This window comes from Streptomyces sp. NPDC020875, from assembly GCF_040641415.1.
Lineage (GTDB): Bacteria > Actinomycetota > Actinomycetes > Streptomycetales > Streptomycetaceae > Streptomyces.
Genome location: NZ_JBFADP010000030.1, coordinates 1 through 57,671, shown reverse-complemented (window position 1 = coordinate 57,671; position 57,671 = coordinate 1). Strand labels below are relative to the sequence as shown.

General features: G+C 74.9%; 40 protein-coding genes and 2 riboswitches (1 of these 42 running past the window's edge). Of the genes, 24 read left to right on the top strand and 16 right to left on the bottom strand.

Going from position 1 to position 57,671, the window contains the following annotated elements:
• The 6 genes from AB0G74_RS18950 to AB0G74_RS18925 form a co-directional block, all read left to right on the top strand.
• On the top strand, positions 1–894 hold the 3' portion of the coding sequence (locus AB0G74_RS18950) for a universal stress protein (protein ID WP_361147569.1). It extends 21 nt beyond the left edge of the window; the window shows 894 of its 915 coding nt (coding positions 22–915); its start codon lies beyond the left edge, outside the window; its stop codon occupies positions 892–894.
• Positions 895–1,078: 184 nt separating this feature from the next.
• Entirely contained in the window at positions 1,079–1,714 is a 636-nt protein-coding gene (locus tag AB0G74_RS18945; protein WP_361147567.1) for a class E sortase, read from the top strand.
• 109 nt (positions 1,715–1,823) lie between these two features.
• Entirely contained in the window at positions 1,824–2,297 is a 474-nt protein-coding gene (locus AB0G74_RS18940) for a carboxymuconolactone decarboxylase family protein (protein WP_361147564.1), read from the top strand.
• A 75-nt stretch (positions 2,298–2,372) separates the two neighbouring features.
• Positions 2,373–3,317 carry an RNA polymerase sigma-70 factor gene (locus AB0G74_RS18935; protein ID WP_361147561.1) on the top strand — a complete coding sequence of 315 codons (945 nt, stop codon included), beginning with the start codon at positions 2,373–2,375 and terminating at the stop codon, positions 3,315–3,317.
• 354 nt (positions 3,318–3,671) lie between these two features.
• A complete protein-coding gene (locus AB0G74_RS18930; RefSeq protein ID WP_361147558.1) occupies positions 3,672–5,300 on the top strand; it encodes a helix-turn-helix domain-containing protein in 1,629 nt (542 codons plus the stop codon).
• Between the two features lie 523 nt (positions 5,301–5,823).
• Positions 5,824–7,461, top strand: a complete 1,638-nt coding sequence (locus tag AB0G74_RS18925; protein WP_361147556.1) for an IPT/TIG domain-containing protein — start codon at positions 5,824–5,826, stop codon at positions 7,459–7,461.
• A 12-nt stretch (positions 7,462–7,473) separates the two neighbouring features.
• Here the strand turns inward: AB0G74_RS18925 and AB0G74_RS18920 are convergent, their stop codons facing one another.
• Together AB0G74_RS18920 and AB0G74_RS18915 are read right to left on the bottom strand one after the other, a co-directional pair.
• Positions 7,474–8,025 carry a cupin domain-containing protein gene (locus AB0G74_RS18920; protein WP_361147553.1) on the bottom strand — a complete coding sequence of 184 codons (552 nt, stop codon included), beginning with the start codon at positions 8,023–8,025 and terminating at the stop codon, positions 7,474–7,476.
• A 152-nt stretch (positions 8,026–8,177) separates the two neighbouring features.
• Complete coding sequence (locus AB0G74_RS18915; protein ID WP_361147551.1) at positions 8,178–9,227, bottom strand: PHP domain-containing protein; 1,050 nt, start codon at positions 9,225–9,227, stop codon at positions 8,178–8,180.
• 269 nt (positions 9,228–9,496) lie between these two features.
• Between AB0G74_RS18915 and AB0G74_RS18910 the strand changes: the two genes are divergently transcribed.
• A complete protein-coding gene (locus tag AB0G74_RS18910) occupies positions 9,497–10,723 on the top strand; it encodes an aromatic acid exporter family protein (RefSeq protein WP_361147652.1) in 1,227 nt (408 codons plus the stop codon).
• A 117-nt stretch (positions 10,724–10,840) separates the two neighbouring features.
• Here the strand turns inward: AB0G74_RS18910 and AB0G74_RS18905 are convergent, their stop codons facing one another.
• Entirely contained in the window at positions 10,841–11,596 is a 756-nt protein-coding gene (locus tag AB0G74_RS18905; protein ID WP_361147650.1) for a VOC family protein, read from the bottom strand.
• Between the two features lie 753 nt (positions 11,597–12,349).
• On the opposite strand from AB0G74_RS18905, the gene AB0G74_RS18900 reads away from it, so the two are divergent.
• The gene (locus AB0G74_RS18900) at positions 12,350–12,601 is read left to right on the top strand and encodes a DUF6158 family protein (protein WP_361147549.1); all 252 of its coding nucleotides are present in this window, start codon (positions 12,350–12,352) and stop codon (positions 12,599–12,601) included.
• Between the two features lie 77 nt (positions 12,602–12,678).
• Here the strand turns inward: AB0G74_RS18900 and AB0G74_RS18895 are convergent, their stop codons facing one another.
• The gene (locus AB0G74_RS18895; protein ID WP_361147546.1) at positions 12,679–13,722 is read right to left on the bottom strand and encodes an alpha/beta hydrolase-fold protein; all 1,044 of its coding nucleotides are present in this window, start codon (positions 13,720–13,722) and stop codon (positions 12,679–12,681) included.
• A gap of 518 nt (positions 13,723–14,240) precedes the next feature.
• Between AB0G74_RS18895 and AB0G74_RS18890 the strand changes: the two genes are divergently transcribed.
• The 4 genes from AB0G74_RS18890 to AB0G74_RS18875 all read left to right on the top strand — a co-directional run bounded on the left by AB0G74_RS18890 (position 14,241) and on the right by AB0G74_RS18875 (position 21,681).
• Entirely contained in the window at positions 14,241–17,666 is a 3,426-nt protein-coding gene (locus AB0G74_RS18890; RefSeq protein WP_361147648.1) for a phosphodiester glycosidase family protein, read from the top strand.
• A gap of 291 nt (positions 17,667–17,957) precedes the next feature.
• Positions 17,958–20,048: a SpoIIE family protein phosphatase gene (locus tag AB0G74_RS18885; RefSeq protein ID WP_361147646.1), complete on the top strand. Its 2,091-nt coding sequence runs from the start codon at positions 17,958–17,960 to the stop codon at positions 20,046–20,048.
• Positions 20,049–20,132: 84 nt separating this feature from the next.
• Entirely contained in the window at positions 20,133–21,044 is a 912-nt protein-coding gene (gene htpX, locus AB0G74_RS18880) for a zinc metalloprotease HtpX (RefSeq protein WP_361147543.1), read from the top strand.
• Between the two features lie 37 nt (positions 21,045–21,081).
• Positions 21,082–21,681 carry a hypothetical protein gene (locus AB0G74_RS18875; RefSeq protein ID WP_361147541.1) on the top strand — a complete coding sequence of 200 codons (600 nt, stop codon included), beginning with the start codon at positions 21,082–21,084 and terminating at the stop codon, positions 21,679–21,681.
• Positions 21,682–21,727: 46 nt separating this feature from the next.
• On the opposite strand, the gene AB0G74_RS18870 is transcribed toward AB0G74_RS18875, so the two are convergent.
• Positions 21,728–22,777, bottom strand: a complete 1,050-nt coding sequence (locus tag AB0G74_RS18870) for an enoyl-CoA hydratase/isomerase family protein (RefSeq protein ID WP_361147538.1) — start codon at positions 22,775–22,777, stop codon at positions 21,728–21,730.
• 103 nt (positions 22,778–22,880) lie between these two features.
• Here AB0G74_RS18870 and AB0G74_RS18865 point away from each other — a divergent pair, with 103 nt between their 5' ends.
• Positions 22,881–23,354, top strand: a complete 474-nt coding sequence (locus AB0G74_RS18865) for a hypothetical protein (RefSeq protein WP_361147535.1) — start codon at positions 22,881–22,883, stop codon at positions 23,352–23,354.
• A gap of 147 nt (positions 23,355–23,501) precedes the next feature.
• Here the strand turns inward: AB0G74_RS18865 and AB0G74_RS18860 are convergent, their stop codons facing one another.
• The 6 genes from AB0G74_RS18860 to AB0G74_RS18835 form a co-directional block, all read right to left on the bottom strand.
• On the bottom strand, positions 23,502–24,470 hold the full coding sequence (locus tag AB0G74_RS18860; protein ID WP_361147533.1) for a helix-turn-helix domain-containing protein: 969 nt from the start codon (positions 24,468–24,470) through the stop codon (positions 23,502–23,504).
• Positions 24,471–24,838: 368 nt separating this feature from the next.
• Positions 24,839–25,621, bottom strand: coding sequence for an ECF transporter S component (locus AB0G74_RS18855; RefSeq protein WP_361147530.1), 783 nt, complete (start codon positions 25,619–25,621; stop codon positions 24,839–24,841).
• 119 nt (positions 25,622–25,740) lie between these two features.
• The gene (locus tag AB0G74_RS18850; protein ID WP_361147528.1) at positions 25,741–27,399 is read right to left on the bottom strand and encodes an ATP-binding cassette domain-containing protein; all 1,659 of its coding nucleotides are present in this window, start codon (positions 27,397–27,399) and stop codon (positions 25,741–25,743) included.
• Positions 27,396–28,613 carry a CbiQ family ECF transporter T component gene (locus AB0G74_RS18845; RefSeq protein WP_361147525.1) on the bottom strand — a complete coding sequence of 406 codons (1,218 nt, stop codon included), beginning with the start codon at positions 28,611–28,613 and terminating at the stop codon, positions 27,396–27,398. The genes AB0G74_RS18850 and AB0G74_RS18845 overlap by 4 nt, the downstream gene beginning before the upstream one ends.
• Positions 28,614–28,617: 4 nt before the next feature.
• A complete protein-coding gene (locus AB0G74_RS18840; protein WP_361147522.1) occupies positions 28,618–29,574 on the bottom strand; it encodes a hypothetical protein in 957 nt (318 codons plus the stop codon).
• A complete protein-coding gene (locus tag AB0G74_RS18835; RefSeq protein ID WP_361147644.1) occupies positions 29,571–32,237 on the bottom strand; it encodes a prenyltransferase/squalene oxidase repeat-containing protein in 2,667 nt (888 codons plus the stop codon). The genes AB0G74_RS18840 and AB0G74_RS18835 overlap by 4 nt, the downstream gene beginning before the upstream one ends.
• A gap of 263 nt (positions 32,238–32,500) precedes the next feature.
• Positions 32,501–32,574: riboswitch (cobalamin riboswitch) on the bottom strand.
• Positions 32,575–32,713: 139 nt separating this feature from the next.
• Positions 32,714–32,788, top strand: a riboswitch (cobalamin riboswitch).
• A 125-nt stretch (positions 32,789–32,913) separates the two neighbouring features.
• Between AB0G74_RS18835 and AB0G74_RS18830 the strand changes: the two genes are divergently transcribed.
• The 4 genes from AB0G74_RS18830 (at position 32,914) to AB0G74_RS18815 (ending at position 40,072) form a co-directional block, all read left to right on the top strand.
• Positions 32,914–34,356: a hypothetical protein gene (locus tag AB0G74_RS18830; protein ID WP_361147519.1), complete on the top strand. Its 1,443-nt coding sequence runs from the start codon at positions 32,914–32,916 to the stop codon at positions 34,354–34,356.
• A 230-nt stretch (positions 34,357–34,586) separates the two neighbouring features.
• A complete protein-coding gene (locus AB0G74_RS18825) occupies positions 34,587–36,797 on the top strand; it encodes a serine/threonine-protein kinase (protein ID WP_361147516.1) in 2,211 nt (736 codons plus the stop codon).
• 721 nt (positions 36,798–37,518) lie between these two features.
• Entirely contained in the window at positions 37,519–38,469 is a 951-nt protein-coding gene (locus AB0G74_RS18820; protein ID WP_361147642.1) for a LysR family transcriptional regulator, read from the top strand.
• Positions 38,470–38,479: 10 nt separating this feature from the next.
• The gene (locus AB0G74_RS18815) at positions 38,480–40,072 is read left to right on the top strand and encodes an NAD(P)/FAD-dependent oxidoreductase (RefSeq protein WP_361147513.1); all 1,593 of its coding nucleotides are present in this window, start codon (positions 38,480–38,482) and stop codon (positions 40,070–40,072) included.
• A gap of 123 nt (positions 40,073–40,195) precedes the next feature.
• Here the strand turns inward: AB0G74_RS18815 and AB0G74_RS18810 are convergent, their stop codons facing one another.
• A complete protein-coding gene (locus AB0G74_RS18810) occupies positions 40,196–42,025 on the bottom strand; it encodes a serine hydrolase (protein WP_361147510.1) in 1,830 nt (609 codons plus the stop codon).
• A 679-nt stretch (positions 42,026–42,704) separates the two neighbouring features.
• Between AB0G74_RS18810 and AB0G74_RS18805 the strand changes: the two genes are divergently transcribed.
• From AB0G74_RS18805 to AB0G74_RS18785, 5 genes are all read left to right on the top strand, one after another.
• A complete protein-coding gene (locus tag AB0G74_RS18805; protein ID WP_361147508.1) occupies positions 42,705–43,811 on the top strand; it encodes an ionic transporter y4hA in 1,107 nt (368 codons plus the stop codon).
• Positions 43,812–44,153: 342 nt separating this feature from the next.
• Positions 44,154–46,760, top strand: a complete 2,607-nt coding sequence (gene lanKC / locus AB0G74_RS18800; RefSeq protein ID WP_361147505.1) for a class III lanthionine synthetase LanKC — start codon at positions 44,154–44,156, stop codon at positions 46,758–46,760.
• A 31-nt stretch (positions 46,761–46,791) separates the two neighbouring features.
• Positions 46,792–46,920: a SapB/AmfS family lanthipeptide gene (locus tag AB0G74_RS18795; RefSeq protein ID WP_358826587.1), complete on the top strand. Its 129-nt coding sequence runs from the start codon at positions 46,792–46,794 to the stop codon at positions 46,918–46,920.
• Between the two features lie 372 nt (positions 46,921–47,292).
• Positions 47,293–49,041 carry an ABC transporter ATP-binding protein gene (locus AB0G74_RS18790; protein WP_361147501.1) on the top strand — a complete coding sequence of 583 codons (1,749 nt, stop codon included), beginning with the start codon at positions 47,293–47,295 and terminating at the stop codon, positions 49,039–49,041.
• Positions 49,038–50,954, top strand: coding sequence for an ABC transporter ATP-binding protein (locus AB0G74_RS18785; protein WP_361147498.1), 1,917 nt, complete (start codon positions 49,038–49,040; stop codon positions 50,952–50,954). Before AB0G74_RS18790 ends, AB0G74_RS18785 begins: the two co-directional genes overlap by 4 nt.
• A 78-nt stretch (positions 50,955–51,032) precedes the next feature.
• Here the strand turns inward: AB0G74_RS18785 and AB0G74_RS18780 are convergent, their stop codons facing one another.
• Positions 51,033–51,638 (bottom strand): response regulator transcription factor, encoded by a 606-nt coding sequence (locus AB0G74_RS18780; protein WP_361147495.1) that lies wholly within the window; start codon positions 51,636–51,638, stop codon positions 51,033–51,035.
• A 613-nt stretch (positions 51,639–52,251) separates the two neighbouring features.
• On the opposite strand from AB0G74_RS18780, the gene AB0G74_RS18775 reads away from it, so the two are divergent.
• Positions 52,252–53,190: a DMT family transporter gene (locus AB0G74_RS18775; RefSeq protein WP_361147640.1), complete on the top strand. Its 939-nt coding sequence runs from the start codon at positions 52,252–52,254 to the stop codon at positions 53,188–53,190.
• 101 nt (positions 53,191–53,291) lie between these two features.
• Here AB0G74_RS18775 and AB0G74_RS18770 read toward each other — a convergent pair whose 3' ends face one another.
• From AB0G74_RS18770 to AB0G74_RS18760, 3 genes are read right to left on the bottom strand one after another with little or no spacing between them, the layout of a single operon-like run.
• Positions 53,292–54,149: a hypothetical protein gene (locus tag AB0G74_RS18770; protein WP_361147492.1), complete on the bottom strand. Its 858-nt coding sequence runs from the start codon at positions 54,147–54,149 to the stop codon at positions 53,292–53,294.
• Positions 54,146–55,138, bottom strand: coding sequence for a fatty acid desaturase (locus AB0G74_RS18765; protein ID WP_361147489.1), 993 nt, complete (start codon positions 55,136–55,138; stop codon positions 54,146–54,148). The genes AB0G74_RS18770 and AB0G74_RS18765 overlap by 4 nt, the downstream gene beginning before the upstream one ends.
• A gap of 8 nt (positions 55,139–55,146) precedes the next feature.
• Complete coding sequence (locus tag AB0G74_RS18760) at positions 55,147–56,268, bottom strand: amidinotransferase (RefSeq protein WP_361147486.1); 1,122 nt, start codon at positions 56,266–56,268, stop codon at positions 55,147–55,149.
• A gap of 761 nt (positions 56,269–57,029) precedes the next feature.
• On the opposite strand from AB0G74_RS18760, the gene AB0G74_RS18755 reads away from it, so the two are divergent.
• Positions 57,030–57,530: a hypothetical protein gene (locus AB0G74_RS18755; protein ID WP_358826582.1), complete on the top strand. Its 501-nt coding sequence runs from the start codon at positions 57,030–57,032 to the stop codon at positions 57,528–57,530.
• Positions 57,531–57,671: the final 141 nt, after the last annotated feature.

Sequence of the window (57,671 nt, the reverse complement as noted above, 5' to 3'; positions counted from 1 at the left end):
GCCGTCACCGTCGGTCTCGACGGATCCCCGGAGAGCCTGGCCGCCGCCGAGTGGGCGGCGCGTGAGGCGGCGCTGCGCGAACTGCCGCTGAAACTGGTCAGCGTCTGGGAACCCGTCCCCCTGGCCGCGCGGGCCGCCTTCCTCGGCGAGGAGAGCCGTCAGCACTGGTCGGGCCGGGTCCCCGTGGAGGCGGCGGCCGGTATCCGCGAGCGCCACCCCGAACTCGACGTCACCGCCGACCAGCTCACCGGCGAACCCGGTGAGGTGCTGGCCCGGCTCGCCGAGGAGTCGGCGCTGCTCGTCCTCGGCTCCCGGGGGCTGAGCGGCTTCGGCGGCTTCCTCGTCGGCTCCGTCGGACAGGCCGTCCTCGCCGACACCAAGAGCCCGGTCGTCTTCGTCCGCGCCCCGGAGGACACCGACGCGGAGGCGGCGGGCGAGAAGGCCGCGGGGACCGGCGACGGCGGCCCGGCCGGACCGGTCGTGCTCGGTATCGACGCCCACGAACCCGACGACGTGCTGATCCGGTACGGCTTCGAGGCCGCCGCCCGCCGGGGCGCGACCCTGCGGGTCGTCCATGTCTGGTCCCTGCCGCCCTACTTCGCCTACGGGCTGCCGCCGGACCCGGAACTCGACGCCGAGCTGGGCAAGCAGGAGGCGGCGGCGCTCACCGAGGCGCTGGCGGACCGGCGGGCCGAGTTCCCGGCCGTCACCGTCGAGGAGGCCCCCACCGTCGGCAAGACCTCCGACGTCCTGGTCGAGGCGGCCCGGGGCGCCCAGCTCCTGGTGGTGGGCCGCAGGCTGCGGCGGGCCCCGTTCGGCGGCCGGATCGGCTCCGTCGCGCATGCCGTACTGCACCACGCGGCGGTGCCCGTCGCGATCGTTCCGCACGCCTGAGCCCCCGCCGTACCGGCGCCGTACGCGCCCTTCCCGCCCGGCCGTCCGGGTGAGGAAAGGCGCGTACCGCCGTATTCTCGAACGGACGAACGAACGAACGGACGGCCCGGCGCCGGACCCCGGCGCGGACCGCCCCCGTGCCCGCCGGGAGCCCCCGCGCCCCGGCCGACGATCGGGAACCGCCATGCACCTCGGACCAGTCGCGGCAGCCCGTACGGTGTCCCGCGCGGCCGTCACCGCGGCGGCGGCCGTCTGTCTGCTCACCGCCGTACCCGCGACGGGCGCCCGGGCCGCCACCGCCCCCGACCCGGCGCGTACCGAGGCCGCCGTACTGACCGCCCCGGCGATCGGCGTGGCCGGTCTGCGGGTCGTCCCGTACGAAGGCACCACCGACGACGCGGCGGGTACCCGGATCCAGGACCGGGGCGACGCCGCCAGCCCCTACGGCGAGCGCGGCGGAGCCGGTCCCGGGGAGGTGGGCAACTATCTGGTGACCGCCCACCGGCTGTCGGCGGGCGGCCCCCTCCACGACCTGCCGGCGCTGAAGAAGGGCGACGAGGTCCGGGTGGCCCACGCGGGCCGGGAGTACCGCTACGAGATCACCGCCACCCGGTCGACGTCCTTCCGCTCCGCCGACTCACTGGCCGCCCAGCGGGCCGCCGTACCCGGGCGGCCCGGTGAACGGCCCACCCGGGCGATGATCACCCTCTCCACCTGCGCCACCCCGGAGGACGACGCCGCGGGCAACCACTGGCGCGACGCGCTCGGCAATCCGGAGCACCGGATCGACAAGGTCGGCGTCCTGGTCTCCACGCGCTGAGCCGCCGTCGGGCGGCAGGCGAGAGACGAGCGTCACACCCACGCGTGTCACAGAGGCTCCGGCCGTCTCGTCCCAGGGGTAACCCGACCGACGAGCACGGAGGAGCGCGATGACCGCCCGGCTGAACTACTTCACCGGCCCCACCGCCGAGATGGCCCTGCCCCATCTCATGGCACTCGGCCGCGGACTCAAGGACACCCCGGTACCCCCGGCCACCCAGGAGCTGGTGGCACTGCGGGTGAGTCAGATCAACGGCTGCGCCGCCTGTATCGACATGCACACCAAGGAGGCCGCGGCGGCCGGTGAGACCCCGGTACGGCTCCATCTGGTCGCCGCCTGGCGCGAGGCCACGGTGTTCACCGACGCCGAGCGCGCCGCCCTGGAACTGGCGGAGCAGGGCACCCGGGTCGGGGACGCGGCCACCGGAGTCGACGACGCGGCCTGGACGCGGGCCGCCGAACACTACGACGAGGAGCAGCTCGTCGCCCTCGTACTGCTGATCTCCTTCATGAACGCGGCCAACCGGCTGAACATCATCGCCCGGCAGCCCGCCGGGGACTACCAGCCCGGCCGGTTCCACTGACCGGGCACCGCGCCCCGGCGGGCGAGCGGGCGAACAAGGGAACAGGGCAAGAGGACGAGGGAAAGAGGTGGGGGGATGGGCGTCGTGGAGGAGTTCGAGGAGCTGCGACCGCTGCTGTTCTCGATCGCGTACCGGATCCTGGGCAGTGCGGGCGAGGCCGAGGACGCCGTCCAGGAGACCTGGCTGCGCTACGACGCCTCGGCGACCCGCCCCGACTCCGTCAAGGCGTTCCTCTCCACGACCGTGACCCGGATCGCGATCGACGTGCTGCGCTCCGCCCGGGTGCGCCGCGAGGCGTATCCCGGCCCCTGGCTCCCCGAGCCGCTGCTCGGCGACCCCTACCAGGACCCGGCCCGCGCCGCCGAACTCGCCGATTCCGTCTCCACGGCGGCGCTGCTGCTGCTGGAGCGGCTCGGCCCCCGGGAGCGGTCGGTCCTCGTCCTGCGGGAGGTCTTCGGCTTCGGCTTCGACGAGATCGCCCCGGCGGTCGGCCGCTCCGAAGCGGCCTGCCGCCAGCTGCTGGTGCGGGCCCGGCGCCGGATACGCGACGGGGAACCCCGCTACGAGGCCGGGCGGCACGAGCGGCGCGAGCTGGCCGACCGGTTCTTCGAGGCGCTGGCCCACGGAGATGTGGACGGCCTCCGGCGGGTACTGGCCGCCGATATCCGGATGGTGGGCGACCACGGCGGCAACACGCCCCGGCTGGCCCGGCCCGTCACCGGTCCCGACCGGCTGGCCCGGCTGCTCGCCGCGGTCTATCCGCTGCTCGCCGGGCTCGCCGTCACCCGGGAACGGCACGAGATCAACGGGCTGCCCGGCGCGATCCTCCGCGACCGCGACGGCGGTGTGCTCCAGACCCTCGCGCTCGACGGGTTCGGCGGGCGGATCCGGGAGCTGTACGTCGTCGCCAACCCGGACAAGCTCCGCCATCTGGGTCCGGTCGCCGACGCCTGGGCCCTCGACCGGGAGGCCCGGCACCTCCGGGGGCTGCGCCGGTCGGCCGCCGGGACCTCCTCCTGAATGCTCCTGAACGCTCCTGAAAGCGGAGCCTCCGGGAGGCCGGGGTACTACCGCTCGTCCCGTCAACCGCCCCGGCACGGCGTCCGGTTCACGGCTCCGGGCCCCGCTCCGGGGCCCGGAGCCGGGTGGGTGGCCCGGGTAACCGGTGGAATCAATTCCGGTTATATGCAATGGTGGCGCCCGCCGACCGAACGTGATTCGCTGGTCTGTTCGGGACTTTTCCGTACCCGGTTCCTACGGCCCCGTGCGCGGACACGGGTCCCCGGCGCCCCGGGTGCGACCGGACACCGCCGAGGGCCGGAACGCGGCGGCGGGAACACGGTCCGCACACAGACAGGGCAAGGGGGCATCCGCATGGCTGCGCGGGACGCCGGGGAAACCGGCGGAACGGGACGGCTCCACGAACTTCTGCGCCGGGTCCGGCACCACGGATCCGGCGAACCGGACCCCGGTCCGGACGAACTCGTGGCTTGGCTGGGCGCCCGACTCGGCGCCGACGCGGCCCTGGTGGACCGGACCGGTACGGCCGAGATCGCGACGGACGCGTTCCCCCGGCAACTGATTCCTCCGCTGAAGCCCCTGCTCGGACGGCTCTCCGACGGAGCCCTGGACACCGCGGCCACCGAAGCGGCCGTCGGCCCGGACACCGTACGGCTCCGCCTGGAGGCCATCGGCGACCGGGCTCCGCGCCCCGTACTGGTGGTGGCCGCCCCGGACGCCCTGGACCGGGAGGCGGCCCTCCTCGTCTCCCACACCGGCGGCCTGCTGATGCTGCTCCGCCGGGCCGGGCGGGCCGACGCGATCACCCATGCGTACCACCGCAAAGCGGGGCAGGTACGGCTGGCGGTCTTCATGGCGCTGATGGCCGGGGACCCGCCCCTCGCCCGCCGGATGACCGCGGGAGCCGTCCCCCGGCTGCTGGCCGCCGACCGGCTGCGGGTCCAACTCCTGCGCTGCCCTCCGGAGGACCGGGACCGGATCGCCCGCGACCTCCAGGACGCCTCGGGCTACCACGGCCCGGCCCTGATGGTGCGCTGCCCGGTCTACGAGAACCACTTGATCTGCGTCATCGCCGAGGGCACCCACGAACACCCCGAAGGCCCCGGGGCCGCTCTGCGCCGCCTGGTCGGGGAGAACGGCCACTACGCGCTGGGCGTCAGCGACCCCCGGCCCCTCGACGAGACCGCCGACGCCTACGAACAGGCCCGGCACACCCTCGCGCTCGCCCGGAGCGTCCCCGGCCGGATCGCGGTCTCCAGCGGCGGACTGCCGCTGGGGCGCGTACTGCCCGAGGCTCCGGCCGCGGCCTGGGCCCGGAACGTTCTGCGACCCCTGGACACGGTCCCGAACCTGACCCGGGAGATCACCCGGCTCTCCCTGGCCTTCCCCCGGTCCGGCGTCGCACGGCTGCTGGGCGTCAGCCGCAACAGTGTCGCCGCGCATCTCGAACGCGCCGGACAGGCACTCGGCGCCGACCTGGGCGACGTCCGCACCCGGGCGGCTCTCGCCCTCGCCCTCTCCGTGCCCGGACCGGGCCCGGGCACGGAAGCCACCGGCCCGGACCCCACACCGGGGGGCGGGGCGCGCACCCCCGTGCCGCGCCCCGCCCCTGTCCTGGACGAGCTGTTGCGTACCCCGCCCGCCGTGACCTGGGCCCGGAGCTTCCTCGCCCCGCTCCCGGACGGGCCCCGGGACCTCCGGGGCACCCTCGCCGCCTGGATCGACGCCAACACGGACGCCCGGCGGGCCGCCCGCGGCCTCGGCGTCGGCCGCAACACGGTCGGCGACCGGCTGCGTACCGCCGGAAGACTGCTCCACCGCGATCTGCTGGGCACCCACTCCGGCGTCTACGACCTCGTCCACGCCCTCGCGGCCGAAGCGCTCACGACCGGGGAGGGTACGGCCGAGGACCGCACGGCCGCCCCGGGGAGCGGCGCCGGACCCCGGCCCGTCGGTCCGGACCGTCGGAGCGCCCGGGTCTAGTCACCCGCACCGTCGGCGTCCAGGTCGTACCCCACCTCGCCGTCGGCGGTGGGACCCTTCTCGCTCGACGTCGAGGGCGGTCACGGTCTTCTGCACGGTGATTCCCGGTTCGTTCATGATTCCGGCCGCCCGACTGCGGCGGACCGAACTGATGGTCCGGCCGGGATTCCCCTGACGGCCCGGCTGTTCAGCGATGCTAGGAGGCCCGGTCCGTCCCGGACCACCGGGCACGGTGCTCAACTCCCCGGGCGGGGTCGTGCACGGTGCTCAACCGGCGCCGTGACCGGCCCGAAGGCGCCCGTCCGGTTCGCGCGGCGGTGCGGCGAGTGGGCCATGCGCCTGAAATCCCCACCGGCCCCGGCGCCGCCGGGCCGCCACCACCCGGGGCCGTACGAGCCGTTCGCCTAGCATCGGCGCGACAGCCGACCCGCCCCGATCACGAGCGCCCGGCCGAACCGGCGCACCCCGGGGCGGTGTACCCGGGCCGGGGCGCCGGGCCGTCCGGCGAACATACGGAGCAGCCATGGTCAGGACACCACCGCCCGAGCCGGCCCGGGATCCGGACGATCCGATCGCCCGGGTCATGATGACCCTCTCCGCGATCGCCGCCACCGCGGCCGTCCCGCGCCCGTCCGGGGAGAGCCTGGAGGCACAGTCCGAGCGGATGGCCGACGGCATCTGGACCCGACTGCACGATCCCGGGCTCGCCACCAGCGACGGGGTGTGGCGGATGGCGTGGCTGGGAGTCAGCCCCGGGAACACGAATATGGCGTACATCGCCCGCAGCTACGACGGGTCGAACCAGTTCGCCGTCGTCGTCCGGGGCACGGTCGACGACCCGGTCGACACGATGGAGGACCTCGACGTCGGCACCCTGGTGCCGTTCACCCCCGCCGGGGCCGAGCCGCCCGTGGCCGTCTCCGCCGGAGCGATGGCCGCGTTCACCCGGATCGTCAACGCGCCCGGCTTCACCGGCACACCGGCCGTCCCGGACGATCCGGGCGCGCCCGGACTCCCCGTCCCCTCGGGCGCGACCCTCATCGAGGCGCTGGCCGCACTGCTCCTGGCCGCGCCCGCCTCGCCCCCGCCGACGGTCACGGTGACCGGTCACAGCCTCGGCGGCTGTGTCGCCACGACCCTGGCGAGCTGTCTCCAGGCCCGGGACTGGTCACCGGCGGCGCCCCGGTTCGCCCTGGTCACCTTCGCCGCCCCGACCGCGGGCCCGCAGGACTTCGCCGACCATGTCGACGGCCTGAACTGGAGCACCTACGGCCGCTACTTCAACGCCTGGGACCTCGTACCGCAGGCGTGGAGCGATCTGACCGCCGCCGGGGCCTGGTACCCCGATCCGCCGGGTCCGGCCGCCACCGCCGAGGTCCGCCTCCTCCTCAAGGAGATCGACTCCCTCCGCAAGGGCGGGGTCTACGTCCAGCCCGCCGCCTCCCCGGTCCTCAACCAGTACTACCCGGTCCACGACCCGAACCTCCTCCGCCACACCACCGCGGACTTCCTCGGCCAGGCCGGATACCAGCACGCGAACAACACCTATCTGGCCCTGCTGAACGCGCCCCTCATCACCGACGGGCCCGTGGTGACCTCCGTTCGGCCGTCCTCCGGCGGCACCGGCACACCGGTCACCGTCACCGGCACCGGATTCGGCCCGGACAGCGTGCTCGACTTCGGCACGATCCCCTGTACGGACCTCACCGTCGACGCCTCCGGTACGACGATCGACGCCTGCGCGCCCGCCGGGCTCGGCCTCGTCGACGTCCGGGTCACCACGTCCGTGGGCACCTCACCCGCCGTCCCCCTCGGCCAGTTCGCCTACGGCGGGCCCGCGCCGGTCGTCGTCACCTCGGTCGACCCCGACCAGGGCCGGGCGGGCGACCCGGTCGTCATCAAGGGCTCGGGCTTCGCCGACGGCGCGACCGTACGCTTCAAGAAGGTCACCGTCGAACGGCGCCACGTCCACGTCGAGAGTCCGAACCGGATCAACGTGATCGTCCCCCACCGCATCCCCGCCGCACCCTCCGGCCCGAACGGCGACAGGCCGGCGGCGGAGGAACAGCCCAGGACGGTGGACGTCACCGTGACGGTCGGCGTGGCCACCTCGCCCACCGGCCCCGCCGACGAGTTCACCTACGAGGACGACGCGACCTGACGGACCGGCCCGTCAGCCCCCCGCCCCGGGGCCGGGTTCGGGCCCGGGGTCGGAGCCGGGATCGAAGTCCGATACGAAGTAGCTGTCGTGCCGGATCCGGAACCGCCGCAGCTCCTCACCACCGCGCCGCGACACCTCGGCGACCCGCTCGAAGTACTCCTCGCGCGGCGCGCCCGGGGAGAAGAGCATCAGCATCGACATGGGCTCGTCGGTGACGTTCCGGAACGCGTGCAGACCTCCGACCGGTACATACAGGAAGTCGCCCGTACGGCCCGTGATCCAGGTGTCGCCGTCGTACAGCTCCAGTTGCCCGGAGAGGATGTAGAACGACTCCGAGATCGTCGCGTGGAAGTGGGGCGCCGCCCCGGCCGAACGGGGACCCAGCACGGCCTTGTACAGACCGTACTCGCCGCCGGTCGACTCGGAGGTGGCGAGATAGTGGGTGGCGCCGCCCGGCGACGACACCTCCGGCGGGGTGTCGGCCGGCCGGAACACCGCGTTCACCTCGCCCCGGTCGCCGTGATAGCGGGGCTCCGGGTACTCCAGGTGGTGCGGATACGACATCACACGCTCCTTCCGGTAGGTCCTTCCCGGAATGGTGGCCCCCGCCCCCGGCCGCCGGTAACGGGCTTACGGACCACCCGGGTCGCCTCCCGGAACCAGGACCGGGGACGTAGCCGCGCCCGAGTCACGGCCGGATCCGGCCCGACCCGGTCCTAGGACCGGGTCCACTCCAGCAGCCGGTCCGCGTCCCAGGTGTTGATCACCCGGTCCGCCGGGACGTCCGCGCGTTCCGCGCGGTCGCAGCCGATGATCTGCCAGTCGAGCTGACCGGGGGCATGGGCGTCCGTGTCGATCGCGAAGTACGTCCCCGCCGCCACCGCTTGGGCCAGCAGCCGCATCGGGGGGTCGAGCCGTTCGGGGCGGCTGTTGATCTCCACGGCCGTACCGGACGCCGCGCACGCCGCGAAGACCTCGGCCGCGTCGAACACCGACTCGGGCCGGGTACCGCTGGTGGCCCGGCGGCCGCCCCGCATGTGCTCACGGCCGATCAGCAGCCGGCCCGTGCAGTGGCCCAACACATCGACCAGCGGGTTCTCCACCGCCCGCACCATCCGCCGGGTCATCGGAACCCGGTCCATCCGCAGCTCCGAATGGACCGAGGCGACCACCAGGTCCAGTTCGGCCAGCAGACCGGGCTTCTGGTCGAGCGAGCCGTCGGGGAGGATGTCGCACTCGATCCCCGTCAGCAGCCGGAACGGCGCCCACCGCTCGTTCAGCGCGGCCACCACCGCCAGCTGCTCCCGCAGCCGCTCGGCCGTCAGCCCCCGGGCCACCGTCAGCCGGGGGGAGTGGTCGGTCAGTACGGCCCACTCGTGGCCGAGCGCGATCGCGGTCCGGCCCATCTCCTCGATCGGGCTGCCGCCGTCGGACCAGTCCGAATGCAGATGGCAGTCGCCGCGCAGCGCCGCCCGCAGGTCCTCGCCGCCCGCAGCGAGCGGCTCGGCCGCCGCCTCCCGCTCCAGCCGCGCCAGATAATCGGGCACCTCACCGGCCAGCGCCTCCAGCACCACCGCCGCGCTCTTGGGGCCGATGCCCTTGACCCCCTCCAGCGCCCGCCGGGACCGGGTCCGTACCGCCAGATCGTCCGGGGACATCCCGGCGACCACGGCCGCGGCGGTACGGAACGCCCGGACCCGATAGGTCTCCGCGCGGGCGCGCTCCAGCAGGAACGCCACCCGCTCCAGCGCTTCTACGGGGTCCATCCGCGGCTCCTCGTCGCCGTACCGCCCGCCCGGGGCGGCCGGTCCGCCGGTGGTCCGGCGAGTCCCACTCTGCCCCGGCGCGCCCGGAGCGGCGCGCCGAGTCTTTCGTAGCTTCCTATGAAATATGAGAGAAAGTTCTGAAAAGTACTGGAAGAACCGTGCGATCGGGCGAGTCGGCGGGAAATCCAGATGCATGCGTCGCCTCCGCCCCGCCCGCCCCGGCAGTGACTGAGCCGCGCCGACCGGCCCGCCGATCGGCCCGGCGGACGGTGGCGGCCCTCACGGCCGGGGTCCGCGCGCTCTCCCGCGATCCCGTCGTCGTCCAGGCGGTACGCTCCACCGCCGCCGCCACCATCGCGTATGCCGTCGCGCTCTGGCTCAGCGGTGAATCCGCGCCCCTCACCGCGCCCCTGACCGCCCTGCTGGTCGTCCAGGTCACCCTCTTCTCCACCCTCACCACCGGAATCCGGCGGGTGAACGCCGTCATCGCCGGAGTGCTGATCGCCAGCGGATTCAGCCTCCTCGTCGGACTGAGCTGGTGGAGCCTGGCCCTGATCATCCTGGCGTCCCTGATCGTCGGACACCTGGTCCGGGTGAGCGAGTTCGTCCCCGAGGTCGCCATCAGCGCCATGCTGGTCCTCGGTGTCACCCGGGTGGCCGACACCGCCTGGGACCGGGTCCTGGAGACCCTGATCGGCGCGACCGTGGGACTCCTCTTCAACGTCGTCTTCGTCCCGCCGGTCTGGGTGAGCACGGCGGGGGAGTCCATCGGCGACCTGGCGCGCCGGATGCGGCGGCTGCTGCTCGCCATCGGCGCCGAACTGACCACCCCCACCGCCGTGGCGACCGCGGCGGCCCGGCTGGACGAGGCCCGTCGGCTCGACAACGACATCGCCGAGGTCGACACGGCGCTCCGGCAGGCCGAGGACAGCCTCAAATTCAATCCGCGGGTCCGGGAGGGGATGCTCAACCGGGTCGTACTCAGAACCGGCCTCGACACCCTGGAGATCTGCGCCGTCGTACTGCGGGTACTGGCCAGGACCATGACCGACCTGGCCAAGGAACGCGGCGACGAGCCGCTCTTCCCGCCCAGGACCGGCCGGGCCCTGGAGGAACTGCTCACCGAGGTCGCCGACGCGCTCGTCGGCTTCGCCGACCTGGTGACCGCGCAGGTGAGCGCCAACGCCGAGGCGGCCGAGGCCCGGCTCACCACCGGACTCGAAGCCGCGGCCGAGGCCCGGGAACGGGCCGCGGCCCTGATGTTCGACGGGGTGGTGAACCGCCCCCGGCACTGGCAGCTCCACGGGGCGCTGCTCACGGAGATCGACCGCATCCTGGCCGAACTCGACCCCGATCACCGGTCCGGGCGGCTGATGGAGGAGCTGGACCGCACCGCCCGCGAGGAGTACGGGAAGCTGCCCGCGCCCGAGGCCGCCCGACGCTGGCTGGCGGCCCGCCGCCGGGCCCGGCACCGGGCGCGCCACCGGACCGGCTGACCGCCGACGGCGGCGCGCGGCCCCGGCGGCTCCCCGGAACCCGGGCGGCGGACGAGGCGTCCCGTCCCGGCCTGAGCCGTGCCGCCGGAGGCCGCGCCGGAGCCGTACCGCCAGAGGTCAGACCCGGCCAGTGACCGTGAACAGCGCGCCGTCCGGGTCGCGGATCACCGCCTCCTCCGCGCCGTCGGGCGTCGTGCCCCGCTCCACGACCGTGCCGCCGTGCCGCCGTACCGCCCGGGTCGTCCCCGGCACGTCCTCCACCTGGAAGTGGACCTCCCAGCGCGGCCTGCGCAGCGGATCGGGCGCCGCGCCGGACGCCCCGGACCTCAGCCGGGCCAGGACGTGCCCCTGGTTGATCAGGACGACCTCGTCGTTCTCGTATCCCACATCGCAGCAGCCGGGCCGGTCGGACGCCCAGTCCAGCACCTGGCCGTAGAAGATCGCCGAATCGAAGGCGTTACGGGTCCGCAGCAGCAGCCACGCGGGCGCGTCCTTCCGCCCGGACTGCCAGTCCGGCAGCAGCGCGCCCTCCCAGATCCCGAACACCGCCCCGTCCCGGTCGGCGGCGAGGGCGCCCCGCCCCAGCGAGAAGGAGAGCGGCCCCACCGCGACCGTGCCGCTGCGCTCCCGGATCCTGGCCGCCGCCACATCCACATCGGGGGTGGCGAAGTACGGCGTCCACGCCACGGCCACTTTTAGCCGGGGCGCCAGCGCCCCGATCCCGGCGACCGGCCCGCCGTCGTGCACGGCGACGCTGAACTCGTCCCCCAGTTGCCCGACCCGGAACTCCCAGCCCAGCACGGCACCGTAGAACGCGTGGGAGGCGTCCAGATCCCGGGCCATCAGACTCACCCAGCACGGCGCGCCGATCATCCGGTCACCGGAGGTCGTTCCCGGCGCGCCCGCCGGTCGTGCGGTGTTCTCGGTGTTGCCCATGACACTCGTGTCCTGACATCGCCGGGCCGGTGCCCTGCGCGGGCGCGGCCCCGCCGCGCGTCCCGCGGCCGGTCGGCGTCCGCCGGAACGGGTCCGCGGGTCCTCGCGGGGGCGTCGGCGGTTCACGGGGGCGACGCCGGTACGTGAGCGGTACGGCGCGGCGCGCCGACCACCGGGCGGGACCGCGGGCAGGGCGGTACGGGTGACCGGGGTCCCCGGTCACCCCCTCATCCTCCCCTCCCGCCGGGCGGACCGCGACTCGCGTGCGCCGGGAGTGGCCGGGCCCGTACCCGGTGTCACGCCGGGTTGCGCGGACGCCCGGCAGCGGGCGCGATGGTGGCGGGAACGGATACCGGGTCCGGTGCCGTACCCGGGGAACTACGGCCCGCCGGGTCGGATCCCGTCCCGTACACCGCGTGAGCGGCCCGGGCCGGACGGCCGTCACGGGGTCGCCGCGGCGGCCGGAGGCGTACGGAACGGCCCGGCCGGTCCGGGTATCTCCCCGGGCGGGCCGGGGTACTCATCCGGCCGGACGTACCGGCGGATCGCGTCCGCCCCGGCGGGGCGCGCGCGGGATCGACACGTACCGGCCCGGCGCACAGGATGACGGGAACCCGGAGTTCCGGAACCGGGACCCGGGAAACGGAGTCCGGCACGGGGGACCCGGCGCACGGAAAGGAGTACGGCCGTATGACACACGCCGAAGAGGAGCACCGGGGCATCGACGCCGCCCGGCTCGGTGAGCACGAGCTGATCCGCGAACTGGAGACCATCCACCGCAGCCGCCACGACACCCTGCTCCACGGCTCGGCGGCGGCGCTCGCCGCGCACACCACCCGGATGGCCGAGCTGGAGGAGGAGTATCTGCGCCGCCATCCGGACCGGCCGGTCGCCTCGGGCCGTACCCGCGCGGGTGCCCGGGCCCGCGAGCACCGCGACTGACGGGGCGTCCCGGGCGGGGTCGCGTACACCCGAGCCGCCGCCCGCCGCCGTCGGCCACCCGCCCCCGGCCGCCTCCGTCAGCCGCGCAGTGCCGTCAGCAGGAGGGGCAACGACGCCCGGAGTTCCCGGTTCCAGTACGCCGGGTCATGGGTCCCGGCATAGAAGTGCGTGGTCAGCCGGGCGCCCGCGGACCGCAGCAGCGGCGCGAGGGCCCGGTTCTCGTCCAGCATCACGGCCTCGGTGGGGGAGAGGACATCGGGCGGGAACGGGCGGTCGGGGTCCTCCAGGCCGGGGATGTGCTCGTCGGGCCCGGTGTCCGGGGGATCGAGCGGCCCCAGCCGCCCGTCGCCGCAGGACAGCCGGATCGGCACACCCGCCAGCCGCCGGGCCAGATACGCCGGGTCGTACGACTCCCAGATCGCCCGCTGGTGCTCCGGGTGGCCCCAGAGCGCCAGCCAGTCCAGGCCGAGATGGGCCATCGCGGCCCGGACCGCGCGCGGATGCCGGTGCGGATGGACGAAACCGCTGAAGCTCGCCACCGCCCGGAACGTCCCCGGATGGCGCGCGGTGTACGACAGCGCGCCGAAGCCGCCCTGCGACTCCCCGGCGACCGCGCGGCGCGGCCCGGCGCCGTACTCCCGCTCCATCAAGGGCAGCACCTCCCGCAGATGGAAGGTCTCGACCGCCGGGGGGCCGCCCGCGCCGTGGTTCCACCAGTCGCTGCAGAAGCCGAACAGCGGCATCGAGACCATCACCACCAGGGTGTGCCGCAGGGCCGGCCACGCCTGGATGCCGTAGTCCCGGGTCCACGACAGATGGTCGCCGTCGCCGCCGGGCAGCAGATACAGCGTCGGCCAGCGGTGGGCCGGGCGCCGGGCGTGCCAGCCCTCCGGGGTCAGCAGCCGGACCGGGGCGGGGCCGCCGAGCGCGGGCGACGCGACCGTCAGATCGACGATCCGCCGGCCGGTGTACGTCTCGTCCGTCACCCGGACCCGGGGCGGCGGCGCGTACCGCCCGGGCAGGGCCCGGGCGATCCCGGCCGCGCCGGTCGAGGCGGCCAGGGCGAGCGCCGCGGGCAGCAGGATCCGGCGCCTGGCCGGTCCGGGCGGTGGGGGAGCCATACGGGACACCTCGTCTCGAACGCGATCGGCCGACCGCGACATGCGGTGCGGTACGGCCCCGTCACCGCCCGAGTCTTCCGGCCCCCGGGCTCCCACGGCATCCGTCACACCCCTGACCGGCCCCCGAGACCACCCCTGAGGGGCCCCGGCCCGGCCGTCGGCGGACGACGTGCCGCCCGGGGCCGTACGCGGGCCCGCCGTTCGTCGTCCGTGCCTCTGCCGACGGGCCGGTCCCGGCGGGTACAGTCGCCCCCGCGCCGCCGTCACGGGGCGTGCCCGTGCCCCCGCAGCGCGCCATCCGCCGTCATCCGGGAGACGTCGTGGACCGAGGCAGAGCCCGCCGGACGTTCGTACTCGTCGCCGCGCTGTCGGCCCTGACGGCGGGGACCCCCGCCGTCGCCGCCGTCGGTACCGAAGCCCGCCCGGCGCCGACGGTCCGGGTCAACGGCCCCGCGCCCGGCCCCGGGACCTCTCCCGATACCGACGCCGATCCCCGGCCCGTACGGCCCGCCGACGCCCTGCGGCCCGTCGCGCCGCCACCGGCCAGTGCCCCGGCGGCCGGTTCCCCCGGCGCGGTACGGGTCGGCGCCGACGGGATCGAGACCGCGCGCGCCACCCGGCCCGTCGCCCCCGGGACCACCCTCACCTCCTACGACCGGCTGGAAGCCGACAAATGGCTCCGGGTCGACGCCCTCTCCGTCGACCTCGGCGCCCGGGGCGTCGAAGCCGGATATCTCTCCACCGGGACCGTCACCGGCCGCGACACCCTCAGTCGGTTCGCCGCCGCCCACGACCCCGGGCCCGGCCGGCGTACCGTCGCCGCCGTCAACGGCGACTTCTTCGACCTCAACGGGACCGGCGCCCCCCTCGGGCCGGGCATCCGCGACGGCGCCCCCACCCACTCGCCCGCGCCCGGCGCCGACCGGGCCGTCGGCATCGGCCCCGGCGGCACCGGCCGGATCCTCCGGCTCTCCTACCACGGCACCCTCGCCCTGCCGTCCGGCGAAACGCCCCTGACCGCGTACAACGCGGCGAACGTACCGCCCGGCGGGATCGGCGCCTACACCCCGGCCTGGGGGAGCGCCGACCGGGCCCTGACCGTGGACTCCGCTACCCCGGTCGCCGAAGCCCTCGTCCGGGACGGCCGGATCACCGCCGTCGCCGACCGGACCGGAACCGGCCCCGTCCCCGACGGCGCCACCGCCCTCGTCGGCCGGGAGGACGGCGCCCGGCGGCTGCTCGGCCTCCGCCCCGGCGACCCCGTCACCCTCACCCACCGGGCCGGTACCGGCTCGTCGTCGGTCCCGGTCCCCACCACCGCCGTCGGCGGCCGGGAACCCCTCGTGGTCGACGGGACGCCCGTCGACCACGAGGGGAAGCCGAACAACGCTCCCGCGCCCCGTACCGCCGTCGGCTTCGCCGAGGACGGCCGCACCATGCTGATCGTCACCGTCGACGGACGGCAGGCCGACAGCGGCGGAGTCACCCTCACCGAACTCGGCCGGATGATGCGCGACGCCGGTGCCCACGACGCCCTCAACCTCGACGGCGGCGGCTCCTCCACCCTCGCCGTCCGCGAACCCGGCGGCACCGCGCCCCGGATCGAGAACAGCCCGTCCGACGGTTCCGAACGCCCCGTACCCAACGGCCTGGTCATCACCGCGCCCGAGGGCGACGGCGTCCCGCGCGGCTTCCGGGTCGCCACCCGCACCGACCCGGCCGACGCGCCCACCGCCGCGCCGGTCCGCGGCGGACGACCCGACCGGGTCTTCCCCGGACTCACCCGGAAACTCACCGCCACCGGCTACGACGAGACCTACGGCCCCGCCGCCGGAGCCCCCCGCTGGCGCTCCACCGCGCCCGCCGTCGGCCGGACCGACGCCCGGGGCGTCTTCCACGCGGCCCGCCCCGGCACCACGACCGTACGCGCCGAACAGGGCCGGGCCCGGGGCGGCATCGCGCTCACCGTGCTAGGCCCGCTCACCTCGGTCGAACCCACCACCCGCCGGGTCTCCCTCCCCGACCCGGCCGCCACCGGCTCCTTCGGCCTCGTCGGCCGGGCCGCCGACGGCAGCACGGCGCCCCTGGAACCCGCCGACGTCACGCTCGACTACGACCGCGAACGGTTCGCCGTCACCGACGACGGCCGGGGCTCCTTCACCGTCGCCGCCCGCCCCGGCGCCGAAGGCGGCGCGGGCCGGATCACCGCCACCGCCGCCGGGGCCTCCGCCGTACTCGCCGTGACCGTCGGACTCACCGAACGGGAGACCTCGTCCTTCGACGACGCGGACGCCTGGACCTTCAGCCACGCCCGCGCCGCGGGCGCCGTCGCCCCCACCCCCGCAGGACACTCCGGCACCGGACTCGAACTCCGCTACGACTTCACCCGCTCCACCGCCACCCGCGCCGCCTACGCCGTCCCGCCGCGCGCCGTCCCCGTACCCGGCCGCCCGCACAGCCTCGGCCTTTGGATCGAGGGCGACGGACAGGGCGCCTGGCCCACCCTCCACCTCAAGGACGCGGCGGGCTCCGACCTGCTGCTGCGCGGCCCCTACGTCACCTGGACCGGATGGCGCCGGATCACCTTCGCCGTACCGCCCGACGCCGCCGCCCCCTTCTCCGTACACCGTTTCTATCTCGCCGAGACCGCCGCGAACCGCCAGTACACCGGGCGGATCGCGATCGACTCGCTGACGGCCCTCGTACCGCCCTCCGTCGATCTGCCGCCGCCACCGCGCCGGGCCGACCCGCTGATCGGCACCGCGGCGGCCGTCGCGGGCCGGGATTGGCGGTTCGCGGTGATGTCCGACGCCCAGTTCGTGGCCCGCGACCCCGACAGCGCCGTCGTCCGGCAGGCCCGGCGGACCCTCCGCGAGATCCGCGCCGAACGCCCCGACTTTCTGGTGATCAACGGCGACCTCGTCGACGAGGGGACACCCGCCGACCTCGCCTTCGCCCGCCGGATCCTGACCGAGGAACTGGGCACCTCGGTGCCCTGGTACTACGTACCGGGGAACCACGAGGTCATGGGCGGCCGGATCGACCACTTCACCGCCGAGTTCGGCCCCGCGAGCCGGGTCCTCGACCACCGGGGCACCCGGCTGATCACCCTCGACACCTCGTCCCTGTCGCTGCGCGGCGGCGGCCTCGCCCAGATCGCCCGGACCCGGGCCGCCCTCGACACCGCCGCCGGGGACCCCGCCGTCGGCTCGGTCCTGGTGATCGCCCACGTACCGCCCCGCGATCCGACCCCGCAGCGCGGCAGCCGGCTCGTGGACCGCAAGGAGGCGGCGCTGCTGGAGAGCTGGCTCGCCGAGTTCCGCCGGACCACCGGCAAGGGCGCGGCCCTGATCGGCGCCCATGTCGGTGTCTTCCACGCCGACCGGGTCGACGGCGTGCCGTATCTGATCAACGGCAACTCCGGCAAGGCGCCCGCGGGCCCGGCGGCGGACGGCGGCTTCACCGGCTGGTCGCTCGTCGGCGTCGACACCGAGGCGCCGGACCGCCGGGGCACCGCCGGGGCGGCCGGCCGCGAGGCCGCCCGGGTCCCGGCCGGCGCCGACACCGGCCGGGACCTGTCCGACGATTGGCTGACGGTGCAGGTCAGAGCCCATACGGATCGGCTCGCCCTGACCGCCCCGGCCGTCCTTCCGGCCGGAACGACGGCGACGGTCACCGCGACCCTCACCCAGGGCACCCGCCCGGTCCCGGCGGCCCACCCGGTGAGTACGGACTGGACGGTCTCCCCGGGCGTCGTCGTCGGCACTCCCGGTCACCATTCCCGGCTCCCGGCCCACGGCCGCCCGGCCGCCGTACTCGACCCCGCCACCGGCCGCCTCACGGCCCTGAGACCCGGCCGGATCACCCTCGCCGTCACGGTCTCCGGCCGGACGGCCCGTACGACGATCGACATCACGGCCCCCGCCGCCCCGCCCCGGCCCTGACCCGCCACAGCCCGGTACGGGCCGCTCACCCACGGCGGTCACACCCCACCGGGCTCGCCATGCGCGGCGGCGCGACTGCGGGCAGGGTGGTCATGAGCGGCGAGCGCCGTGGAGCGGTCGGCGGGCGCACGGCAGAGGAGGTGGTGGGGCGTGGGCGGTCCGCGCACACCGGGAGCCGCCACCGACGACGACGGAGCCGGGGACGGCGACGAGACGCGGTCCGGGTCCGGGACGGGGCCCGGGAACGAGGAGGCCGTCGAGACCCTGCTCTCCCGCGCCCTCGCCGACCTCATGGAGACCGTCCACGCCCACTCCGGAGCCGTCCATCTGCTCTCCGCCGACGGCACGGTCCTGGAGATGGCGATCAAGGCCGGACTGCCCCGGTCGTTCTCCGCGCCCTGGGAACGCGTCCCGCTCACCGCGCAGATGCCGCTCGCCGACGCCGTCCGCGAATCGACCGTCGTCTGGGTCTCAGGCGAGGAGGAGATGGCCCGCCGCTACCCCCGGATCGCCGTCGTCCTGCCGTACTCCTACTGTCTGGCCGCCTTCCCCGTCGCCGACGGCGACACCACCTACGGAGCCGTCTACGTCACCTGGCCCGGCTCCCACCCCGCCACCCTCTCCGCCCGGGAACGCACCGCACTCGCCGCCGCCGGGGAACGGCTCGCCCGCAGACTGCGCCGCGCCGTCGCCGCCGGCGCCGTGATCGCCGCCGGGACCGAACCCCTGCTGGCCGCCCCCGTGGCCCCGGCCGACCGGAGCACCGCCGCCGAGGCCGTACGGATGGCCGCCCGGATCCCGGACGGGCTCTGCGCCCTCGACGTCGAGGGCCGGGTCGTCTACGCCAACCCCGCCACCGCCCGGCTCCTCGGTGTCCCCGCCGACCGGCTCACCGGACGACGGCTCTGGAACGCCCTGCCCTGGCTCGACGACCCGGTCTACGAGGACCGCTACCGGGCGGCCATGCTCAGCCAGCAGCCCACCGCCTTCACCGTGCTCAAGCCCCCCAAGGAGTGGCTGATGTTCCGGCTCTACCCGGACCGCGGCGGTATCAGCGTCCAACTGCGCCCCGTCAGCCCCACGGGCACCGCAGGTTCCGCCGGTACCGGCACCGCGACCGGTTCCGCCACCGCCACCGGTACCGCACCCGCCCCGCACGGCAACCTGGTCTCCATCTCCCATATCCTCAGCCTCGCCGGCGCCCTCACCAAGGCCGTCGGAGTCGACGACGTCGTCGAGACCGTCGCCGACGAGATCATGCCCACCCTCGGCAGCGACGCCCTGGTCATGCTCGCGGCCGAGAACAACCGGCTACGCGTCCTCGGCCACCGCGGCTACCCCGACCCCGGGGTCATCGACCGCTGGGACGGCACCCCGCTGACCGCGCAGATACCCAGCGCCCGGATCCTCGCCACCGGCGTACCGTCGTTCTTCGAGACCCGGGCCGAGCTGGAACGCGTCTACCCGGCCCGGTTCGCCACCCCCGACGGCATGGCCGCCTGGGCGTATCTGCCGCTGATCGCCTCCGGCCGGCCGGTCGGCACCTGCGTCCTCGGCTACGCCCGCGAACACCGGTTCTCCCAGGACGAACGGGCCGTCCTCACCAGCCTCGGCGGACTCGTCGCCCAGGCACTGGAACGCGCCCGCCTCTACGACGTCAAACACCGGCTCGCCCAGGGACTCCAGTCGGCGCTGATGCCGCACTCCCTGCCGGTACTCGACGGCCTCGCGACCGCCGCCCGCTATCTGCCCGGCACCCACGGCATGGACATCGGCGGCGACTTCTACGACCTCATTCCCCTCACCGGCCCCGGGCACCCGCGCGGCGCCGCCGCCGTGATCGGCGACGTCCAGGGCCACAACGCCACGGCCGCCGGGCTGATGGGCCAGGTCAGAACCGCCGTCCGGGCCTTCACCGGCGTCGGCCAGACACCCGGCCGGGTCCTCGCGGGCACCAACCGGCTCCTGATCGACCTCGACGCCGAGCTCCTGGCCAGCTGCGCCTATCTCCATCTCGACCCGGTCGGCCGCCGGGCCCTGCTCGCCCGGGCCGGACACCCCCCGCCGCTGCTGCGGGAGCCCGACGGCCGGGTCCGGGCCCTGGAAGTGCCCGGCGGCCCGCTGCTCGGCGTCGACCCCCGCGCGGAGTACCCCGTCACCGAGGTACCGCTCGCCCCCGGATCCCTCCTCGTCCTCTACACCGACGGACTCGTCGAACGCCCCGGCGCCGATCTCGACGACGGGATCACGGAACTGGCCGAACGGCTCACCAGGGCCGGGAACGCCCCCCTCGAGGAGATCGCCGACGAGGTGATGAGCATGGTCGGCGGCCACCAGCGGGGCGACGACACCGCCCTCCTCCTGCTCGGCCCCCGGAGCTGACGCCCGCCCGCCGCCGGGCCGCCGGAAGGAGCACAATCGGAGGAAGAGAGACGGCACGCCGTACTGCGCCGCCCGGAGGCGATCATGGCCAGAACACCACGGTCCCGTTACGCACCGGACCGGGGACTCACCACCCGCATGGTGACCACGATGTTCCTGATCGGACTGTTGTACGTGGTCTTCGTGGGCGTCCTGCTGGCCCTGCTGCGCGGCGCCTGGCCGGTGATCCTGGTGGTCTCCGGCGCCCTGTTCGTCGCCCAGTTCTGGTTCAGCGACCGGATCACCGCGTACGGCATGGGCGCCCGTGAGGTCACCCCCGAGGAGCAGCCCGTACTGCACGGAGCCGTCGATCGCATCTGCGCCCTCGCCGATATGCCGAAACCCCGGGTCGCCATCGCCCGCAGCGACGTCCCCAACGCCTTCGCCACCGGCCGCAACGAGAAGACGGCCCTGGTCTGTGTCACCACCGGCCTGATGCGCAGACTGGAGCCCGAGGAACTGGAGGGCGTACTCGCCCACGAGCTGTCGCACGTCGCCCACCGGGACGTGGCCGTGATGACCGTCGCCTCCTTCCTGGGCGTACTCGCCGGACTGATGACCAGGATCGGGCTCTACAGCGGCCTCGGCCGCTCCCAGGGCAACAGCAACGCCGCCGTGGTGATGGCGCTGATCCCGCTGGTCAGCGCCGCCGTCTACGCGATCAGCTTTCTGCTCACCCGGCTGCTCTCCCGCTACCGCGAACTCTCCGCCGACCGGGCCGCCGCCCTCCTCACCGGCCGCCCCTCGGCACTCGCCTCCGCCCTGACCAAGGTCACCGGCGAAATGGCCAGGATCCCCACCCGGGACCTCCGCAAGGCGGAGCCGTACAACGCCTTCTGGTTCGCCCCCGCCTTCTCCTCCCGGGAGAGCCTGGGCCGGCTGCTCTCCTCGCACCCGACGCTGGAGCAGCGGCTGGAGCAGCTGGCCGCGATCAGCGCCCGGCCGGCCCGGCCGTGAATCCCGTGAACCCCGACCATCCGACGGAGGTGCCTTCGTGGGACTCCTCGACGCCATCCTCGGCCGCAGCCGGGCCGTACCCCCCGACCTCGACCGGCTCTTCGGCCTCCCGGGCGCCGCGATCACCCTGAACGCCGCCACCGGACTGGTCCCCACCGGCACCGGCTCCGTCTGCTTCGCCGGGGTCGAGGGCGGCGCGTTCCGCCGGGTCCAGGACGATGTCCGGGACCTCCTCGACACCGGTACCGACCCCGGCTCCCCGAGCTACCGCAAGGACACCTACGGCTATACGTGGCTGCTGCTGCGCCGCCCCGCCGACGACACGGTCTCCCTGGTCAACGACCTGCACGCGGTCAACACCCTGCTGGAGGAGGCCGGATTCGGGCCGCAGCTCCTCTGCTCCCTGGCAGCCTTCCACGACCCGGAGCCCGAACCCGGCCGGGACCGCGCGCTGGCCCTCGTCTATCTCTACAAACGGGGCACGTTCTACCCCTTCGCCCCGCTGCCGGGCGGAGTGGAGCGCCGCGACAACGCCCTGGAGATCGAGGTACGGGCACTCCTCGCCGACGATCTGCGGATCGAACCGGAGCTGAACCGCTGGTTCCCCGTCTGGGGCGCGCCCGGCCTCACCGACTGACGAGCTACAGGAGCTTCCCGCCGCTCCGGGACCGCCGACCGGAGGGTCAGACCAGGCCGAGCCCGCCGCCCGGAGCGGCGGCGAAGCACCGCTCGACGTCCGCCGCCGTGACCTCCGCGAGCGAACCCGGCGACCAGCGCGGCGCCCGGTCCTTGTCCACCACCTGGGCCCTTACCCCCTCCACCAGGTCGGGCCGGGTGAAGACGGCACACGACACCCGGTACTCCTGCTCCAGCACCGGCTCCAGGGCGCCCAGGGCCCGGGCCCGCCGCAGCGCCGCCAGCGTCACCTTCAACGAGGTCGGCGACCGGGTGAGGACGGTCTCCGCGGCCTCCTTCGCGGCCGGGTCGCCATGGGCCAGCAGCCGGCCGGTGATCTCCTCCACCGTATCGGCGGCGTAGCAGGAGTCGATCCACTCCCGGTGCCCGGCCAGCTCACCCGCCGGAGCGGTGGCGGCGTACCGCCCCACGACCTCCGCGACCTCGCCCCCGGCCAGCCCGGCGACGAGCCCCGGCAGGGCGGCGGACGGCACGAAATGGTCGGCGAGCCCGCACAGCAGCGCGTCCGCCGCGCCCACCGCCAGCCCGGTGAGCGCCAGATGCGTACCGAGCTCCCCGGGCGCGCGAGCCAGCAGATACGTACCGCCGACATCCGGTACGAACCCGATCCCCGTCTCAGGCATCGCCACCCTCGACCGCTCGGTGACGATCCGTACGGAACCGTGGGCCGAGACCCCGACCCCGCCGCCCATCACGATGCCGTCCATCACCGCCGCGTACGGTTTGCCGAACCGGGCGATCCGGGCGTTCAGCCGGTACTCGTCCCGCCAGAACGCGAACGACTCCCGGCCGCCCGCCAGGGCGTCCTCGCGGATGGCCCGGATGTCGCCGCCCGCGCAGAGCCCCCGCTCACCGGCGCCCGTGAGGACCACCACCGCCACCGCCGGATCGGCCTCGAACCGGTCCAGCGCTTCGGCCACCGCCCGGACCATCGGCCGGGTCAGCGCGTTGAGCGCGGCGGGCCGGTTCAGGGTGATGTACCCGGCGCGGCCCGCCACCCGGGTCAGTACGGCGGATTCGGTGTCCTCGGCGGCCATCCGGCGGCTCCCTTCCCTGGAACGGATCTCGCCCGCCATCCTCGCCCCCGGACTCGCCACCGCGTCAATCCCGCCCCGGCCGCGGGCCCGTAGGGTGCGGACGGTGACCTACGACATCATGTTCCTGCGGGTCCCCCCGGGCCGTACCTTCGACGAGACCCTGACGGAGCTCAACTCCGGCTACGACCCGGACGCCGACCCCGTGCCCATGAACCTCACCGGCGAACTGCGGGCCGTCTGGGACGAGCTCGTCGAGCGGGTGTCGCGGGAGGTGGGCCCGGTCACCACCGAGGAGTTCCCGTACAGCCTGACCCTCTGGCGCGACGGGCCCGCCGGTCATCTGCAACTGGACTACACGGGCGACACGGCGGGTATCGAGATCCCCTACCGCTACCCGGGGCGGCAAGCACTGCCGATCATGACGGAGGCGTACCGGATCGCCCGGATAGTGGAGGAGGTGGGCGGTCTCGAAGGCTACGACCACGAGGTCGGCCAACCCGTCCGGACCGGCGACGTCGATCGGGCGGCGGCCCGGCTCGGCGGCGTCGCCGACTGGGCGCAGACGCTCTTCACCTGACCGGCGAGCGGCCCCGCCCGTGACATCGCGGCGGGGCCGCCCGGTGCCGGGAGGAAACCGGCCCTGCCGACCGTCCCGGTGCCGGTCCGGGCCCGGATGGCCCGCCGGTCGTCGGCCCGTCGTCGCCGGTGCGCGCAACGGCCTCGGCTATCCGCGCACCGTCAGATCGCGGGAGGCCCGGTATTCGCTCGGCGACATGCCGTAGGTGGATTTGAACAACCGGCTGAAATGGGCGTGGTCCGGGAACCCCCAGCGCGCCGCGACCGCGTGCACGGGCCGGTCGTGCTGCCGGGGATCCGCCAGGGCCCGGCGGCACCGCTCCAGCCGCCGGGTCCGGATCAGCGCCGCCGGGGTCGTCCCCTCGGCGGCGAGCACCTGCTGAAGCCGGCGCAGGGACACATGGTGGGCGGCGGCGAGAGTCCGGGGGGTCAGCTCCGGGTCGCCGAGATTATCCCGGACGAAGGCGTCGGCCCGGGCGAGCAGCGACCGGTCCCGGCTCTCGGCGGGCAGCCGGGGCGGGACGTCCAGCTCCTGTGCGATCAGTACGGCCAGCAGGTCGACGGCGATGTCGAGCAGCCGGTGGAACTCCGGCGGACGGCCGGGGCCGTCGTCCCGGGAGACCTCGTCCAGGCAGCGGGCGAGGACCGCCCCGCTGCCCGTGTCCCCCGGGAGCCTTCTGGCCACCAGCGAGTGGACCTGAGCCGGGGGCGCCGGTACCAGGGACTTGTCGACGAGGAACACGTCGTGGACGCCGTCGTAGAGGGCGTGGAAGGGGCGCGAGGAGTCGAGGATCATCAGATCGCCCGGCCCGATCACGGTCTCGCGCCCCGACTGGGCCACGCCGGAGGTGCCGGAGCGCACGGAGACGAACAGATACCGGTCGGGGTCCGAATGCCGGATCAGCCGGGGGGTACGCCGGGTGTGCAGCCTCGACCGCAGCGACGCCCGCGCCACCACCTGACCCTCGCGGCCCCGGACCAGCGCCGAAGCCCGGAAGTCGGCGTCGTCGGAGCTTTTCAGGGTCTGTGGGATACCTGTCAGGTCGGTCAGGGCGTGCCACTCGTCGAAGCGCTCGCGCTCGGGCAGGTCCGTGGTGCTGAACTTCAGGTCGATCAACGGGTCCCCCGTATCGCTGGGAGGCGGGTCGCGTCGCCGGTACGGCCGCGAGGGCCCGGGCGGCGATGAGCGGATCCCGCCGCTCCGCACCCCTCCCGCACACGGCATCGGTCCGCCGCGCCGGGGTGCCGAGCACAGGTTCTCGGCTCGGTCCGGATCGTGTGCGCACCGGCGGTACGGCACCGGGCGCCGTCACCGGACCCCGCCGCCGGTCCGCGTCCCAGCCTGCCCACCGCCCCCGCCCCCGGGCAACAATGTTCGGCTGTCCGGGACAGCCGCCTGCCGCGTTTGTGCCGCTCAGGGCCCGGCGGCGGGTTGCTCCGCATTGTTCGGCGGGCGCGGTCCGGGGGTCTTCGAACGGATCCCCGTCATGACGCGGGGCCCGTTCCCGGCTGTCCGGGCGGCGGTTCGAACCGGACCGGTGCCTGGAACCGGGCCCGGCGGGCCGCCCTCCGCAGCACCGTCAGCACGGCCGGGCCCGCCAGCACGATCGCCACGAAGTTGGTGACCGCGCGGCCCGTGTCCCAGCCCAGGGACGTCGCCAGGTCGAAGGCGACGTACCGCTGCCACTGCTCCGTGAACGGCAGCCCCGGCAGATAGGCGATCGAACTCCCCGGATCGACCGAGAACGGCCAGAAGGAGAGATTGAGCAGAAAGCCGAAGAGATAGCCGGAGAAGGAGCCGTAGACCGCGAGCAGCAGTACCTCCCGGCGGCCCGACGCCCTGGGCAGGAACCCGGCGAGCATCCCGACGAAGGCACAGCCGAACATCTGGTACGGCATCCACGGGCCCACCCCGCCCGTGATCAGCGCCGAGGCGAAGAGCGACGTACAGCCCAGGGTGAAGCCGAAGCCCGGTCCGTACACCCGGCCCGCGAGCACCAGGACGAAGAAGACCGTCTCCACGCCCGCCGTGCCCGCGCCCAGGGGACGCAGCGCCGCGTTCACGGCCGACAGCACGCCCAGCATCGCCAGCGCCTTGGAGCTGATACCGCCCTCGGCGATCTCGGAGATCACCACGGAGAGCACCAGGACCAGCAGGACGCCGAAGATCAGCGGCGGCGCGTAGTGCGAGGCGAACTTCCCCGGCGCCACCACGAACGGCCAGAAGAAGGCGACCAGACCGAGGAACGCGGCCAGGGCGATCACCACCCCGGCGCGCGGCCCGATCCTGATGGCGGGAGCCGGGGGACTCCACCCGGAGGCCGAAGCCCGGGTCCCAGGCGTCCGGTCCTTCTCCGGGGCCCCCTCCGGTTTCCGCGCGTCCCCGCTCACCCCGCCCCACCCGCCCCGGCCAGGACCTCCGCCACCTGTCCCACCGTCAGATACGGCAGCGGCGCGACCACCTTCGCGACCTGCGGCGCGAACACCGGCGACGCCACGATCACCTCCGGCGTCGGCCCGTCCGCGACCACATCGCCCTCCGCCATCACCACCACCCGGTCCGCCGCCCGGGCCACGAACTCCACGTCATGGGTGGCGATCACCACCGAGCGGCCCTCCCGGGCCAGCCCGTCCACGATCCCCGCCAACTGCTCCTTCGCCCGGTAGTCCAGCCCCCGGGTCGGCTCGTCCAGCAGGACCACCGGCGGGGCCGCCGTCAGCTGGATCGCCAGGACCAGGGCCAGTTTCTGGCCCTCCGACAGATCCCGGGGATGCGTGGTGTCCGCCACCCCCGGCACCAGCCGGTCGAGGATCCGCCGGGCCGGGACCGGCGGCCGGCCCGTCGCGACGACCGCCGACTCCCGGTCCGCCTGCGCCAGCTCCTGCGCCACGCTCTCCAGATAGAGCAGATCCGTCGCGGTCTGCGGTACGAGCCCCACCAGCCGCCGCGCCTCGGCCGCCGACACCTTCCCCGGATCGCCGCCCCCGTCGGGACCGGCCGGGCCGACCCGGACACTGCCCGCCTGCCGGGGACCGGACCCCTGGAGCGCCCAGAGCAGCGACGACTTCCCCGAGCCGTTCCGGCCCATCAGCGCCGTCACCTCACCCGCCCGTAGTTCGACCGCGACCTCGCGGACGGCGGGCACTCCCCGGTAGGAGACCGTCACACCCCGCGCGGCCAGTACCGTCGCCGCGTCCGCCGGGGGAGCGGGCCGCGCCGGGGGCGGCGGCTGACCCGCGAGCCTGGTCCGCAGCGGTACGGCGGCCCGCCGGGCGTCGCGGATCGACAGCGGCAGCGGGGTCCAGCCCGCCGCCCGGCCCAGCTCCACCACCGGCGGCGCGATGTCCGAGCCCCGGAACACCTCGGCGGGCGGCCCCGACACGACCCGCCCGTCACCCGGCAGATGCAGGACCCGGTCCGCGTACTGCACCACCCGCTCCAGCCGGTGCTCCGCCACCAGGACCGTCACGCCCAGATCGTGGACGAGCCGGGTGACCGCGGCCAGGACCTCTTCCGCCGCCGTGGGATCCAGTGCCGACGTCGGCTCGTCCAGGACCAGGACCCGGGGATGGGCCGTCAGTACGGAGCCGATCGCCACCCGCTGCTGCTGGCCGCCGGAGAGTTCGTACAGCGCGCGGTGCCGCAGATCGGCCAGGCCCAGCAGGTCGAGGGTCTCCTCCACCCGTTTACGCATCGTCGACGGCTCGACCGCCAGCTGTTCCATGGCGTACGCCAGCTCTTCCTCGACGGTGTCCGTGACGAATCCGTCCAGCGGATCCTGGCCCACCACGCCCACCACATCGGCCAGCTCACGCGGCGGATGACCGGCCGTGTCCCGGCCGTCGACCACGACCCGGCCGAAGAGGGTGCCGCCGGTGAAGTGCGGCACCAGCCCGTTGACCGCCCCCAGCAGGGTCGACTTCCCCACTCCGGTATGTCCGGTGACCAGGCACAGCTCACCCTCCTCCACGGTCAGATCGACATCGCGCAGTACGGGTTCGGCGGTGTCGTCGTAGACGACGGAGACCTGTTCGAAGGTGATCACAGGGCGTCCTCGGTACGGCGCGCGGCGGCGCGCGGGGCGGTACCGGCCCGGCGGGCCGGAGAGGGGGACTCAGCGGCCGGGGCCGGGGGAGCGGGGGGAGGTGCCAGGAACCCGGCCGCCCCGGCCAGCAGCACCGCCGCCGCCGGGACCAGCGGCAGCGACGGCCAGCCCAGCGGATACAGCGACGGATTCAGCTCGGCCGGATCGAACCCGGCACCGCTGAACAGCAGTACGGCCGAGAGCACCCCGCACCCCGCGACCGCCCACTCCGGCAGCCGCCACGGGTCGGGCCGGTAGACGGTACGCGTCACCCGCCGCCCGCCCAGCCGCAGCCCCGCCACGCACAGCACCGCGCCGACGGCCATCGCGGGCAGCCCCAGCAGCCGGGGCGCCGTCGCGTCGAGCAGCCCGTACGCCCCCGCGCACAGTCCGCACATCCCGAGCAGCATCAGCACGCCCGTCACCCGGCGCGACGCCCGGGTCGCCGATCCCGCCCGGCCGTAGCCCCGCGAGTCCATCGCGGCGGCCAGCCGCAGCGACCGCTCCAGCGCGTCCTCCAGTACCGGCACCACGATTCCGCGCAGCGCCCGCAGCCCCTTGGCGCGGCCCGCGCGCAGCCGCCGGGCCCGGTGCACCCGCCGTACGCTCTGCACCAGCTGGGGCGCGACGCTGATGGAGACGGTGACGGCGACCCCGAGTTCGTAGAGCGCCCCCGGCAGGATCCGCAGCGCCCGCTTCGGGTTTGCCAGCGTGTTGGCCGCGCCGATGCAGCAGAGCATGCACGCCAGCCGCAGCCCCTCCGTCGCCGCCGACAGCAGCGCCTCCAGCGATACCGGGCCGCCGATGCGGATCCCCGCGTACCAGTCCGGGGTCGGCACCGTCGGGAGGGAGAAGAGGAAATGGTCGTCGGGGGTGATCCCGGTCCCGAACACGGCCCGGAACACCACCCGGACCGCGATCACGATCAGCGCCAGATACAGGTAGTAGTGGAAGCCCCGGGCCCAGGGCGCCTCGGTCCGCCGTACGGTGACGACATAGCCGAGGACCGCGAGGACCAGAAGCAGCAGCAGCGGGTTGTTGGTCCGGCTCACCGCCGTGGCCAGCGCCAGTGCCCAGATCCACCAGGCGACCGGGTGCAGCAGCCGGGGCAGCCGCCGGCCGCGCCGGTCCGGAGCGGAGGGTCCGCTGCCGGTGTCGGTGTCGGTTTCCGCCACCCGGCTACTCCGTACGGCGGCGGCGCCGCACGGTGATCGCGGCGGCGGCACCCAGCAGCACCACCAGAACGGCGGTGGCGACCACGGGGACCACGGAACCCGGGTCGTGGTCGGCTTCCTCGGCCGGGGCGGCGTCGACCACCCGGGGAGTGTTCCCGGGCGCGGCGACGGCCGCCGGGGACGATGACCCGGCCGACGGCGACGGAGCCGGCGATCCGGGCGCCGACGGCGCGGGGGAGGCCGACGGCCGTGCCGTGACCGGCGGCTTCGGGGCGGCCGGTGCCGAGGGGGCGGTGGAGCGGACGGGGGCGGGTCCGGTGTCCGTACCGGGCGGCGGCGGGGGTGCCTGCGCCGTCGACCGGGGCCGTTCGGCGGTGCCGCCCACCGGCCGGGTGTTGTGGGCCCGCAGCTGGTCGGGGGTGACCTTCGGCCGCCCCTTCGTCCCGCCGATATCCGTCCCGCCGAAGATCCACAGATCGACGCTGCCCGGCTTCGGCTCGTAGAGCATCGCCCCGAGCTGGCTGTACTCCCAGGTGTTCTCGCCCGGGTCGGCGTGCCAGTACGACCAGTAGGCCGACGCGGGCGGCGTCAGTACGCAGTCCTCCTGCTCCGGCGGCGGGAACATCTTCCCGTCCCGGTGCCCGCTGTAGCCGATCCGGCAGATGAACGCCGGACCGTCGTGGCCCGTGCCCGCGGTCCGCCAGCCGCCCTGGTTCAGCAGCTCGTATCCGGTCGTCGGGGTCGTGCCGCAGGACCGGTAGACCGGCCCGCCCCAGCGGCTGAAGTCGACCGCGAGCACCGCGCCCGACGAGGTGGTGCACCGGCCCATGGGCTGGGGGTCGGCGGCGGCCGGGGAGACCGGGGCGCCGAGCGCCGCGATCAGCCCCAGGGCGGCGGCCGCCCGTACGGGGCCCCGGGCGAAACGGCCCCCCGACCGTCCGTCCGGGCGTCCCCGCGTCACCGGCGCCGCCCCGCGCCGCGACGGCGGACCACGACGATCGCGCCCGCGCCCGCGACCAGCAGCGCCACGGCGATCCCGGCGAAGGTCAGCGCGTTCGTCCCGGTCGACGCCAGCCGGCCGCCGCCGCCCTGGACGCCTGGGCCGCCGGAGGTCCCGGCGCCGCCTGTCGAACCGCCCGAGGAGTCCCCGGGGGTGACGATGACCGGCGGCTTGCCGTCGGTGCCGGGGCCCGGGTCCGGCTGTGGCGAGGTTCCGGCCAGGCTCCGCTTCAGCACCGCGAAGGAGATCCCCGTCGTACCGCCGACCGCCTGCGTCGAGGCCCGTACGTCCGAGCCCGGCTGGCCGCCCTTGTTGATGGTGAAGCCGCCGTCGGGGTTCTGCCGCTCGGCCAGGAACGTCCGGGCCTTCGCGATCTTCGCCCGGTGGGCCGGGGCGTCCAGGCTCAACCCCTGCACCGCCAGGGCGGCCGAGTTCACCGAGTTCCCGGCGGCGCCCGGGAAACCGCCGTCGGAGAGCTGGCGTCCGGCCAGCCAGGCCAGGGCCCGCTGCACCGCCGCGTCCGCCTCCGCCCCGCCGACCAGGTCGAGGGCCATCGCGGCCATCGCCGTGGAGTCCACGTCCTGGTCGTTCGGGTCGGTCGCCGGGAGCACGCTCGGCCAGGCACCCGAGTCCTTCTGGAGGGAGAGCAGATAGCCGGCCGGCTTCGCCGCCGCCTCCCGCTCGCCCGCCCGCACCTGCGCGATGACGCCCAGCGACTGGCCGAAGACCGACTCCGCGTTCCGGTAGTTGCCCGCCGCGGCACAGCCGTCGGTCTCGGCGGCGGCCGGGCAGACCGCCTCGTCGAGGGCGGCGATCAGATCCCGCCCGCCGAACTTCCGGGGGTCCCGGCCCACCACCTGGGCGAGCAGGGCCGCCTTGCCGATCGAGCCGCCGGACGGCCGTTCGGTGCCCGCCCGGGTCCAGTCGTGGAGGGTACGGTTCTCGCCGTCCCGGCCGCCCCGGTCGAGGAAGTCCACGACGCCCCGGAGCTTGTTGTCGTCATGGCCCGTGGCGGCCAGGGCGAAGGCCCCGTCGATGGTCAGCCCGAAGTCGGCCCGCCGGGTGCCGGGGACCGCGTAGTAACGGCCCCTCAGCAGCCGCTCGGAGTGGGTGAGATAGGCCACGCCCTTCTTCAGGTCGGGGCGCTTCCCGTCGCCGTCGCCCGGCTCGCCGGGGCCGCCGGGCTCACCCGGACCCGGCTCCTCCGGGTCCGGCGGGATCACCTTCGCGACCAGCGACCCCAGATCGGTGTCCGCCCCCGCCAGCGCGGCGGCCGAGGTCGGGAAGAGATGAGGGTCCAGAGCCATCTCGTCGCTGCTGAACCCGCCCAGCGGGAACTGCTGCCGGGCCAGCCAGGCGACCGCCCTGTCCGCCCGGGCCCGGTCGCCGACGGCCCGCAGGGCCTGGGCGGCCAGCGCCGTGGTGGTGACATCGGCGGCGCCGGTGCCACCGGTGTAGCCGGGCAGCGACCCGTCGGGGCGCTGCTGGTCGCGGAGATGGCCGACCGTCTCCGCCAGGGCGCCGTCGTAGCCGCCCGCCGCCTCCAGGGCGAGGGCGATCAGGGCCGTGGCGCGCGGCTCGCCGTCGCACCGCTTGCCCGGCGGATGGAGCAGCGAGCCGTGGCCGCCGTCGGCGCATTCGAGCCGGGTCAGCCGGGCCACCGCCGCCTCCGGCGGGGTGACCTCCGCCCGGACCAGGGCGAGCACCGCCAGCGCCTGCGCCTCGGTACTCCCGGCGTGGCGGAAGTCGCCCTCCGTCCGGCAGCCCGGCCGGGGCGAGCCCGGTACGGGCGCGGGGCAGACCGCCGCCCGCAGATCACCGGTCAGATCGTGGCCGCCGAAGTCCGCCGGATCCTTCCCGGTGATCTCCGCCAGCAGGGCCAGCCGGGCGGCGGCCTCCGGATCGGGCGCCTCGCCCCCGCCGCGCGGATAGGCGTACGCGGTGGTCCCGGCGCGCAGATAGGCCGTCACCCGGTCCAGGGCGGAGCCCGTGCCCACCGTCGCCGCGATCGTATAGGCGGCCTCGGTGGTGAGCAGATGGCTCGGGGTGTCCGGGGCGATCTCGACCCGCTCCCCGTCCACCAGCTGCCCTCGGGACCAGGCACCGGCCGCCCTGACGCGGATCTCGTCGGCGCCGAGCCCCGCCCGGACCTGGTCGGGCGTGAAGGAGGGCTTGCCGCCCGCGCCGCCGATCTCGGTGGCGCCGAAGACCCAGGCGTCCACATCCCCCGGCTTCAGCTTCCGCCCCATCGCGCCGAGATCGCTGTACCGCCAGTCCTTGGCGCCGCGCGCGGCCACCCAGTACGACCAGTACGCGTCGGCGGACGGGGTGTCGACGCACTTCTCCCGGTCCGGCGTCGGATACGCCTTACCGTCCGGCGCGGAGGTGTGCCCGATCCGGCAGATGAACGCGTCCCCGTCGTGCCCGGTCCCGGTGGTACGGAACCCGCCCGCTTTCAGCAGCTCGTATCCCGTGGTCGGGGTGGTGTCACAGCCCCGGACGACGGATCCGCCGAAGGCGCCGAAGTCCACCGCGACCACCGCGCCCCTGGCAGAGGTGCACTCCTCCGGCGCCCCGGCGGCGGCCGGGGGAGCGGCGGCGTAGGCGGTCCCCGAACCCAGCAGCAGTAACGCGGCGAAGCCGGAGACACCGCGCAGTACGGCCGACCGGACCGCCCCCGGCCCGGCACCGCGCGTCCGCCGCCGGGTCCGCCACCACCGGTCGGCGCGCTGCTCTGTCCTTCGGTACGTCCCCACCACGGCCCCTCGGGTCGTCCGGCGGGCCCGGCACGTGGCGGGCGGCCCCACGGCACGGCACGTACACCGGCGGGGCGGTCGACCACGCCGTAGTCCGCGACGGCGCTTCTCGCATCAAGTGCACCCGCCCCAGGCAGTCCGGCTCGCCCGCCGTACGGCGGGCCCACGGTTGCGGGTCAGCGCCGGATTCCCACCGGCTTCCCCTGGAGCTGAGCATGTATCAGCCGGATTGGAACACGCGGCCGAAGAGACCGTCAAGACTACCCCCTACCTCCCGAACGGTCCCCTATCGGGCCCGGTGGCGCGGCAGTTGGGGCTCGGGTACCGTCCAGGGCTGTCACATGGGGGAATCCGGTGGGAATCCGGGACTGACGCGCAACGGTGTGGGACGGCGGCAGCCGTACCGAGTCCGAATGCCCATGCGGCGACGTACCACCAGGAAGCCGTTACCTCGCGTTCGGACGGCGGCCCCCGCCCCGCCCCGCGCCACCACGGCCCAGGCGGAGCGGACCGGCCGGCGTTCCCCCGACAAGGAGCAGGCCATATGTCCCGTACCCCCCGCGTCCCGACCGCCGCACCCCTCACCCGGCGCCGCGCGCCCCGCGCCCTCGCCGTCACGGCCCTCGCCGCCGCCCTCGCGCTCGGCGCCCCCACCGCGTCCGCCACCTCCACCCCGGCCCAGATCGCCACCTCGAAGACCAACGGCGTCGCCTACCTCAAGACCCTCCAGGCCGCCGACGGCTCGTACGCCGGATCCGGACTCTCCAACGAGTGGGCGTTCAGCGCCTTCGCCGCCGCCGGAACCGCCCCCGTCGACGTCGCCCCCGGCGGCGACACCACCAAGAACGCCCGTACCGTCTACCGCAATCTGCTCGCCACCCCCGGCTGGCCCTCCGCCACCCCCAAGGCCACCGACTACGAACGCGGCATCCTCAACGCCCACGCCGCCGGAATCGACCCGGCCCGGGTCTCCGCCTCCCGCAATCTGATCGCCGACCTCTACGGCTACTGGCAGACCGCCGAAACCGGCTACTTCGGCCCCTCCGCCAACTTCAACGGCACCGTCTTCGCCGGGCTCGCCCTGGCCGGCGCCCAGACCCAGACCGGAGTACGACGCGTCCCCCAGGCCCTCCTCGACTCCGTCGTCACCCGGATCCGGGCCAACCAGCACGACGACGGCGGCTGGGGCTACCAGAAGGCCGAGGGCGACCCCGTCCGGCTGGCCGAACCCGGCGACATCGACATGACCGGCGCCGCGATGGCCGCCCTCTGCACCTCCGGCGTCCCCAACACCGACCCCGACGTCGTCGCCGCCCGCACCTTCCTCGCGAACTCGCTGATCAGCTCGTCCGGCGCGTTCGACGCCATGTACGGCATCAACTCCAGCTCCAACGGCTGGGCCGTCTCCGGACTCAACGCCTGCGGTATCAACCCCCAGACCGGGGACTTCCTCACTCCCGCCGGAAAGACCCCGATCGACTTCCTGATCTCCCTCCAGTTCAACCCGGCCGGCGGCTTCCGCTACAAGCCCGCCGACGGCTCTCCGTCCGCCTACTCCTCCACCGATGCCCTGCGCGCCGTCGCGGGCGGCGGCTTCACCAGCGCCCCGGCGATCCCGACGACCCCCGGCGCGCCCCGCTGGGTCGCCCAGAGCGCCTTCACCCCCGGCACCGCGACCAAGCTGGCCCTCACCGTCGACAACGGCACCGGCGCGCCCAAGGTCTGCTCCGTCGCCCTGACACCCACCGCGACCACGACCACCCTCGGCGCCGTCCTCGACGCCGCGACCGGCGCCGCCACCCCGGCGGGCTGCGTCACCTCCGTCACCCCGGCCACCGGCACCGGGACCGTCACCGCCGTCAACGGCACCGCCAACGGCGGCACCAGCACCTGGAAGGCGAGCGTCGACGGCTCGGCCTTCACCGCCGCCGCCCGCGACCGGGTGATCGGCGTCGGCGACACCATCGCCCTGCGCTACGGCTCCTGACCCGACGGCGGTGGTACGGGCCCGCCCCCGGGCCTTTACCACCGCCCCGCCCCGCCTGCGCCCGCGACCCGCTCCGTCCGGTGACGCGGCCCCGGTCCGGCGTGTACGGCACCGGTCCGCGCACTCGCGACGCGGCCCGGGGACCGGCCCGTACCCACTCCCCGCCCGCCCGGCCATACTGGTCCGGCAAGGGGGAGCACGGAGCACACCGACGGGGGCGACCGAAGGCGATGGCGGAGACCAGGCTGATCCAGGGCCGGTACCGGCTGCTCGATGTGATCGGGCGCGGCGGGATGGGCGAGGTATGGCGCGCCCAGGACGAGGCCCTCGGCCGGAACGTCGCCGTCAAATGCCTCAAGCCCATGACGCCCCATCACGACACCGCCGTCACCGGCGTCCTGCGCGAACGCTTCCGCCGGGAGGCCCGGGTCGCCGCCGCCCTCCAGCACCGGGGCGTCACCGTCGTCCACGACTTCGGCGAGGACGACGGCGTCCTCTTCCTGGTGATGGAGCTGCTCGACGGACGGAACCTCAGCCAATTGCTGGAGGACAACGCCAACCATCCGCTGCCCGTCGCCGAGGTCGTCGACATCGCCGTCCAGGTCGCCGGAGCCCTCGCCTACACCCACGACCGGGGCGTCGTCCACCGCGATCTGAAACCCGCGAACATCATGCGGCTCACCGACGGCACGGTGAAGATCTGCGACTTCGGCATCGCCCGCCTCGGCGACATCGCCACCACCTCCTCCCGGCTCACCGGAACCGGGATCGCCATGGGCACCCCGCACTACATGTCGCCCGAACAGATCGGCGGCGGCCGGACCGTCGACCACCGCAGCGACCTCTACTCCCTGGGCTGCGTCCTCTACGAGATCGCCACCGGCGTCCCGCCCTTCGACGACGAGGACGCCTGGGCCGTCCTCGTCGGACACCGCGACACCGTCCCCCAGCCGCTGCGGGTCCACCGCCCCCAGATCCCCGACTACTTCCAGAGCGCCGTACTCGACCTGCTCGCCAAATCCCCCGACGACCGGCCCGCCCACGCCCGCGACCTCGGCCGGCGGCTCACCCCGCCGACCGGCGAACCCACCCCGGCCACCACGCCCGACGCCGGACCGGCGCCGCTGCCCGCCTGGCCGGTCTGGGGCCGCCGGATGACCGGCGGCCACCAGGCCACGGCCACCGGGCCGCGCCCCCTGCTGCCCGACCCGGCCGCCGGACTCACCGGCGAATGGACCACCGGAACCGCGGCCCGGCGGGCCGCCGCGCCCCGGCCCGTACGCCGGGAACGGCCCACCCCGTTCCCGGAGGCGCTGGCCGTCCTCGCCAGCCGCCACAGCGCCGGACTCAGCCTCGGCAGGCTCGGCCGCTGGGAGGAGGCGGGCGAGGTCCACCGCTCCGTCGCCGCCGAACGCGAGCACACCCTGGGCCCCGACCACCCCGACACCCTCGCCAGCCGCTACGAGGTCGCCTTCACCCTCAGCCGCACCGGCCGCGCCGAAGACGCGCTCCGGGCCTTCCAGCAGGTCGCCGACGGCCGGGAACGCGCCCTGGGCGCCGACCACCCCGACACCCTCGCCGCCCGGCAGGAGACCGCGTACGTCCTCGGCCAGCTCGGCCGCCATCTGGAGGCCCACGACGGCTACACCGTCGTACTCGCCGCCCGCGAACGCACCCTCGGCGCCGACCACCCCGACACCCTGCGCTGCCGCCACAACCTGGCCTTCAACCTCAACCGGCTGGGCCGGGTCGAGGACTCCTTCCGGATGGCGGGCGAGGTCGCCGCCGCCCGGGCCAGAGTCCTCGGCGCCGATCATCCCGACACCCTGGTCACCCGGTACGAGGTGGCGTACGCCCTCGGTCAGCTCGGCCGCTGGCCCGAGGCGCTGGCCGCCTACCGCGAGGTCGTCGCGGCCCGGGAACGCGCCCTCGGCGCCGACCACCCCGACACCCTCGCCGCCCGCTACGAGGTCGGCATCGGCCTGGGCCGCCTCGGGCACGGCTCCGAAGCCCTCGACCACTACCGGGACCTGGTCGCCGACCGGATCCGGATCTCCGGCCCCGACGACCCCGAGACCCTGCGCGCCCGCCACGGCATCGGGGTCAACCTGGGCCGGCTGGCCCGCTGGCCGGAAGCCCTCGACCAGGCCCGCGACATCACCGCCCGGCGCGAACGCGTCCTCGGCCCCGACCACCCCGACACCCTCGTCAGCCGCCGGGAGATCGCGGTCGCCCTCGGCTGGCTCGGCCACTGGCAGGAAGCCCTCACGGCCTACACGACGGTGGCCGAGGCCCGCGCCAGAGTCCTGGGCGCCGACCACCCCGACGCCCTGGCCAGCCGCAACGACGAGGCCCACTGCCTGGAACAACTCGGCCGCCACGACGAGGCGATGGCCCTCTACCGCCGCGCGGCATCCCTCCGGGACGGCCGGTCGGGCTAGCCCGTGTCGTCCACATCGCGCCCGGCCCGCGACGCCCGGCCCCGCATTCGGGTCCCCCGGGCGGAGCCCTGGGGCGTTGTCGGGATTCCCGGGTACGTCCGGTACGGGGGAACCCGCCCCTGGCTTCGCCCGGGGCCCCACTGCCCTTGCGACCGCACGCACCGGACGCCGCGGGCCCCGTCCTTCGCACGGACGGCGCCATTTCGATGACACGGCCCAGGCCGTCTCTTGCGGACCCTGCCGGGCTCGTGTGCCCCGGCACGCGCGCCCCCGGGCCCAGTGGTCTGGGCGGTACCCCCACGTCGCGTTGTCGTCCTTCGCCCATGGCCCCCTGTGCCCGGCGGCACGGGCGGGGGTCCCCGGCGTTGTCGGGATTCCCGAGTACGTCCCGTACGAGGGAACCCGCCTCTGGCTCCGCTGGGGACCCCCACCGCCGTCGTGACCGCACGCACCGGACACCGTGGGCGCCCGCGTACCCGACAGACGGTGCCGCTCTCCGCACCCGAGGGGCTCGACGGGGCACCCCGGCGACACCCCGCGCCTCCGCGCCCGCGCGTGCCGGGGCTCGCGCGCTTCGCGTGGGCCGACCGTCGGCGGCCGTCCGCGCCCCGCGCCCCGGGCCACCCCTGAACCCGCCGCGGCCACCCCCCGGCACCGGCCGGGGATCGTGCGGGGCGGGCGCCCGGGGGCCTAAGCTCGGGACGTGCTCGACGTGAGGCGTATGCGGGTGCTGTGCGCTGTGGTCGCCGGAGGGTCCGTCACCGCGGCCGCCGCCCGGCTGGGATACACGCCGTCCGCCGTGAGCCAGCAGGTGGCCGCGTTGGAACGGCAGACCGGGACCGTACTGCTGGAGCGGGCCGGACGCGGTATCCGGCCCACCGCCGCCGGACGGCTGCTGGCCGAACACGCCGTCCTCATCGGACGGCAGATCGCCGAGGCCGAGACCGCCCTCGCCGACCTCCGGGCCGGACGCACCGGACGGCTGGTGGTCCGGTACGCGGCGGGCTGCGGCGCCCCCCTGGTCGCCCCGGCGCTGGCCCGGCTGCGGGCCGCGCACCCCGAGGTACGGATCGACATCGCCCCCGGCATCGCGTCCGGCGACGACGCCCTCGCCGACGTGGCGCGCGGACTGGTCGACCTGGCCGTCGTCGCCGACGCCCCCGGACTGCCGGGCCCCGCGGGCGGCGTACGCGGCGTATGCGAAGGGGTTAGGCTCGAACACCTGCTGGACGACCCCTACCGGGCCCTGCTGCCCGCCGGACATCCGCTCGCCGCCCGCCGGGTCGTGGACCTCGCCGAACTCGCCCTGGAGCCGTGGATCGTCTCCGCCGCCCCCGGCCCCGACCCGGCCCGCCGCCCCTACCCGTACACCGTGGCCGGGGCCGCCCCCGACATCGTCGTCGGCGGCGAGGACCACGCCACCGTACAGAGCCTGGTCGCCGCCGGGCTCGGGGTCGCGATCGCCCCGGCGCTCGGCCTCGGGGCCCGCCAACCCGGGATCGCCGTCCGCCGGATCCGCGGCCCCGAACCCGTACGGCCGTTGCGCGCCGCCGTCCGCAGCGCGCCCGGCGGCCACCCGGCCCTGCTCCTCCTCCTCGACGCCCTCCGCGACACCGGCACCGGCACCGAACCCGGTCCGCCGAGGGTCCCGCGCGCGGCCCGGGCGGGTTAGGGTCCGCCTCATGGACGTGCCATCCGTACCGCCCGTGCCGCCGCCCGACCGGCCCGAACAGCCCGGACGGCCCTCCCGGTCCGGCTATGACGCCGTGATCGTCGGCGGTGGCCACAACGGCCTGGTCGCCGCCGCCTATCTGGCCCGCGCGGGCCGCTCCGTCCTGGTCCTCGAACGGTCCGCCGCCACCGGTGGCGCCGCCGTCTCCACCCGGCCGTTCACCGGCGTCGACGTCCGGCTCTCCCGGTACTCGTATCTGGTCTCCCTGCTCCCCGACACCATCGTCCGGGACCTCGGACTCTCCTTCACCGTACGGAAACGGACCGTCTCCTCCTACACCCCCCACGGCGCCGGCGGACTGCTGGTGGGGGCCGGACGGACCCGGGAGTCCTTCGCCGCGCTCACCGGCGGCGACCACGAGTACCGGGCGTGGCGCGCCTTCCAGGACCTGACCGGGCGGGTCGCCCGCCGGGTCTTCCCCACCCTGACCGAACCGCTCCCCACCCGCGCGGAGCTGCGCGCCCGGATCGACGACGACACCGCCTGGCGGGAGCTGTTCGAGGAGCCGCTCGGGGCCGCCGTCGAGCGGCGGTTCCGGCACGACCTGGTCCGGGGCGTGGTCCTGACGGACGCCCTGATCGGCACGTTCGCCGACGCCCACGACCCCGGCCTGGCCCAGAACCGCTGCTTCCTCTACCACGTGATCGGCGGCGGCACCGGCGACTGGGACGTCCCCGTCGGCGGGATGGGCGCACTCACCGACGCCCTTGCCGCCGCGGCCCGTACCGCGGGCGCCGAGATCGCGGTCCGGCACGAGGTCACCGGCATCGCCTCCGACGGCACCACCGCCGAGGTCGGCTACCGCACGGCCGACGGCGACGGCACCGTCGCGGCCCGCCACGTCCTGGTGAACGCCGCGCCCCGGGAACTGGCCCGGCTGTTCGGCGACGAGCCGCCAGGACCCGCCCCCGAGGGCGCCCAGTTCAAGGTGAACATGGTGCTGCGGGCGCTGCCCCGGCTCAAGGACCCGACGGTCGACCCCCGGCACGCCTTCGCCGGGACGTTCCATGTCTCCGAGGGGTACGGACAGCTCGCCGCCGCCTACCGGGAGGCGGCGGCCGGACTGCCGCCGACCGCCCCGCCGTCGGAGATCTACTGCCACACGCTGACCGATCCGTCGATCCTCGGCCCCGGCCCGGCCGCCCGCGGACTGCACACCCTCACCCTGTTCGGACTGCACACCCCGGCCCGGCTGTTCACCGCCGACCACGACCGGGCCCGGGCCGAACTCCTCACCCGTACCCTCGCCGAACTGGACTCCCACCTGGCCGAGCCGATCGCGGACTGTCTCGCCGTCGACGCCGACGGCGCCCCCTGCCTGGAGGCGAAGACACCCCTCGACGTGGAACGGGAGCTGGGTATGCCGGGCGGGCACATCTTCCACCGGGAGCTGTCGTTCCCGTACGCCGCCGAGGACACCGGGCGGTGGGGCGTCGAGACCCGGCACGCCAACGTCCTGCTCTGCGGCGCGGGCGCGGTCCGGGGCGGTGGCGTCAGCGGGATCCCCGGACACAACGCGGCGATGGCGGCCCTCGGCCGCTGAGGGCGGGGCGGGGCCGCCGCGCCACGGGGACCGTCCGACCGGCTCCGGGCGCGCGCGTCGTCCGGCCGTTCCCGAGCACCGTTCCGCCCGGCCGCTCCCCGGCGTCCGCCCCGTCGGCCGCCGTCAGTCCTCCGACGCCGTCCAGCCCACCGGTTCGATCCGTGCCGCGTCGCGCGGCCTCGTCTCGTCGAAGACCGTACGGTGCCCGTCCTCGACCCGGATCCCGTCCACGTACACCCCGCGTCCGACATACCGCCGGTCGGTCGTGTACCGCCAGCGCAGCCGCAGCCCGGTGGAGCGCCACGGCGACAGATCGGCCGTCAGCCGGTGCCAGACCCGGCCCGAGTAGCCGGTGACCGCCCCGGTCGGATGCTCCAGGTCCGGTGCTCCGGCCCTGGAGGTACGGAACGGCACCGGCGACCAGGTCGTACCGCCGTCGGTGGTGGCCTCCAGGAAGAGCGCGTCGGCGGCCGGTTCGGTGTCCCACCACATCGAACAGCGCAGCCGCTGCCGTCCCGCCGGGCCGGAGACCCCGGAGAAAGCGGGCAGTTCCGGCAGGGTCAGGGTGGCCGTGGTGCCGGAGGCCGTACCGGCGAACCAGGCGGTCCGGCCGCGGGCCGGGCGGACCGGTACCGCGCGGGCCATCCGGTCGGCGGCGGCGACCCGGGGCGCGCTGCCGGACCGCCAGGTGCGCACGGGATGCACCGAGTTGCCGAGGACGACCAGGAACGAGTCCGTCGTCGGGTCCAGGACCAGGCTCGTCCCGGTGAAACCGGTGTGCCCGGCCGTCGCGGGTGTGGCCATCGCGCCCATGAACCAGTGCTGGTTCAGCTCGAAGCCCAGACCGTGCTCGTCCCCGGGGAACGCGGTGTTGAAGTCGGTGAACATCAGCTCCACCGACTCGGGGCGCAGGATGCGCGCCGTCCCGTAGGAGCCGCCGTTGAGCAGCGTCCGGGCGAGGACCGCGAGGTCCCAGGCGTCGGAGAAGACCCCCGCGTGGCCCGCGACCCCGCCGAAGGAGTACGCGTTCTCGTCGTGGACCTCGCCCCACACCATGCCCCGGTCCAGCCCGGACCACGGCGGTCTGGCGTCCTCGGTGGCGGCGATCCGCGGCCGCCACGACGGCGGCGGGTTGAACCGGGTGCGCTCCATCCCGAGCGGCCCGGTGATCTCGTCGTGGAGCAGTACGTCCAGCGGACGTCCGGTGAGCCGCTCCAGAATCAGCTGGAGGGTGATCAGATTGAGGTCGGAGTATACGTACGCGCTCCCCGGCGCCGACGCGGGCCGCTCGGCCCAGAGCATCCGCAGCTTGCCCTCCCGGGTCGGCTCCCGGTACAGCGGGATCCACGGCCGGAAGCCGGAGGTGTGGGTGAGCAGCTGCCGTACGGTGATGTCCTCCTTGCCCGCCGAGCCGAACTCGGGGAGGTACGAGGCCACCTCGGCGTCCAGCTCCAGCGCGCCCCGCTCCACCAGCTGCACGGCGAGGATCGAGGTGAAGAGCTTGGACACCGACGCCAGGTCGAAGACGGTCTCCCGGGTCATCGGGATCCGCTCCTCCGGCGGGAGTTCGATACCCGTATCGGTCCGCTCGTCGTATCCGGCGTACCGGCGGGCCAGCCCGATCGGCCGGTGCAGCGCGACCGTACCGCCGCGCCCCGCGAGCAGGACGGCCCCCGCGTACCAGGGGCGGGTGGGGGAGGGGCGGAGAAAGGACTCGGCGTCGCCGACCAGCAGATCGAGCTGGTCGGCCAGCAGTCCGGCCCGGTCCGGGCGGCCGTGCCGCAGGGTGGGCCGGGCACCGCCCCGGACGGCCGGGCGGCTCCCGCCGGGCCCGGGTGCCGCACGGGCGAAAGGCACCGGGCCCAGCGCCAGCGCGCCGCCCAGGGCCAGTACCCCCAGGCCCACACTCCTCCGGCCGATGCCGCTGCCCTCCGCCGTCGCGTCCTTGGTCACCCGCGCCTCGATTCGTCGCGTACCGCTGAAAATATCTTTCGTCGAGCCGTTCCGAGATGAAACGTTCTTCCGGCGCGCCGCCGCTGTCAACAGTTTCTCCGGGCACGGCCGTTGACGAGATGTCACCCGCCACCCCGCGAAAACAGCCCCCGGCGTCCCCCCGACCCGATGCGCACGACTGCCTTCGACGCGACGGCCCGCGGCCCGGTGGGGGCTGCTCGCGCAGTGTGCTTTCCCCGGAGCGCGCCTTGCTTCCGCAAGGAAGGGGCAGGTGGGGGTGTTCAGGGGCGCGGGGAACTGCGCGACAAGCCACGATGGTGGTGCGGACGGCGAACTACATCAGGCTGCCGGGCGAGACCCGGCGTTGTGGACCTCACCCGGAGGGCCAAGGCGCTGGGGGTCCCCCCATTGCCGAAGGCATAGGGGGCGGAACTGCGCGACAAGCCACCGGCGGGCCGCGGACCGCGTACAACAGAGGGCCGCCGGGCGGGGCCCGGGTTTGTGGGCCTCAGCCGGAGGGCCAAGGCGCTGGGCCCAGCACCGAAGACACCGGCGGCCCGCAGACCGCCGACAGCCCCGGCCGCCGGGCGCGAGCCCGGTCGGTCGCGGCGCCCGCCCCGCTCCACCATCGGCGCAACTCCCCGCGCGCCCCGCCCCCGCCGATGGCACCGTGGCGGTCATGAAGACCGGCACCGGGCAGCCAGCGCTCCTGTCTCAGTGGACCACCTGGGCGCCGGTGGTCGCGGTGATCTCCCTCGCCGCCGGCTGGGGCCGGGAGCTGCCGGGTTTCGCGGTGGCGCTCTTGGCGGTCTGTCTTTTCGCGGCGGTACTCGCCGCGGTCCACCACGCGGAGGTCGTCGCCGTCCGGGTCGGTGAGCCCTTCGGTTCCATCGTGCTGGCCGTCGCCGTCACGGTGATCGAGGTCGGTCTGATCGTCATGCTGATGATCGGCGGCGGCGACAAGGCGGCCACGTACGCCCGGGACACCGTCTTCGCCGCCGTCATGATCACCTGTAACGGGATCGTGGGCATCTCCCTGCTGGTCGCCACCCTGCGCAACCGGATCGCCGTCTTCAACGCGGAGGGATCGGGCGGCGCGGTGGCCACCGGCACCGCCCTGGCCACGCTCACCCTGGTCCTGCCCACCTTCACCACCAGCAAGCCGGGCGCCCAGTTCACCGGTACCCAGCTCGCTTTCGCCGCGGTCGCCTCCCTGCTGCTGTACGGCCTCTTCATCGGCGTCCAGACGGTCCGCCACCGGGACTACTTCCTGCCCGTACGCCCCGACGGCTCCCCCTGCGGGCCGGACGAGCACGCCGAACCGCCCACCCCGGCCGAGACCTGGTGGAGTCTGGGCCTGCTGCTGCTCGCCCTGGTCGGGGTGGTCGGCAACGCGAAACTCATCTCGCCCTCGATCGAGCGGGGCGTCGCGAACGCCGGTCTGCCCAGCGCCTCCGTCGGTGTGGTCATCGCCATGATGGTGCTGCTCCCGGAGACCCTGGCGGCGGTCCGCGCCGCCCGCAACGGCCGGACGCAGACCAGTCTCAACCTCGCCTACGGCTCCGCGATGGCCAGTATCGGACTGACCATCCCGGTGATCGCCCTGGCCACCATCTGGCTGCCGGGCCCGCTGATCCTCGGCGAGGGTCCCACCAATATGGTGCTGCTCGCCCTCACGGCCGTGGTGAGCGCGCTGACCGTGGTGCCGGGACGGGCGACCCTGCTCCAGGGCGGGGTGCATCTGGTGCTCTTCGCCGCGTTCGTCTTCCTCTCGTTCAGCCCGTGACCGTACCGGGCCCCCGAAAGCGCCGGGCTCCTCTCCGCCCGGGCGGCCCCCGCCCCTGACCGGGGCGTATCCCGTCGTACGCGATACGGGTCCGCCATGGGCGCGCCCGTTCCGTACGCCCCTCCCGCGCGCCCCGTCCGTGCGCGGTCCCATGTGCTACTCACATGTCCCCCATGTGACCACTGCATGAACGAGACATGACATCAGTGACTGTCCGTCCACCGGGCCCGGATGGAAGTGTCGACCACGCCGCGAGGACCCCGGACGAACCACCGGACCGGGCCCGGCGGCCCCCGGCAGCGGGGGAGCGACCCCGACGGCACCCGAGGGAGAGGGAGACGAGTGAACCCGGAGTACGGCGCGTACTGCCAGGCCGACGGTGACTTCTACGACGCACCGCACCGCGCCCACGGCACCGCCGGCCCCGACGCCTCGCTCTTCGCCCCGGCCCGTGACGCGGTCCCCGACGGCTGGGAGACCCACCCCGGCGGCGACTGGCTCGGCTTCCACCCCGTCGGCACCGAACTGCCCGCCCAGGGCTGGAAGATCCATGTCTCGGCCGCCGCCGAAAACGCCCCGTCCGTCCTGCGCCGGGTCCACGACTACTGTCTGACGCACCGGATCCCGCACAAGTTCGTCCCCGCCCCCCGGCTGCTGCACGTCCGCAACGCCAAGTACGCCGACCGCGGGGGCAGCGGCAAGTTCATCACCGTCTACCCGCTCGACGACGGCTCCTTCCAGCGGATCTGCGAGGATCTGACGACCCTGCTGGAAGGCGAGCACGGACCGTACGTCCTCAGCGATCTGCGGCTCGGCGAGGGACCCGTCTACGTCCGGTACGGCGCCTTCGCCGCCCGCTACTGCCTCGGCGCCGACGGCCGCCCGGTCCCCGCGATCGAGAACCCCGAGGGCGTCCTCGTCCCCGACCCCCGCGGCCCGTCCCTGCGGACCCCCGCCTGGGTCACCCCGCCCGGCTTCCTCCGCCCGCACCTGGAGGCCAGGGCCGCCCTCGGCACCACCGGGATGCCGTACGAGATCCAAGCCGCCCTGCACTTCTCCAACGGCGGCGGCGTCTACCGGGCCCGTGACACCCGTGACGGCTCGACCGTCGTCCTCAAGGAGGCCAGGCCCCACGCCGGGCTCGCCGCCGACGGGGCCGACGCCGTAGCCCGGCTGGAGCGCGAGCGCGCGGCGCTCGAACAGCTCGCCGGACTCGACTGCGTCCCCGCCGTCCACGAGGCGTTCGACATCGGCGGCCACCACTTCCTCGCCCTGGAACACATCCAGGGGCACACCCTCAACACCCTGCTCGCCCGGCGCTTCCCGCTCAATGTGCCCGAGCCGTCCGCCGAGGCCGCCGCCGAGCACGCCGCCTGGGTCGCCCGGATCCACGACCGCGTCGAGGCCGCCGTCCGCCGGATCCACGACCGCGGCCTGGTCTTCAGCGATCTGCACATGAACAACATCATGGTCTCCGAGGACGAGACCCGGGTGGTCCTGCTCGACTTCGAGGCCGCCTTCCCGGCAGCCGACGAGAACCGGCGCCAGACCGTCGCCAACCCGGCCTTCGTCGCCCCCGCCGACCGCACCGGCACCGGCATCGACCGGTACGCCCTCGCCTGCCTCCGGCTCGCCCTGCTGCTGCCGCTGACGACGCTGTTCTTCATCGACCGGGGGCGCGCCCCCCGGCTCGCCCGGGACGCGTCCCGGCTCTTCGGCATCGATGAGGCCCCGCTCGCGTCCGCCGTCCGGGAGATCGTGCGCGGCACCCCCGCCGAACACGGCCCCGGGCCCGAGGTCCCCGAGCCGGCCGACTGGCCGCGCAGCCGGGACTCCATGGCACGGGCGATCGCCGCCTCCCTCAGCCCCGAACGCGACGACCGCTGCTTCCCCGGCGACATCACTCAGTTCAGCACCCCCGGCGGGGGGCAGAACTTCGGCACCGGCGCCGCCGGAGTGCTCTACGCGCTCCACGAGACCGGCGCCCCGCCCTGCCCCGAGGCCGAGGAGTGGCTGCTCGCCCGGACCAAGTCCGTGGCCCCCGGCACCCCGCCCGGATTCCACGACGGACTCGCGGGCATCGCCTGGACCCTGCACCGCCTCGGCCACCACGACCGGGCCGCCGAACTCGCCCGGCTCGTCGCCGACCAGCCCCTCGACCGGTTCTCCGCCGACCTCCACAGCGGCCAGGCGGGTATCGCCCTCGCCCTCGACGACCTCGCCCGGGACGCCTCGGGCCGGGACGCCGCCGTCCTGCGGGCCGCGGCCGACCGCTGCGCCGGATACGCCGCCAGGTCCCTGACCGAGGGCAGGCCGTCGCCCCGGACCGGACTGCTCCACGGCGCGACCGGACTCGCCCTCCTCTTCGTCCGCCGCTACGAGACCACCGGCGACCCGGCCCTGCTGGATCTGGCCGCCGCCGCGCTCGGCCGCGACCTCGACCGCTGCAAGCCCGGCGCCGGGGACGCCCTGCTGGTCGTCGAGGGCAAACGGCTGATGCCCTATCTGGGCGCGGGCAGCGCCGGTATCGCCCTCGTACTCGACGAGTATCTGGCCCACCGCCACGACGAACGGTTCGAGGCCGCCCGCCGGGCGATCGCCCCCGGCACCGGCTCCGCCTTCTACGTCCAGCCCGGTCTCTACCGGGGCGTGGCCGGACTCGTCCTCCAACTCGCCCGCACCCCGGCCGGCGACCCGGCCGAACGGGACCGCGCGATCGCCCGCCACCTTGGCCTCCTCGGCCTCGAAGCCACCCCCTACCAGGGCGAACTCGCCTTCCCCGGGGAGCAGCTGATGCGCCGGTCGATGGACCTGGCCACCGGCACCGCCGGAGTGCTGCTCGCCCTCGGCGCGGTCTTCGGGGAACCCCCGGCGACCCTGCCCTTCCTCACGCCGCACCGACGCGGCCCACAGACCGGCCCCACCCAGGGGTCGCGCACCACCGAGTAACCAATCGTCCCCACGAAAGAAGGAGAACGTCATGGCGCTTCTCGACCTCCAGGCCCTCGACACCGTCGAGGAAGAGGCGTTCGGCGACGTCGAGACCGGGAGCAACCTGAGCCTCACGTCCTGCGGCCACCACAGCTACCTGAGCCTGCTGGCCTGCTGACGCCTACCCGGCGTAAGGACCGGTCCCGGGCCACGTGCCCGGGACCGGTCCCGTCCGTGGTGCGCCCGGGACCGCCGCACCTCCGCCCCGCACCCGGAAGGACCGCCCGCGTATGACACCCCGCCGGATCCGCCGGCCGGACCCCGCCCGCCGCGCCCGCCGGACCCCGGCACGCCCCGGCGGCCCGACCGCCCGCACCCCTTCCGGCGGTCCTTCGGGCAGTCCTTCGGGCCGGGTGGGCGCCCCTCTCCGCGCCGCGGTCTCCCGAGCACATCCCGTACGAGGGAAACCCGGCGCCCCGCGGACGCCCGTCCCGCGCGCCGCCCTCCGGACGGACGTCCCCGCCCGCCGCGCCCACGCCCGGCGGCTCCCGTGACCCGCCGTCACCGTCCCGGGCCGCCGGCCGTCCCGGGCCGGGCCGTACCCGTCGTCCTCGTCGTCTGCTCGGTCGGCGCCGCCCTGGCCGCCCTCGCCCTGCCCGCCGCCCTCGGCCACACCCTGGACCGGGCCGTCTCCGGCCACGGCGTCCCCTGGACCGGGCTGGCGCTCTGCGCCGGACTCACCGCCGCCGAGGCGGGACTCGACGCCCTCGTCGTCCTGCTCGGCGGCACCGGAACCGCCGTCCGCGCGGCCCGGCTGCGGACCGCCGTCGTCGACCGGCTGCTCCGCGCCGCCCCCGACCGCGCCGGTGAACTGCCGCCCGGCGACCTCACCACCCGGGCCACCGCCAACGCCGCCGACGCGGCCTCCGTCCCCGTATCGGCCGCCGCCGCCGTCGCCGCGGCCGTACTGCCCGTCGGGGCGGTCGCCGCCCTGCTCGCCGTCGACCCGTGGACCGGGCTCGCCCTCGTCGCCGGGCTGCCCGCCGCCGCCCTGCTGCTCCGGGTCCTGGTCCGCCGTACCGCCGACGCCGCCGCCGACTACCAGCGGGAACAGGCCACCGTCGCGACCCGGCTCACCGAGGCCGTCGACGGGATCGCCACCGTACGCGCCGCCGGAACGGCCGCCCGGGAGCACCGGCGGATCACCGAACCCCTCACCCGGCTCACCGCACACGGCCATCGCACCTGGCGGATCCAGGGCACCGCCACCGGACAGGCGGCCGTACTGATGCCGCTGCTCACCGTCGTCGTCCTGGCCGTCGCCGGAACCCGGCTCGCGGTGGGCGCGCTCACCGTCGGCGAACTCCTCGCCGTGTCCCGCTACGCCGTCCTCGCCATGGGCCTCGGCGCCCTCACCGCCACCCTCGGCGCCCTCGCCAGGGGCCGCTCCGCCGCCCTCCGCCTCGAACCACTGTTCGCCCTCGAACCCGTACCGCATCGCGGCCTCACCCTCCCCGCCGGAGGAACCGGACGGCTGGAACTCCGCGACGTCGGCGTCCACCGCGACGGCCGCGCCCTGCTGACCGGTGTCACGCTCACCGTGCCCGGCGGCACCTCCGCGGCCGTCGTCGGCCGCTCCGGCGCGGGCAAGTCCCTGCTCGCCGCCGTCGCCGCCCGGCTCACCGACCCCGACACCGGGACCGTCGCCCTCGACGGCGTACCCCTCGACGGAGTCGACCCGGTACGGCTCCGCCACGACGTCGCCTGCGCCTTCGCCCGCCCCGCCCTGCTCGGTACGACCGTCGAGGACACCGTCGCCCTCGGCCCCGACCGCCCGGACCCCGCCGCCGTCGACGCCGCCCTGAAGGACGCCTCCGCCGACGGCTTCGTCGCCCTGCTGCCCCGGGGACGCCGCACGGCACTCGCCGACGCCCCCCTCTCCGGCGGCGAATACCAGCGCCTCGGTCTGGCCCGCGCCCTCGTCCGGCCCGCCCGGCTGCTCGTCCTCGACGACGCCACCTCCAGCCTCGACACCGTCACCGAAGCCCGGGTACGGCGCGCCCTGGACCGCCGCGCGGGCGCCGCCACCCGGCTCGTCGTCGCCCACCGCGCCGCGACGGCCGCCGCCGCCGACCGGGTCGTCTGGCTGGAGGACGGCCGGATCCGCGCGGTCGGACCGCACCGGGACCTCTGGCACGACCCGGCCTACCGGGCCGTCTTCGAACCCCCCGAAGCGGCGGACGAACCCCCCGGGCCGGTGGACGAAACCGCCGGGACGGCACCGGGAGTACGGCGGTGACGGCGGCGGCACCCGGATCCGAACGGCACCCCGCCACGGGCGCGGTCCGCCGGGTCACGGCCGAGGGCGTCCCCTTCCTGCGGACCCGGCGCCGCGCGCTCCGGCGGCTCGCCGCCTGGTCCCTGCTGGAGTTCGCCCAGACCTTCACCGGCGGCTACGCCGTGGCCCGCGCGCTCGACGACGGCTTCCTCGCCGGATCGACCACCACCGGCATGCTCTGGCTCGCGCTCTCGGCCGTTGCCGCCGTCCCCGCCCTCCTCGCCCAGCGGGGCGTCTTCGCCGCCCTCGCCGGGCTGGTGGAACCGCTCCGGGACGGACTCGTCCGCCGGGCCGCGGCCCGGGCCCTCACCGACGGTCCCGACCGGCCCGGTGCCGCCGGACCGGCCGTCTCACGCGTCACCCACCAGAGCGAGATCGCCCGCGACGGCTGGGCCGGACTGGTCCTCGCCGTCCGGGGCTTCGTCTTCACCGCCGCCGGGGCGGTTGCCGGACTCGCCGCGCTCTCCCCGCTGCTGCTGATCGTCGTCCTGCCGCCGCTGCTCGCCGGTACCGGACTCTTCCTCGCCACCCTGGCCCCGATGGGCGCCCGGCAGCGGGCCTATCTCGACGCCGACGAGGAGTTCGCCGCCCACACCGGACGGACCGCGGCGGCGCTCCGCGATATCGCCGCCGCCGGGGCCGCCGGACCGGTGGGGGAGCGGAGCCGGGAACTCGCCGAGGCACAGACCGGGGCGGCCCGGTCCCTGGCCCGCTGGAGCGCCGTGCGGGTCCTCGCCCTGGCCGTCGGCGAACGGCTCCCCCCGCTGCTGCTGCTGGCCGCCGCGCCCTGGCTGCTGTCACGCGGGCTCACCACCGGCGAACTCGTCGGCGCCTTCGGCTATCTGACGATGTCCCTGGGACCCGCCCTCAACGCCCTGCTGGCCGCACTCGGCACCGCCGGGGGACGGCTGCTGGTCGTCCTCGACCGCTTCACCGGCCCGGTGACCCTGCCACCCGACCCTGCGGAGGATCCGGCGGCCGAGCCCGGAGCAACCGCCGCCGGGCCCGGCGGCCTCCCCGGCACCGGCCCTCGGACCGGCGCGACCACGGGAGGACCGGCCCCCGAGCCGCTGCCGCGCCCGGTGTCCCCGGCGGCGTCCACGGCCGTGCCCCGGGCCGAGCTGCGGTCCGTCTCGTTCGCGTACGGCCCCCACGCCCGGCCCGTACTCGACGGGCTCGATCTGCGGCTCGACGCCGGGGACCATCTCGCGGTCGTCGGCCCCAGCGGCAGCGGCAAATCCACCCTCGCCGCCGTCCTCGCGGGCCTCACCACCCCCACCGGCGGCGAGGTCCGCTGGCTGGGCCGCCCCGTCCCGGGCGCCGAACCCACCGCCGTCCGCACCCTGCTGCCGCAGCGGCCGTACGTCTTCACCGGCACGCTCCGCGACAATCTGCGCTATCTCCGCCCCCGCGCCCACGACCGGGAGATCGCCGCCGCCGTCGCCGCCGTCGGGCTCGACGCCCTCGCCGACCGGCTCGGCGGTCTCGACACCGTCCTCGACCCCCGGCTCCTCTCCCAGGGGGAGCGGCAGCTCGTCGCCCTGGGCCGGGCCCATGTCGCCACCGCCCCGCTGCTGATCCTCGACGAGGCGACCAGCCATCTCGACCCCGGCGCCGAGGCCCGGGCCGAACGCGCCCTCGCGGACCGCGCCGACACCCTCGTCGTCATCGCCCACCGGGTGACCTCCGCCCGCCGGGCCGCCCGGATCCTGGTCATGGACGGGACCCGGACCGAGTACGGCACTCCCGGCGAACTACCCGCGCGCTCCGCGTTCTTCCGCGAACTGACCGGTGTCCGGCCGGACCCGCCGACGCCTCCCCCGGAGTCCGCCCCGTCCACGCATCCGTCGGATCTCGCCCGCCGGCCTCACTGACCCCACCGGCCCGTTCGGTCCCGCCGGTCCCGGCGGTCGCGGTGGCCGCAGTGCTGTCCTCGGGCCCGGGCGGCGGACTCAGAGCCAGCCGAAGTCTCTGGAGAGCCGTATCGCGTCCAGTCTGTTGCGCCCGCCCGTCTTCCGTATCGCCGCCGCCAGGTAGTTCCGGACGGTACCGCTCGCCAGATGCAGGGCGCTGGCTATCGAGGTCACCGACTCGCCCTCCGCGGCCAGTTCCAGTACCCGTAACTCCCGGGGCGACAGCGGTACCTCCGACGCGCGCAGGAGGCCGAAAGCGAGCGATTCGTCGATATGTCTGCCACCTGCCGCCACCTTGTTCACCGCGGCTCCCAGACTGCCCACGGGACCGAGCTTGTCGACGTACCCGGTGGCCCCGGCGTCCCCGGCGCGGCGCAGGTCACCCGTCCGGTCGGCCCGGGCCAGCACCACCAGACCGGGGCGGAACTCCTCATCGGCGCGCAGTGCCTCCATGAAGGTCAACACCTCCATGGAGTGGGGACACTCCAGGTCGGTGACCACGACGTCCGGTGGACATTCCACCACCGCCTCCTTGACACCGCCCTTGTCCGTCGCCCGGATCACCAGGCTCCCGTCCTGACCGAGCAGACAGGCCAAAGAGGCCCGCCACAGCGAAACCGCGTGGACCAGCAGAACGCTTGTCATGTGATGTTCCTCCACTTGTGACTCCACACCTCCAGCGCGTGCGGCAGACGCGCTGTGCGCCACTGTTAACCAGTTCAGCACGGTTGAAACGCGCACCACTGACTAAGTGACTAATACGCCCGGTGGCGCCCGGCCGCTGGCCGAATCCACGTCCGGAATATGACCTACCGGTAACTCCTATTCGAATATTGTTTTACGCCTTTTCCCGGACGGTATCCGGCCGGTCAACGCCCGCCCCACACCGGGGCCGAGCGGAAAAACCCGCCGGAAACCGGACCGGGGCACCGGGCCGGCCCGCCTCCGCCCCGGCGGGGCCGATCATTCCGGCGGCCCGCGGCTCGCCGGAAGACCGCCGAGGCGGCCCGTCGCGAAGGGGACCGGGAAAGTCCGGAAGATCGGCGGGAACCCGAGGGCCGTACCGGCACCGATCCCCTACGCTGCCCCCATGCAGACCACGGCGCTCGCGCCGCCCGCCGCCTAGGCGGGCCGCCGGGAGATACACCGGCGCGTCACCGAGGCGGTGACGCGTCCCAGGGCTGTGCCCGCGAAGGAGTCCACGACCTTTCACTCCGTCGGGAGATCCCTCGTGTCGAAAACCACCGCGACAACCGCCGTGCCACGAACGGCCCCCCACTCGGTACGCCGGGGCCTCGCCGCCCTCGCCTTCGCCGGTATCACCTGGGGCACCACCGGGGCGGCCGTCGAGATCGTCTATCGTTCGAGCGACCTCGGCCCGATGGCCGTGTCGTTCTGGCGCTTCCTCAGCGGGATGGCCCTGCTGGTCGCCGCCGCCGCGCTGCTGTCGGCGCTCCGCCCGAGGCCCTCGACTCCCAGGCCGCCGCTGCGGCGACGCCTCGCCCTGTTCGCCGGTACGGGTATCGGGCTCGCGGTCTTCCAGACCGCCTACTTCGGCGCCGTCCAGGCCACCGGGCTCGCGGTCGGCACCATCGTCACCCTGGGGGCCGCGCCCCTGTTCACCGCCGCGGGCGGCCGGATCTTCCTGGGCGAGGGCATCGGCCGGGGCGGTACGGTCGCGGTCGGCGGCGCCCTGACCGGGCTCGCCGTCCTGGTACTCGGCAACGAGCCGAGTGTCGTCCGCCCCGACGGTGTGGCGCTGGCCCTGCTCTCCGCGGCCGGCTATGCCGCGTCCAATGTCCTCGGCCGATGGACCGGGCGGGACGGCGCGGGAGAGGACCCGTACACGCTCACCGTCTGGTCGTTCGGGGTCGGGGCCGCCGCGACGCTGCCCCTGGCCTGGGCCGAGGGGCTGCTCCCGGCGACCGCCGAACCCGGCCGGGTGGTGCTGCTGATGCTCTACGTCGCCACTGTCACGACGGCCTTCGCCTATCCGCTGTACTTCGCGGGCGCGGCCGTCGTCCGGGCCGCGACCGCGTCGGTGGTGATGCTGATCGAACCGGTCAGCGCGGCGGTCCTGGCGGTACTGCTGCTCGGTGAGCGGCTGACGGCCGCCACCGTTTCGGGCACGGTGCTCCTGCTCGGCGCCATCGCCGGGCTCGCGGTGGCCGAGTCACGGCTGGCCCCGGGGGACTGACGGGTATTCCGGGGTTCAGCGGGTCGGGGGTTCCGGGTGGCGTACGCGGCCGGAACCCCCGACCCGACCAGTGGTCCGGCGCGGCCCTGACGCGGACCCGCTCAGGTCCAGCGGATCAGTTCGCCCCGCTCGCCGATCGAGGTGAAGCAGGTCAGCAGCAGCCGCCGGGCCCGAGGTTCCGGCGGCTCCCCGCCGAGGACCGCGTGGACCAGATTGCCGTTGATCACACAGAGGTCCCCGGTGGCCACCTCGACCGTCAGGGACGGATGCCCGGTCAGCAGCTCCGGCGGATAGGGGAAGCCGCTGTGGGTGAGGCCGAGCGCCGCCCGGCACGCGTCGTCCGGCTCGACGTTCCACAGCCGCAGCGCACCGGTGCCCCGGGGGACCCGCGGATAGACGTTGACCGCCATCACCCGGGTCAGCCGCTGGATCTCGAAGCCGTGCTGCAGCGGATCGCCGAGCTGGGCCACGTCGTCGTGCGGCATCAGCTGGTACGCCCCGGTCTGGTTCCAGCACACCGCCTTGGACCGGCCCGCGGCCCGCCCGTCGTGGACCGCGGGCCGGGTCCCGGGCACGGTGCCCCGGGCCACCAGTTCGTCGCAGAGCGCGGCCACCGGGTCGGCGATCCCCTGGTAGAGGGCGTCGACGGCCTCGGCCGACTCCGCGACGGCGTCCAGATAGTCCGCCGTCGTCCGCTCGATGTGGGAGGCGCCCAGCACATAGCCCTCCACGCCGTCCCCGCCGTCGCCGTAGCGGGGCGTGAGCCGGGGCGACGCGTCGAAGGCCGCGACGACGGCGGCGCACTCCACCGGCGTCAGATAGCCGCTCACCCGGTACGCGGCCAGTTCGCCCCGGAGTACGGCGAGTACGGCGGCGACGTCGACGGCCCCCGCCCCGGCGCCGGAGGTCTCGTACAGCCGGAACCCCTCCGGCGGCAGCGTCACGCCCGTGAGCGTCATGACGGCCGCCCGGATCCGGTACCGGGGCGCGGTACGGGTCCCGGACCGCCGTCCGCCGCCCGGTGCAACTGCGGTCTGCGGCGGTCGAGGAAGCCCAGCATGGCCGGGACCGGGCTGACGATCCGCGGCCGGGCGTCGAGCCGGGCCCGGTTGCGGTCGTGGACCTCCCGCATCCGCGACCAGTGCGTGCCGGGGCTGAGATGGTGCTCCTGGTGGTAGCCGTCGTTGAAGGTCAGCAGGTTGTACAGCCGCCCGTAGTGGCTGACCGAGTCGGCCGCCCGGTGGCCGGGGTCGGCGCCGTAGTGCCGGTAGTAGTTCTGGACGTTCACCATGGTCAGCGCCGCGAAGAAGGCCGGCAGATAGCTGAACAGGGTCCACTGCCAGGAGATCGCCGCGAACAGCGCCAGGGAGAGCACGTGCGCGGCCCGGTCGGCCCGTATCTGCCGCAGTTCCCGGCTCCGGCGCGGCTCCCGGCGGGACGCCAGCGCCAGCAGGGCCCGCTCCTTCGGCCCGACCCGCCAGAGCCGGGCCGTGTACGCCACCTCCTTGGCCCGGTCGGCCAGGGTCTCCAGGGCGCCCCCCACCGCGTACGGCAGCAGCGGCGCGTGGCCGCCGTCCCGGCCCCGGCGGTAGGTCGACGTGGTGTCCCCCGTGGTGCCGTCCGCGCCGGGGGCGTCGTTGTTGTACCGGTGGTGGTTGCGGACATGGGTGAACTGGTACGCCCGGACCGACTGGCCGATATTGACCGAGTTGAGGACCGAGACGGCCGCGTTCAGCCGGGCCGACACGAACCACGGCACATGGGTGAACAGATGGGAGACGACCACGATGTTGTACGCCGTCAGGACGGCCAGGACCGATGTGCCCGCGACCCGGCCGAGGACGGAGGCATCGTCCCACCGGACGGCCAGCCACAGGGTCACGGCGAACTGTGCCGCACTGAATCCCAGCAGTAGCGCGTCCTTCGGGGTGTTCCGCCAGATCTTCATCCCTCCCCCTAGAAATAGGTTTGCAGCGACCCTCGCCGCCGGACATCGAGCGTGGCGCAGTGGAACGATCCGCCGAAGCTGTTGAAGTTCCGGAAATCGCAGGGAATCGGAGTGAATCCAAAATTTCGCAGAGCCTTGATCATGGGCTCGTCCTGCCGCTCCACGACGACCCGCTCCTCGTCCAGCATGAGGACGTTCATATTGATCCATTTACTGGTCAGATAGAGCGGATGGGAATCCGGGATGATCGGCCGGGGCGCGCTCATCACATCCCACCCCTTGAACAGCTCCGGCACTTTCGGAACTCGTTCCGGATGGATCAGCAGTTTCCCGGGGGCCAGTGGTATCAGAGTGGCGTCGATGTGCATGGGATGCGGATCGGCGAATTCCAGGACATGGATCCGGTAGTCGTCGCCGAGCTGGCGACGGAGCCACTCGATACCGAACGCATTGGTGACATGGCTTCTCTGGGCGATGATGTCCCGCCCGCAGCGGATGAAGTCGGCGGCGTCGAAGGTGGGCTCGAACTCCGTGACCACCGTCCTGACCGGTCCGTCCGGGCCGGGCTCGGTCCACTCCGGGTCGTACTGCTCGTCGGTCAGCTCCGGCTTCGGCCCGGCACTCCAGCGCGCCCCGCCCCGGAAGTACTCCTTGAGCAGCGGCCGGTAGGCCAGCGCCTCGTAGTAGCGGGAGCGCCAGGCCATCGGGCATTCGATGATCTCCTCGCCGACGACCAGCAGGGCGTCCCGGGGCATCGCCGCGTACATCCCCGTACTGGTCCAGTCGAGGGTGGCGTACGGACGCCGCTGGGGGATCGGTTCGGGTCTGCGGACCGTGACCCCCTCGGCCCGCAGGATCCGGGCGAACTCCTCCAGTTCGCGGCGGGCGGCCTCGATCCGCTCGGCCGGGAAGGGGCGGCCCGCCTCCCGGGCGAAGGTCGCGTGCTGCTCCGCCGGGACGACCGGGGGCAGCGCCCGGTGCCAGGGCGGGAAGGAGGCTCCGTCGACGATCCCGACGATCACCTCCTCCAGCGGATCCCATTCGGTGTGGGACCGGACCGGCGATCCCGCCCCGGCGGCGGGGCGTGCGGCGGTCCGGTCGGCTGCGGCGTTCCGGGCTTCGGTGGTCAACGTCCACTCCTCACGGCGCGGAGTGCCGCCGGGCCGGGGGGTTCACGGCGGCGACGGCACGGCTGGCGGAGAAAGGCGGGTCACGGATGTCGAGCCAAGGAGATTCGGCGATCCGGGGCAAGGCGCCGGGGCCGGAACCGGCCGGTGACACAGTCCCGGCGAATATGCCGAACGTCGAGTCCCGCGATCGTTCCGGCCGGGCCGCCCGACGGTCCGCGGGGCCGTGAGGCGTACCGGCTGACCTGCCGTCATCCCGGCCCGCGCGGCTGTCGACCCCGGGTGGCCGTCCGGCGTTCCCGCCCCGGCCGCCCCGGCCGGATCCGGGCCGGGCCACCGTTTCACCCTTTGTCCGAGAAGCGGGTGATGTCACCCCGGCCGGTGTCCGCGGCGGTACCGGGCGACCGGTCCGTTCGGGCCGCACGGCGGGGCGTACGGACCCGGCGCACGGACCGCGGTGTACCGGCGCTCCCACTGCTGCCCGCTTCTGGTGCAAGGGGGCATGCCGGAGAGCCGCTCCGGGGCTGAAAGGTCCCTCAGGCCCTCGACCCCGCGCCCCTCCGCAGCCGTCGCGCCGGACTCTCGACCTCGACCTCCACCTCGACCTCCACTTCGACCCGAGGGTGAGGGCCGACCCGTTCGGCGGAGCCTCGCCGCCGCCCCGGCGAAGGCCGCCGGACCGATCCGGATCGGCCGGCCCGCCGACCGCCTGACGGGGCCCGCCCGGAGTCCGGCCACCGGGCCGGGCCACGTACCATGGCGGTATGTCCTTCCTCCGCCGCCGCAGCCCCGCCACACCCGCGGGCCCGGACTTCGACGTCCTGGCCATGGACCCGGGGGACTGGCCCGGAAATCTCGGCGCGGGACTGCTGCCCGCCCCCGACGGCACCTGCCAGGGCGTCTTCCTCCGGTACGACCTGTTCGGCGGCCGCGGCCCCGCCATGATCATCGGCAATCTGCCGGAGGGCTCCCCGGCCCGGGAGCTGGAGGAGGGCCAGGTCCCCTTCGAGGTGGCCCAGCTGCTGCTCGCGCTGGAGAACGACGAGCCCGTCGAGGTCACCGGCTCCGAGGACGTCCCCGTGATGCAGGGCGACAATCTGCTGATCGTCCGGCGGCTGAAGCTCACCGAGAGCCGGATCTCCTGCGTCCAGTTCGACCGCAGCGACAATGTCCTGGTCACCATCGCCAGCTGGGACCGCCCCATCACGGACGATCTGTACGCCCTGCTCAAGCCGCTGCCCGCGGAGCTGTTCCAGCAGGGCTGAGCGATTCCGGCGCGGGCCGGGCCGCCCCCCCGGGGGGGGGCCCGGGCGGGGGCGTTGCCCGGCGGGGGGCCGGGGGCCGGGGGGCCGGGGGGCGCCCCCACCCCCCGGGGGGCCGCGCCCCGCGGCGGCGCCCCCCCAGAG

What these genes read in the sequence shown, in the direction of transcription:
- AB0G74_RS18945 (WP_361147567.1), top strand. Translation starts at nt 1,079, where the DNA reads ATGCACCTCGGACCAGTCGCGGCAGCCCGTACGGTGTCCCGCGCGGCC.
- AB0G74_RS18940 (WP_361147564.1), top strand. Translation starts at nt 1,824, where the DNA reads ATGACCGCCCGGCTGAACTACTTCACCGGCCCCACCGCCGAGATGGCC.
- AB0G74_RS18935 (WP_361147561.1), top strand. Translation starts at nt 2,373, where the DNA reads ATGGGCGTCGTGGAGGAGTTCGAGGAGCTGCGACCGCTGCTGTTCTCG.
- AB0G74_RS18930 (WP_361147558.1), top strand. Translation starts at nt 3,672, where the DNA reads ATGGCTGCGCGGGACGCCGGGGAAACCGGCGGAACGGGACGGCTCCAC.
- AB0G74_RS18925 (WP_361147556.1), top strand. Translation starts at nt 5,824, where the DNA reads ATGGTCAGGACACCACCGCCCGAGCCGGCCCGGGATCCGGACGATCCG.
- AB0G74_RS18920 (WP_361147553.1), bottom strand. Translation starts at nt 8,025, where the DNA reads ATGTCGTATCCGCACCACCTGGAGTACCCGGAGCCCCGCTATCACGGC.
- AB0G74_RS18915 (WP_361147551.1), bottom strand. Translation starts at nt 9,227, where the DNA reads ATGGACCCCGTAGAAGCGCTGGAGCGGGTGGCGTTCCTGCTGGAGCGC.
- AB0G74_RS18905 (WP_361147650.1), bottom strand. Translation starts at nt 11,596, where the DNA reads ATGATCGGCGCGCCGTGCTGGGTGAGTCTGATGGCCCGGGATCTGGAC.
- AB0G74_RS18900 (WP_361147549.1), top strand. Translation starts at nt 12,350, where the DNA reads ATGACACACGCCGAAGAGGAGCACCGGGGCATCGACGCCGCCCGGCTC.
- AB0G74_RS18895 (WP_361147546.1), bottom strand. Translation starts at nt 13,722, where the DNA reads ATGGCTCCCCCACCGCCCGGACCGGCCAGGCGCCGGATCCTGCTGCCC.
- AB0G74_RS18885 (WP_361147646.1), top strand. Translation starts at nt 17,958, where the DNA reads ATGGAGACCGTCCACGCCCACTCCGGAGCCGTCCATCTGCTCTCCGCC.
- htpX (WP_361147543.1), top strand. Translation starts at nt 20,133, where the DNA reads ATGGCCAGAACACCACGGTCCCGTTACGCACCGGACCGGGGACTCACC.
- AB0G74_RS18870 (WP_361147538.1), bottom strand. Translation starts at nt 22,777, where the DNA reads ATGGCCGCCGAGGACACCGAATCCGCCGTACTGACCCGGGTGGCGGGC.
- AB0G74_RS18830 (WP_361147519.1), top strand. Translation starts at nt 32,914, where the DNA reads ATGTCCCGTACCCCCCGCGTCCCGACCGCCGCACCCCTCACCCGGCGC.
- AB0G74_RS18825 (WP_361147516.1), top strand. Translation starts at nt 34,587, where the DNA reads ATGGCGGAGACCAGGCTGATCCAGGGCCGGTACCGGCTGCTCGATGTG.
- AB0G74_RS18820 (WP_361147642.1), top strand. Translation starts at nt 37,519, where the DNA reads ATGCGGGTGCTGTGCGCTGTGGTCGCCGGAGGGTCCGTCACCGCGGCC.
- AB0G74_RS18815 (WP_361147513.1), top strand. Translation starts at nt 38,480, where the DNA reads ATGGACGTGCCATCCGTACCGCCCGTGCCGCCGCCCGACCGGCCCGAA.
- AB0G74_RS18805 (WP_361147508.1), top strand. Translation starts at nt 42,705, where the DNA reads ATGAAGACCGGCACCGGGCAGCCAGCGCTCCTGTCTCAGTGGACCACC.
- AB0G74_RS18795 (WP_358826587.1), top strand. Translation starts at nt 46,792, where the DNA reads ATGGCGCTTCTCGACCTCCAGGCCCTCGACACCGTCGAGGAAGAGGCG.
- AB0G74_RS18780 (WP_361147495.1), bottom strand. Translation starts at nt 51,638, where the DNA reads ATGACAAGCGTTCTGCTGGTCCACGCGGTTTCGCTGTGGCGGGCCTCT.
- AB0G74_RS18770 (WP_361147492.1), bottom strand. Translation starts at nt 54,149, where the DNA reads ATGACGCTCACGGGCGTGACGCTGCCGCCGGAGGGGTTCCGGCTGTAC.
- AB0G74_RS18765 (WP_361147489.1), bottom strand. Translation starts at nt 55,138, where the DNA reads ATGAAGATCTGGCGGAACACCCCGAAGGACGCGCTACTGCTGGGATTC.
- AB0G74_RS18755 (WP_358826582.1), top strand. Translation starts at nt 57,030, where the DNA reads ATGTCCTTCCTCCGCCGCCGCAGCCCCGCCACACCCGCGGGCCCGGAC.